We start from the raw sequence: 55,488 nt of genomic DNA on the forward strand, positions 1-55,488 counted from the left end.
TGGGCCCACATCCTGCTCACTGGCGAATACAGATGGCCCAAAAGATGATCAAACCGCCTTAGCGTACTATTCTGCCCCCTCCGGCAACAGACCCCCAATAGGCGATGAACGGGTAAAGCCCGGTAAAGACCAGCATCTGACGCGGCAGGTATTTCAGGAACAGAACCGGTGCGACGGCGATGAACAGCAAGACGAAGGCCAGCGTCGGCCGCCAGTAAAGCTCGGGCGGATATTTGAACCCGAAGAGAAGCTGGTTCCACCGTTCGGTCAGCACCGCAAAGCACGCCCCCGTTCGCCCGTCGAGCATCTCGCGGCAGGCCGAGAGGCTCGGGCTGTCCCAGATGCCGTTGACGAACCAAGGTGCCGCCGAGATCACGATCATGACCACGACATAGGCCGAAACCAGCGTCAGGACCGAGTTGCCGACCGAGGAGAACAGGTTCTCCCGCAGCCATTTTATTGCGCCCGTCTCGGCCGCCGGCGGCGGCGCTTCGGGCAGCATGTGAGAGCGCACAAAGGCGAGTTTGTCATTTGACATGGCTCAGCGCTCCTTCAGCATTATGGACTTGTTGTAGACGTTCATCACCGCCGAAATGCTGAGCGAGATCGTGAGATAGAACAGCATCAGCAGAAGAACGCATTCGATGGCGCGGCCGGTCTGGTTGAGCGTGATTCCCCCAAGCGTGCCGGTCACGTCCATGTAGCCCACGGCAATCGCCAGCGACGAGTTCTTGGTGAGGTTCAGGTATTGCGAGATGAGCGGCGGGATGATCACCCGAAGCGCCTGCGGCAGGATCACGAGGTTCATGATCCGGTTGGGCCGCATCCCGAGCGATGCCGCCGCCTCTGTCTGGCCCTTGCTGACCGCCTGAATGCCCGCGCGCACGTTCTCGGCAATGAAGGCACCCGTGTAAATCGCCAGCGCGAACCACAGCGCGATGAGCGAACCGCGGATATGCAACCCGCCGCCAAAGTTGAAGCCACTGAGCGCCGGATAATCGAGGCTGATCGGCTGTCCCATCACGAAATAAATCAGGATCGACGGCACGAAGAGGATGACCAGCGACGGCCATCCCATCGGCAGCAGCTTGCCGGTGTCGTAAAGCAGCTTGGTCGCGTAGCGGCGGTAATAGAACATGCCGAAGATCGAGGCGAGAAAGGTCAGCACAACCACCATCGACCCCGGCCCCCAGATCGGCGAGGGCACATAGACCCCGCGATTGGTAAAGGCCACGGCGTCAAACAGCATCGACGCGGTCGCATTGTCGCCCCGGAACGCGCTCGGCGCGGGCATGACCGCTGTCATCACGGTGAAGATGATCAGGATCCAGATCAGCACCGGCACGTTGCGGAATGCCTCGACATAGACCGCCATCAGCTTGCGCACGAGCCAGTTGGGCGAGAGCCGGAGCACGCCTGCGACCACGCCGAACACCGTCGCGGTCAGGCAGCCCAGAAAGGCCACGATCAATGTGTTCAAAACCCCTACGATCGCGGCCCGCATGTGGGACGACTGGCTGTCATATTCGATCGGCCGCTGATTGATGTCGTAATTCGACGGCGAGTTCAGAAAACCGAACGAGATGTTCTGCCCCTGATCCGAGAGGTTTTTCATCAGGTTCGCGCCCAGATAGCCGATGAACAGCATCAGAAGGATGAGCGCGATGAACTGGAATGTGTAGGATCGGAACCGGGTGTCGTAGATCAGCATCGAGAGCTGGAACGACGCCTTTGGCGGGTCGCTGATCGTTGTCATCTGGGAAGTTCCCTGTTTTTCGCCCCGTTGATTTTTCGTGCTTTGCTGCACGGGGGACGCTTATCGTTTGTCACAGGCGAGAAGGGCGCAGGTTTCCCCGCGCCCCCTTGTCAGTCAGTCTTACCGGAACGGCGGCGAGTAGAGCAGGCCGCCATCGGTCCACTGCGCGTTCAGACCACGCGACAGGCCGATCGGGGTTTTCTCGCCGATGTTCTTCTCGAACACCTCGCCATAGTTGCCCACGGCGGCAATCGCGCGACGGGCCCACTCGTTGTCGAGACCGATCATCGCGCCAAGGTCACCCTCGGTGCCGAGCAGACGGTTGATTTCCGGGTTGCTGCCCGGAGCCGAGGCCAGTTCGGCCACGTTCGCGCTGGTCACGCCGTATTCCTCGGCCGCGATCAGTGCGTTGAGCGTCCAGCGCACGATGTCACCCCAGTCGTTGTCGCCATGGCGCACGAGCGGGCCGAGCGGCTCTTTCGAGATGATTTCGGGAAGGATCACGTGATCGGCCGGGTTCTCGAACGCCGCCCGGGTGGATGCCAGACCCGACGCATCGGTGGTGTAGGTGTCGCACGCACCGGCCAGGTATTGCTGCTGGCCTTCTGCGTTGGTCTCGATCGGCACCGGCTCGTAGCTGATGTTGTTGGCGCGGAAGAAATCCGCAAGGTTCAGCTCGGTGGTGGTGCCGGTCTGGATGCAGACCGTCGCGCCGTCGAGTTCCTTGGCCGAGCTTACGCCCAGCGCCTTGGGAACGAGAAAGCCCTGGCCGTCGTAGTAGTTCACGCCGACGAAGTCGAACTTGAGGTCGGTGTCGCGCGAGTAGGTCCAGGTGGTGTTGCGCGCCAGCATGTCGATCTCGCCCGACGAGAGCGCGGTAAAGCGGGTCTTGCCGGTGGTCGGGATGAATTCGACAGCGTTGGCATCGCCCAGCACGCCAGCGGCAACGGCGCGGCATACGGCAACGTCAAAGCCTTCCCAGACGCCATTCGCGTCGGGCGCGGCAAAGCCGACAAGGCCGGTGGTCACGCCGCAGTTGAGCTTGCCACGGGCCTTGACATCATCCAGCGTGGCCGCCGCCGATGCGCCAGCCGCAAGGCCGGCGACAGTCAGTGCGCCCCAAAATACGGTTTTGTTCATGTTTACCTCTTCCTGATTGTCCGCCTTTCAGAAGGCGGTTTTGTTGGCCCTTGCAGGGGCCAGTATAGCACTGCAAAGGGAATTCCCCGGATCAGTGCCAACAAGTTTGTGTGGATTCAGGCTGAAACGTCAAGTCTTTGTTCAGGAAATCGCGCGGCAGTGCCGGTTTCGAAAGGCTTACGCTTCGTCACCCGGCGCGCGCGAAAGATCATGAAAGCGCATGGCGTTAAGGAAGTCACTTTGTTTCCCTTGAGCCATCTTTTGCGCCTCTTGATCGCACCCCCACAGCTCTTCTTGCCAGATTTCGTCGATACGCGAGACATGCCAGAGGGTTTCCGCCGGCGCGTAACCACGCAGCGCGGCAAGCCCGATGACAAGCGAGCCGCTCAGGCAGACCAGATCGTGAAATGCGGTTAATGCCCAATTATCAAGCAGTTTTACCTCATCATGCAGCCGATTGAGCGCCTCAGCCTCCTGTTGGACCGGCATGACCCCCCGTGTAACCCGCAAGCGGACGGAAAAGACCGATTCGGTCCATTCCAGAAGCGCGTCCCACGCTTTGGCCTGACGCTCTGCAAGCGCTTCGGGACCATCGGCGCGATAGCACAACAGATCGCTGCCGCCATACTCTGCCAGCATTGCGGCCACCGCATCGCGCTCCTGCGCTACCCGGTCGATGGTGACATTAGCCGCGCGCGTCATGGGCATGGTGGCAGGTCGGATCACGTCCTCTTGCGCCGCCCATTCGTCGGCGATGCCTTGGGCCAATGCGCGCGTCGGCACGACAAGCGCGGCCTTGGCGGGCGTGCGCACGGGTCTGCCGTCAAGTTCGACCGCATATCCCGGCGCGCCCTCGACCGCGCGCGCCTCTTTCCAGAACCGTTTCGCCGCCCATTCGCTCATCTCACGCCGCCCCAAACCTCCTCGAGCACCCCGGCCAGATCGCGGAAATCCTCCACGATCCGCGCCGCCGCGCCCAGCGCCTCGGGGCGGTGATAGCCCCAGCTTACGCCGATCCCGGTGATCCCGGCGGCCTGTGCCATCTCCATGTCGAAACTCGTATCTCCCACCATCACCGCGTTTTCCGGCGCGACCCCGGTTTCGGCAAGGGCTGCGCGGATCATCGAGGGGTGCGGCTTGGACGGGTGGTGGTCGGCCACTTGCCGGGTCACGAAATAAGGCCGCAGATCATGCCCGTCCAAAAGCTTGTCGAGGCCGCGCGCGGATTTACCTGTGGCCACGCCAAGCAGCGTCTCGGGCACAGCGTGCAGCGCCTCCAGCGTCGCGCGGGCATGGGGATAAAGCGGCGAGGATTGCGTGACCCCGGCCTCGGCGCGCAGGCCCATATAGGCAGCCTTGTAATCCGCCACGATCCGCGCCCGCGTGTCTGCGGGCAAATGCGGCGCCAGACGCGCCACCGCCACATCAAGCGACAGCCCCACAATCCCGAGAATCGCCGCCTTTGCCGGCGCGCGCTCTCCCACCCCGGCAAACCCCGCGCGCATCGCGGCCAGAATGTCGCCCTGACTGTCCACCAGCGTGCCATCCACGTCAAAGATCACAAGACGCAAGGGGCGGCTCATGCCAGATCCTCGAACGGGTCCTCGGGCGCATCCCGGTCGCGCCATTGGAACAGGTCCCAGGTCCGGCGCATGTGTTCGGGCAGGGGCGCGGTCAGGCTCAGAATGGCGCGGGTCACCGGATGCTCGATCTTCAGAGAGCGCGCGTGCAGGTGGAGCTTGCGGCTCACATCGCCGCCAAGTTGCGCGCCCCAGCCATCGCCGAGGTTTTCCTGCCCCGATCCGCCATATTTACCGTCCCCGATAACGGGATGCCCGATCTCGGCCATATGCGCGCGCAACTGATGCGTCCGCCCCGTCACCGGGACAAGCGCCATCCAGGCGGTGCGCCCGCCTGCGGCCTCGATCACCGCGTAATCGGTGGTGGCGGCCTTGGCACCGGGCGTGTCCGTGACCCTGCCGGGATGCACGCAAATCATCTTTTCACCCTCGCCCTTCGCGCCGTGGCCGGGTGCCTTGACAAGGCCATAACGCACCGTGCCCATGCGCGGGCTTGGCACACCGGCCACGGCGGCCCAGTAGATCTTGCGCGTGTTACGATGCCGGAACGCCGCCGTAAGGCCCTTGGCCGCCTCGCGAGTGCGCGCCAGAAGCAGGACGCCCGATGTGTCCTTGTCAAGGCGGTGGACAAGGCGCGGCTTCTCCTCCAGCCCGAAACGCAGCGCCTCGGCAAGGCCATCCACATGCCGCGCCTGCCCGCTGCCGCCCTGCACCGGCAGGCCCGGCGGCTTGTTGAGCGCGATCACATGATCGTCGCGCCAGATCACGCAGGACCGGATCATCGCGGTATCGGCCTCGGATATGTGGGTTTTCACCATGGTCGGGGCCGATCCCGGAACGGGCAGCGGCGGAATGCGCACCTCCTGGCCCGCCTCGACGCGCGTGCTTGCCTTGGCGCGCGCCCCATCGACGCGCAAATCGCCCTTGCGGCACATTTTCTCGATGCGCGCCTGCGCCACATGCGGAAACATCCGCCGCAGCCAGCGGTCAAGCCGCTGGTCGCCGTCGCCCTCCGCCACCCGGATAATCTGAACACCGCTCATACCAGGCCCCCCCGTGCCAGTGCCGCGCCCAGGATCAGCGCCCCGATGGACAATCCGACCGACAGCCCCACATAAATAGCCGCCTGCCCCATCGCGCCGCGCTCCCAAAGCGTGACCGCCTCGAGCGAAAACGCCGAGAATGTGGTGAATCCGCCCAGAAGCCCCGCCATGATCAGGGGGTTGAGATGCGCCAGCCCGCGCTCAAGCGAGAGAATGGCAAAGGCCCCCATCAGGAAAGAGCCAACGATATTGACCGCAAGCACGCCCATGGGAAAGCCGGGACCGGCAAGGCGCAGCGCCGCCAGCCCCACGCCATAGCGCAGACAAGACCCGATTGCGCCGCCGATGGCGACCTGAAGAAATGTGGATATCATGGCGCGGTCCATCGCTTGCGCGCGGTTGCTTGTCAAGCGGCGGGGCCTCGGTCACCATCGAGACAGGCGGCGAGCACCTGCGCCGTATGGGTATAGGTCAGCCCGTGCCCCGCCCCCGCGATGACGCTCTGACGCGCGGCGGGGTTGAGGGCGGCAAGCCTGTCCTTGCAGGCGATGGGAATGACCGTATCCGCCGCCCCCCAGATCGCATGAACGGGCGGGCCGTTCTGCGCGATGCGGGCGTGAACCGGTGAGAGGTCCGGCGCGAGAATGCCCGACAGAGAGCGCGCGACGGCAGGCACAAACCCGCGCCAGCGCAGTTGCGCCTGTTGGAGGTCCACGATCCCCGGAACCGAAGAGGGCAGCGCGCGCTCGGCCTCGCACCCTCTTTGAAAGCTGCGGGGAAAGGCGGCAAGCATGAGCCAGAGCGCAAACGGCCCCCCCCGCGCGACGATCCGCGCCACCGGCCCGAGATCGTGGCCCAGGCCGGCAGGCGCGATGAGGATGAGGGTTTGCACCCGCTCGGGATGTCTGGCGGAAAACTCCGTGGCAATCGCCCCGCCCATGGAATAGCCGATCAGCGTGACCGGCCCCGCCACCCCCTGATCGGCCAGCAACTCGCGCAATTGCGTGATGAAAAACGCGGCATCCTGCGCGCCCTCGGGCCGATCCGAAAAGCCCCGCCCGTAAAGGTCATAGACCAACACGCGCCGCCCTGCCCCGGCCAGTCCCGGTGCCAGCCCGTCCCAGACGAAAGAGGGCGTGGTCAGCCCGTGCACGCAGACCGTGACCGCGCCATGCGCCGGCCCGAACCAACGGTAATGCGTCCGCCCGCGCGAGAGCGTGGCGAAATCGCCGGGGGCCTCGGCCCGCGCCGCCGCATTCATCCGGGGCCTGAGCGCCTCGCGCAAGAGCGGCGCGCCCAGCAGCGCGACGAGGGCAACAAGCCCCCAGATCACGAGGCCGCCCGCCACGCATCGAGGATGTAGCGGCTTGTCATCAGGTCAAGATGCGCCCCGCCGCCATTCTTGAAAAGCGTGATCTCGTCGTCGCTCTGGCGGTGGAACCGCGCCTCGTCATAGTAATCCGCCACCAGATCCGTGCGCGCGATGGTGCCCGCCTCAAGCGGAATTTTCAGCTCGCCGATATGGCCCACCGTGGTGTCGAAACTGTCGACAAAGATACGTGCACGCTTGAGGGCCTCGTCATCGGCCTCGCGCATGTCGGGGCGATAGGCGCCGATCAGGTCGATATGCTGACCGGGGCGCAGCCAGTCGCCCTTGAGGATCGGCTCTGTGGTCATCGTGGCCGAGGTGACGATATCGGCTTCGCGCACCGCCATTTCCAGATCTCCGGCCACGGCCATGCCGGGACACGTGGCGGCAAGCGCCTCGGCATTGGCGCGGGTGCGGTTCCAGACAGTGAACCGCGCCTCGGGAAAGGCGGCGCGATAGGCCTGCCAGAGCGAACGCGCGACCGTGCCCGCGCCGACGATGAGGATTTCGCGGCTGTCGGCCCGCGCCAGCCGGGTCGCGGCGTAAAGACTGTCGCCCGCGGTCTTCCACTTGGTGACAAGGTGAAAATCGACAATCGCCTCGAGCCGTCCGGTGGTATCGTCATAAAGGCTCACCCCGCCGTTGATCGTGGGCAGACCCGCTCCGGCATTGCCCGGAAAGATCGTCGCCGATTTGACCGCGATGCCCAGCCCGTCGATCCAGGCGGCGCGATTGAGCAGCGTATCCTTGCCCCGATACAGGAATGTGTCGGCAATCTCGGCCTTGGGGCGCGCGTGCCCCGTCTGAAACGCGGCACAAAGGCCCAGCCAGTCGAGATGTCGCTCGCCCGCCTCAAAGGGGATGAAGGTGGGGGTCATGCAGCCTCTCCTTGTCTCAGCGGCGGTATTTGGGGGCCTTGGCGGCCAGTGGCTCTTCGCGGACCGTCTCGCGCCAGAGCAGATAGAGCCCCGATCCGATGATCAGCGCAATCCCGATCCAGGCGGTGGCATCGGGCCAGGTGCCAAAGACGGTGACGCCCCAGAGAATCGCCATGGGCATGGCGACATATTCGAACGGCGCGGCAAAGGCGGCCTCGGAGAGGCGATAGGCCTGGCTGATGAACAGCCCGCCGAACAACCCGGTGATCCCGAGCAGGATCAGGACGGGATAATCCTGCGCGGCGGGCCAGTCCCAGGCGCGAAAGAGAAATTCGAGCGAGGGATGCCCCGACCCGGCAAAGCGCCCGTCGCCCAGCCCGAGGCCAATGAGAACGCTGGCCACGAGAAAGGTGAGTTGAATGTAAAAGGCCATGGTCGGCGCGCTCTCGGTGCCGCCGATCTTGCGGGTGAGCACATGCAGCGTGGCATAGAAGAATGCCGCCGCGACCGGCAGAAGCGACGCCGCCTGAAACGCCGCCGTGCCCGGCTTGACGATCACCAGAACGCCGAAGAACCCGACGGCAATGGCCGCCCAGCGCCGCACGCCCACGGTCTCGCCCAGAAAGATCACCGAGAACACCGTGATGATGAGCGGCGAGACGAAGAAGATCGCCGTGGCATCGGCGAGCGGCAGCGCCGCCAGCCCCAGAAAGAGGCACATGTTTGCCGTGACCACGCAGAGCCCGCGCACCAGATGGATCACCGGGCGGCGTGTCCGCAGGACCGTCAGACCGCCTGCGAACGGCATCACAAACACGGTAAACACCGTCAGCGCCACCAGCGCCCGGATGAACACCACCTGATGCAGCGCATACCCGCCCGACAGGAACTTGATTCCCACATCGTTCACGGAAAAGCACGCCATCGCCGCCAGGGCATAGGCGGCGCCGGTCAGGTTCGCGCGCTGAACGGAGACGGTCATGAGCGGTAGATGACGGGAGGCGGCGGGGGATGTAAAGAGGGAGGGTCGCCCGACCTTTTGCAAGAGGCTCTCGAAGTCGGGGCACATGCACCAAAAAGCCCCGGCCACAGGGCCGGGGCAGATGGCGCGACCGGGAAGCCGCGCGCAGGGAACGTGTTCAGGCCACGTCGCGCAGCGTTACCTTGGGCGTCACGCCAAGGGCGTGACAGACATCGCGCGTGAGATCGGGGCGGTTGAGCGTGTAGAAATGCAGATCCTCCACCCCACCCTCGATCAGGTCGCTGCACAATTCGGTGCAAAGCGCGGTCGCCAGCAGGTCATGCCGATTGTCGCGCAGGGCCTTGTCAAACGCGTCATCGAGCCAGACGGGCACGGTCGTGCCGCAGGAGAGCGCGAATTTGCGCGCCCCTTCCCAGTTTTCGATCGGCAGGACACCGGGGATGATCGGGGCGTTGATCCCCGCTGCGGCACAGGCATCGCGGAAGCGGAAAAATGTTTCGGCCTCGAAAAAGAACTGCGTGATCGCCTCTGACGCACCCGCGTCGATCTTGCGCTTGAGCCAGTCGATGTCGGCCTTTTGATCCGCCGCTTCGGGATGTTTCTCGGGGTAGGCTCCGACGCGGATGGTGAATTTGCCGGTCTCCGCCAGCGCCGCGATCAACTCGCAGCTATCGGCAAAGCCTTGCGGGTGGGGGGTGAACCCGTCCGACCCCTTCGGCGCGTCGCCGCGCAGCGCCACGATCTCGCGCACGCCGGCGGCATGAAACTGCTCGGCGATTTCAAGCGTCTCGCTGCGGCTTGCGTTGACGCAGGTAAGGTGCGCCGCCACGTTGAGCCCGGTGGCATTGTGCAGCGTGCTCACCGCCTCGCGCGTCAATTCCCGCGTGGTGCCGCCTGCCCCGTAGGTGACCGAGACGAAGCGCGGGCCAAGGGGGCTGAGCGTGTGGATTGTCTCCCAAAGGCGGAACGACGCCTCGAGCGATTTGGGCGGGAAGAACTCGAAAGAGACGCGCGGCGTTTTCATGATCGGTGATCCTCTGGAACGGAGCCTGTTGAGCCTCTTGTTGCAGCCGCGCCCCTGTGAGACAACTTCATATAATTCATGGTGAGAATGAGGATCGCTAATAATGCACATCGAGTTTCGCCACCTCCGGACGATCCGCGCCATCCACCAGGCGGGCGGATTGGCGCGGGCTGCGGATATCCTGCACATCACCCAATCGGCGCTCAGCCATCAGATCAAGGGGCTTGAGGAGCAGACCGGGGTCGAGCTTTTCGTGAGGCGGTCCAAGCCCTTGCGCCTTTCGGCCGCCGGTCATCGCCTGCTGCGCCTCGCCGAGAAGATCCTGCCCGAAATCGAGGCGCTGGAGCAGGAGTTCGAAGGGTTGCGCGAGGGCAGCGTCGGCCGGCTTCATATCGCCATCGAATGTCACGCCTGTTTCGAGTGGCTCTTTCCGGTGCTGGAACGGTTCCGAAAGACCTGGGGCGATGTCGATGTCGATATCCGCCCCGGCCTTGCTTTTGACGCGCTGCCCGCCTTGCAGAAAGAGGAGGTGGATCTGGTGGTGTCCTCGGATCCCGAGGATCTTCCGGGCATAAGCTTCAGGCCGCTATTCGATTACGAGCCGGTGTTCGTGGCCTCCGCCCAGCATCCGCTGGCGGCGAAGCCTTTTGTCGAGGCAGCGGATTTCCGCGACGAGGTGCTGATCACCTACCCGGTGGACCGCTCGCGCCTTGACGTGTTCACCGAGTTGCTGACGCCTGCCAAGGTCGAGCCGCGCGGCATCCGGCAGGTGGAGTTGACGGCGGTGATCCTGCTTCTGGTGGCGTCGGGGCGCGGAGTGGCGGTCTTGCCCGACTGGGTGGTGCGGGAATTGCGCACAAGCTCGGATTACGTCACCCGCCCGCTGACGGCAGAGGGCAAGACCAAACGCCTTTATGCCGCGATCCGCGACGAGGATGCCGACAAGCCGTATATGTCACATCTCTTGCGGCTGGCGCGCGAGATCCCGGTGCGCCTTCAACGCGGTGAGGCGGTCAGCGCCGCGAGATGATCGGGCAGGGCGCGCGCGGAAATCTCCGCCTCGCGCACCAGAGTATCGAAATGAAGCGAGAGCGCCTCGACCCGCGCGCTGTCGCGGAACACCAGATAGTTGCGCCCGATATAGAGCACGGCCAGAAGCGGACCGAAGATCGTGATCGGGGCGGAATAGAGCCTGTGCGCGTCGAAAAGATAGAGCCGCAGGCGCGGATAGAACTCGCGCGCGACCGTGATCAGGTGGTCAAGCTGGTCGCGGCGGATCTCGGCGGGCAGGTCACGGTAATAGCCCTCGCCGCGCGCGAAACTCTCGATCTCGTGGAGCGGCAGGGCAATCTCGTAATCCGAGCGCGCGCCGCGCATCCAGGCCATGCGATCCTCCGACGCACCGATCGCCTGATCGGCAGAGCGCCCGAGCGAGGGCGCGTATTCCCATTGCAGCATGGCGCGGGTCTTGAGCATGTCGGGTAGCGCGGCGGGCACATGGCGGATCTTGTAGCCGGCCGCTTCCTTGTGCCATGCGAAGATCTGTTCATCCACCAGCGCGCGGGGCGCCTCGGTCAGCGAGAGCGAATTGGCCAGCAGATCGGCGGCGGTCTCGGGGCGCGCGGTCAGCCCCAGCAACCAATCCGCCGAGACCCCGAGCGCGCGGGCGCATTCCGCCACGACCTGCGCATTTGGCAGACGCGCGCCCGCCCCCGTGAGAAGTTGCGAGACGGTCGAGCGGTCCACCCCGATGGCGCGGGCAAGCGCACTCTGATTGGTCGCGCGCAGGCGCATCGCCTCGGTCAGGCGGGTGCGGAAGAGGTCCGCGCGGGCGCGTTTGTCGATATTATGGAACATGTGGTGAATTAAATCATGATTGCAGGCAAAAGTTAACCATTCCCGCAATTCCGGATCAACCGAATCTCAATCACTTTTCCTCAGGCTCATCGACATGAAGGAAAGATGGAAACGCGGATGCGGACGCACTTCCCAGACATGGCCGATACGCGGGTGGAATGGCCCACCCTTGTGCTTCTGGCACTGACCTACGCGGTCTGGGCGCTGGGCACGGTCTGGGCGGCGGCGCTCTGGCTGCCCTTGGGAATTGTCCTGACGGGGCTGGCCATCGCGCAGCATTCCTCGCTTTGCCATGAGGCGCTGCACGGCCATCCGGTCCGGTCGCGCCTCTGGAACGAGGCGCTGGTGTTCCCATCGCTCTGCCTCTTGATCCCCTACGGACGGTTCCGCGACACGCACCTCGCGCATCACCGCGAGGAGATCCTGACCGATCCCTATGACGACCCGGAATCGAACTATCTCGATCCGGCGCGCTGGGCACGATTGCCGCGCTGGGCGCGCGCCGTGCTTTGGGCGAACAATACGTTGCTGGGGCGGATGGTGCTGGGCCCGTTCGTGGCGCAGGTGGCGTTCCTGCGCGCCGATTGGCTGGCAATCCAAGCGGGCGACCGGGACGCGCTGCGCGCGTGGCTGTGGCATGTCCCGGCGGTGGCGCTGGTGCTGGGTTGGGTCGCGCTCGCGCCGATGCCACTCTGGGCCTATCTGGTCTCGGTCTGGCTGGGGCTTGGCCTGCTTAAGATCCGCACGTTCCTCGAGCATCGCGCGCATGTGCGCGCAAGCGGCCGCACCGTGATCATCGAGGATCGCGGGCCGTTGGCGCTCTTGTTTCTCAACAACAACCTGCATGTGGTCCATCACATGCACCCCGATGTGCCATGGTATCGGCTGCCCGCGCTCTACGCCGCGCGGCGCGCGCATTACCTCTCGCGCAATGGCGGCTATCGCTACCGCTCCTATGCCGAGGTGATCCGCGCCCATTTCCTGCGCGCCAAGGACCCGGTGCCGCACCCGCTCTGGAACGGCGACGGGCGATCCTGAGCGAGGCCACTGGCCAATCCCGGCCATCCGGGGCATGACGGGCCATGGAGCCATGGATTGTCCTTTCGATTGCCGCTGCGGCGTTTCAGACGCTGCGCTTCATGCTGCAAAAAAAGCTCAGCATGGGCGCACTGAGTGCGGGCGGCGCGACGCTGGCGCGGTTTTTCTATTCGGCACCTTTCGTGGTGGCGCTGGCGGTCGGATACCTCCTGGCCATGGGTGTGGAGTGGCCGGGTTATACGCCGCGCTTCTGGGCCTATGCCGTGGCGGGCGGGCTGTCGCAAATCCTGGCTACATGGGCCGTGGTCGCGCTTTTCGCCGAGCGTAATTTCGCCGTCGGCATCGCCTTCAAGAAGACCGAGGTGGTGCAGACCGCCATCGTCGGCCTGATCGTGCTGGGCGACCGGGTGAACATCGCGGCAGTGGGCGCTATCCTTCTCGGCCTCGTCGGCGTGCTGCTTCTGTCGCAGACGCCGGGCCGTGAGGGGCGGTGGTGGCGGCGCATCGGTGCGCGTGCGGCATTGCTTGGCCTTGCGTCCGGGGCGTTCTTTGCCATTTCCGCCGTCGGCTATCGCGGGGCCACGCTGGAGATCGCGAGCGCGGACCCTTTCCTGCGTGCGGCGCTCTCTCTGGCGGTCGTCACGGTGATGCAGGCGGTGGCGCTGGCGCTCTGGCTCGGCTGGCGCGAGCCGGGGCAGGTTGCGCGCGTTGTTGCGGCCTGGCGCACGGCGGTCTGGATGGGGCTCGCGGGGATGGGCGGGAGCCTGTGCTGGTTCACCGCCTTCACGCTACAAAACGCGGCTTTGGTCTTTGCCGTGGGGCAGGTCGAGGTGATCTTTTCGCTCATCGTCTCATGGCTGTTCTTCGGCGAACGGCTGAGCGCGCGCGAGGGCTGGGGCATCGCCCTTGTCACCCTTTCAGTGATGGCCGTGGTGGCACTCCGTTGAGGCGCAGGAACAGGCTTTCCTCGTCATCGTTGCGAAAGAACGGCACCGAGGCGGGCGGGGTGCGGTCATGGGCGCGCGCAGCCACCTCGGCCAGAACGACCTCGGTGATGAAGGGCAGGTCGAAATGCCGCGCCTCGGGGAGGGGAATCCATTGCAGGTGGCTCAACTCTTCGCAGGCGGCCGAGAAATCGTCGGCATCGCCCGCCAGCGCCTCGGCATGAACAAGGAAAAAGCGCGCATCGAAGCGACGCGGACGGCCCGGCGGAGTGATGGCGCGAAACACGAATTGCAGCGCATCGGCGCGCGGCACGAGGCCACGGGCGGCAAAGCCCTGCCAATCCGGCGGCACCTCGCCGGGCCAGTGTCCCGGCACCCCGAGGGCGAGGCCGGTTTCCTCCCACAACTCGCGGATCGCGGCGGCGGCAAGGGCCTGCGCAAGGTTGCCCGGTGCTGCCTCACACAGCCTGTTCGCACAAAGATCGGGCAGCGGTCGGGCAAGCGGAATGTCCGCATCGCCCGCATCGACAGCACCACCGGGAAACACGACCTTGTTGGGCATGAAGGCCGCGCCCGCGCCGCGCTGACCCATGAGCACATGCGGCACGCCCGCGCTCTCTCGGAGCACGATCACCGTGGCCGCGTCGCGCACCGGCACCTTGTCCGTTGTCTGATCCATGTTCGCCCCGCGTGTTTGGAGGGGCTAGTCGCCGGTCCCGAACCCATGCATCCGCTTGGCCCATTGCAGCCCGACAATGGCCCCCTTGAGCCGGGGCAAAAGGTAGAGCGAGAGCGCGATGGTGCCAATGGCGAAAATGGTGAAGAGCACAAGCGGTTCGGGCCGCCATGTCTCGAACACGATCATCAGGAGCGGGGCCATCAGGTGCCCGACGAAGAGAATCGTCAGATAGGCCGGGCCATCGTCGGCGCGGTGATGACTGAGATCTTCCTGGCAGACCGGGCAGTGATCGCGCACGGTCAGATAGTTGCGCAAGACCGGACCCGAGCCGCAATTGGGACACTTGCCGCGAAACCCCCGCCACATGGCGGGTTTGACCGGACGGTCGGACTCGGCGGTGAGCGTTGTGTCGCGCATGACTATCCCTTTCGATGGTGGCGGTAACATGGCGCGGGGCGGCGGGGATTTGAAGGTGACAGCCTGTCCTTGCGGCGCGATGTCGCAAATTTGCCGCTTTCAAACGGGGTGTTTTGCCCCCGCGAATTGACGGCTATAGCTGGATCATGGCACGCACGCGCAAAAAATCGGTCAAGGCAGGGAGGGTCAGGCCGCTGAAATTCCTGTGGCGATGGGTGCTGCGGGCGGTGCTGGCCGCCGTCGTTCTGCTGGCAACCCTGATCCTCGGCTATCGCTGGGTGAACCCGCCCACCACGGTCTATATCTGGCAGGAAGGGCGGCGCCTTGGCGGGGTTTCGCAGGACTGGGTTCCGATGGCGCGGATCGCGCCGGTGATGGCGCGCTCTGTCGTGGCGGCGGAGGATGCGAATTTCTGCCTGCACTGGGGCTTTGACATGGGGGCGATTCGCACGGCCATCGCCGAAGGATCGGGCCGCGGTGCCTCTACGCTCAGTCAGCAGGTGGTCAAGAACGTGTGGCTCTGGCATGGGCGCAACTGGGGCCGCAAGGCGCTGGAGGCGATGATCACCCCCGTGATGGAAACGGCCTGGCCCAAGCGGCGCGTGCTCGAGGTCTACCTCAACGTGGCAGAGTTCGACGAAGGTGTTTTCGGCGTCGAAGCGGCCGCGCGGCATTATTTCGGACTGAGCGCCGCCGACCTGAGCCCGGCGCAGGCGGCGCGCCTTGCCGCCGTGCTGCCCGATCCCAAGGGCCGCTCGGCAAGCCGCCCCACGGATGCCCTGCGCCGTCGCGCCGCGCGCATCATGGATGGGGCGGCCACCATCGCCCGCGACGGGCGCGCCGCCTGTTTCGAGGATTGAATCCCGCGCCCGAAGAAGGCATTGAGGGTCGATCCCCGTGTTACCGCAGGTTTGCCGATGGCCCGTCTCTATCACGTCCCGCTCTCGCCCTTTTGCCGCAAGGTGCGGCTGGTGCTTGCCGAGAAGCGGATCGAATGCGAACTGGTGGAAGAGCGCTATTGGGAACAGGACGCCGATTTCCTGCGCCGCAACCCGGCGGGCAAGGTTCCGGTGCTGCGCATGGACGGGCTGACCATGTCCGAAAGTGCCGCGATCTGCGAATACATCGAGGAAAAGCACCCGACCCCGCCGCTCATGCCGAAAGGCGCGGAGGCACGCTATGAGGTGCGGCGCCTGGTGGGTTGGTTCGACGACAAGTTTCATGCCGAGGTCACCTCGAAGCTGCTTTATGAGCGGGTGAACAAGAAGATGATGAAACAGGGCTTTCCCGACAGCCGCAACGTCAAGGACGGGGCGCGGGCGATCAAGTTCCACCTCGATTACCTGGCCTGGCTGCTGGATCACCGCCGCTGGCTGGCCGGCGACGTGATGACGCTGGCGGATTTCGCGGCCGCTGCGCATCTGTCGTCGCTGGATTACATCTCGGATGTGGACTGGCACCGCTCGGATGTGGTCAAGGACTGGTATGCCAAGATCAAGTCCCGCCCCGCGTTCCGGGGAATCCTTGCCGATCAGGTGCCCGGCTTTCCGCCGCCCGCGCATTATGCCGATCTGGATTTCTAGAGCGGGGGCGCTGCCCCCGTCGCCGCGAGCGGCGACTCCCCCGGAGTATTTGCCGGAACGATGAAGGATGACCTGAAAAAGAGACTGGTTGCGCAGGCGAGAGCCGAGGGATTTGATGCCTGTCGGTTGGGTCGGCCGTGGGACGTGCCCGAGGTGCCCGGACGTCTGGCGGCGTTTCTGGAGAAGGGATATCATGGACAGATGGGATGGCTTGCAGAGCGCAGCCATTGGCGCGGTGCGCCGCAGGTTCTGTGGCCCGAGGCGCGCACGGTGATCGTGCTGGGCGAGAGCTATACGCCCGAGGGCGATCCGCTGGCGGGGGTGGCGCGGCGGGACTGTGGCAACATCTCGGTCTATGCGCGGGGCCGCGACTATCACGACACGGTGAAGAAACGGTTGAAGCGGCTGGCGCGCTGGCTGATGACCGAGGCGGGCGGCGAGGTGAAGGTGTTCGTCGATACCGCGCCGGTGCCCGAAAAACCGCTGGCGCAGGCGGCGGGGCTTGGCTGGCAAGGCAAGCATACCAACCTCGTGAGCCGGGATCTCGGCAACTGGTTCTTCATCGGCTCGGTGTTCACGACGCTGGAGATAGAGACTGATCCGGCGGAAATGGACCATTGCGGCTCGTGCCGGGCCTGTCTGGATATCTGTCCGACAGAGGCCTTTCCGGCACCCTATCAACTCGATGCGCGGCGCTGCATTTCCTATCTGACGATCGAGCACAAAGGCCCCGTCGATGTCGCGTTGCGGCCCTTGCTGGGAAACCGCATCTATGGCTGCGACGATTGTCTGGCAGTGTGCCCGTGGAACAAGTTCGCGGTCGAGGCGCGCGAGGTGAAGTATCACGCGCGCGCCGATCTTGTCGCGCCGCCGCTGGCGGAGTTGGCCGGCTTGGGCGAGGCCGGGTTTCGTGCGCGGTTCTCGGGCAGCCCGATCAAGCGGATCGGCTGGCTGCGGTTTCTGCGCAATGTGCTTTATGCCATCGGCAATTCGGGCGATGCGCGGCTTTGCGCCGTGGCGCGGGCGCATCTGGGGAATGACGATGCGGCCGTCGCGGATGCGGCGCGCTGGGCATTGGAAAGGCTGGAACAGTGACGCTTTTGCTTGGGGTGGATACGGGCGGGACCTATACCGATGCGGTGCTGATCCGCAACGAATCCGAGGTGGTCGCGAGCGCCAAGGCGCTGACCACGCGGCACGATCTGGCGGTGGGCATCGGGCACGCGGTCGAGGCGGTGCTGCGTCAGAGCGGTGCGGCGGCGGGGGAGATCGGGCTTGCGTCGCTTTCCACCACCCTCGCCACCAATGCGCTGGTCGAGGGGCAGGGCGGGCGCGCGGGGCTGGTCTATATCGGGTTCCGCGAGGCGGATTTGCAGACGCACGGCCTCTCGGAGGCGCTGGCGGGCGATCCGGCGCTGGTGCTTGCGGGCGGGCACAGCCATGCGGGCAGCGAGGCGGCGGCGCTCGACGAGGCACGGTTGCGCGACTGGCTGGAGGCAGGCACGGGTGCCGAGGCCTATGCGGTGGCCGCGCTCTTTGCCACGCGCAACCCGGCCCATGAATTGCGCGCGGCGGAGGTGATCCGCGCGGTGACGGGACGGCCGGTGAGCCTGTCGCATCACCTCTCTGCGAAACTCAACGGGCCGAAACGGGCGCTGACGGCGCTTCTCAATGCACGGCTCATCGGGATGATCGCGCGGCTCATCGACCGGGCGGAGACGCGGCTGCGTGAGTTGGGGGTCCATGCACCGCTGATGGTGGTGCGCGGCGACGGGGCGCTGATTTCGGCGGATCAGGCGCGCGAGCGGCCCATCGAGACGATCCTCAGCGGACCTGCGGCAAGTCTCGTCGGCGCGCGCTGGCTGACCGGGGCGGACCGGGCGCTTGTCTCGGATATCGGCGGCACGACGACGGATGTGGCGGTGCTGCGGGACGGACGACCCGCGATCGATGCGCAAGGGGCCAAGGTCGGGCCGTGGCGCACCATGGTCGAGGCCGTGGCGATGCGCACCTTTGGTCTGGGCGGTGACAGCGAGGTACATGTGACCGAGGGGTTGGGCGGTGGCGTGAGCCTCGGGCCGCGTCGGGTGGTGCCGGTCAGCCTGATGGCCATGGAAGCGCGAGAGGCGGTGCATCGCGCGCTTGAGGAACAGGCGCGGGCACCGACGCCCGGCGAGATGGACGCGCGGTTCGTGCGGGCGGTGCCGGGGGTGGAGACCGGCGGGCTGACGGAGCGTGAGGCGGCGCTGCTGGCGCGGATCGGGGCTGAAGTGTGGCCTTTGGCCGGAGTGCTGAGGAACCGGATGGATCACGGCGCGCTGGTCCGTCTGGTGCGGCGCGGGCTGGTGCAGGTGGGTGGCGTCACGCCCTCGGATGCGGCCCATGTGCTGGGCAAGGTCGCGGTCTGGGACGCGGAGGCCGCGCGGCTGGCGCTGACGCTGGTGGCGCGCAAGCGGACCGGGGCGGGCGAGCGGCTGGCCAATGGGGCGGAGCCATTGGCGCGGATGATCGTCGAGCGGCTGACACATCAGACCAGTTTGGCCGTGTTGGAGACTGCTTTTGCCGAGGAAGAGACGGATTTCGGCCTGCCGCCCGCCGATCTGGCAACGCATGTGCTCATGCAGCGGGGCCTTGGGCGGCATCGTGGGCTGGTGCGGATCGAGAGCGGTTTGAACGTGCCGGTGATCGGGCTGGGAGCCTCGGCGGCGAGCTATTATCCGGCCGTGGGGCAGCGGCTCGGATGCGAGATGATCGTGCCGGATCATGCCGGGGTGGCCAATGCCATCGGCGCTGTGGTGGGGCGCGTGACGATCCGGCGCGCAGGCATCGTGACCTCGCCCGCCGAGGGGAAATTCCGCGTGCATCTTGAGGGCGGGCCGGAGGATTTCGCCGGGTCGGAGGCGGCCATGGCCGCACTTGAGACAGCGCTTGCCGCCGGGGCGCGCGAAGCGGCGGTTGCGGCAGGCGCAGTCGATATCCATGTGAGCGCACGGCGTGAGGTGAAGGAGGCCGTGGTCGAGGCGCGGCGGGTGTTCCTCGAGGCCGAAATCGTGGTAGAGGCAAGCGGACGCCCGCGCGTGGCGGTCTGAGAAGAGGGGGGCGCTGCCCCCGTCGCCGCGTTGCGGCGACGCCCCCGGGATATTTGGGGCAAGATGAAGGAGCGGATCATGGGTGCGGCGGATCGGTTTGACGCGGATATGGCGGGGCGGCTGGAGGGCTTGCGCGAGGATGGGCTTTACAAGGTGGAGCGGGTGATTGCCTCGATGCAGGCGGGCGAGGTGTGGCTGGCGGATGGGCGCGAGGTGGTGAACCTGTGTGCCAATAATTACCTCGGGTTGGCCGATCATCCCGAGGTTATAGCGGCGGCGCATGGGGCGCTGGATCGCTACGGGTTCGGCATGGCCTCGGTGCGGTTTATTTGCGGGACGCAGGAAGAGCATAAAGAGTTGGAGGCGCGGATCGCCGGGTTTCTGGGCAAGGAGGATGCGATCCTTTATGCGGCGGCATTCGATGCCAATACCGGTCTCTTCGAGACGCTGCTGGGGCCGGAGGATGCGATCATCTCGGATGCGCTCAACCATGCCAGCATCATCGACGGGGTGCGGCTGTGCAAGGCGCAGCGCTGGCGCTATGCCAATCGCGACATGGCCGATCTGGAGCGGTGTCTGCGCGAGGCGGCGGGCGCGAGGCATCGGTTGATTGCCACCGATGGCGTGTTTTCGATGGACGGGTTTTACGCGCCTCTCGATGAGATATGTGATCTGGCGGCGCGGTATGATGCGCTGGTGATGGTGGATGATTGCCACGCCACCGGGTTTGTCGGAGCCACGGGACGCGGCACGCCGGAGCGGTTTGGGGTGATGGAGCGGGTGGATATCCTGACCGGCACGCTGGGCAAGGCGCTGGGCGGCGCGTCGGGCGGGTATACGGCGGCGAGCGGCAAGGTTGTGGACTGGCTGCGGCAACGCTCGCGGCCTTACCTGTTTTCCAACACGCTCGCACCAGTGATTGCGGGCGCCTCGCTCAAGGTGTTCGATCTGCTGGAGGATGGCGAGGCGCGGCGGGCGCGGCTGTGGGAGAATGCGGCGTATTTCCGGGATCGCATGGGGGCGCTGGGGTTCGATTTGCTGCCGGGTGAGCACGCGATCATCCCGGTGATGCTGCGCGACCCGAAGCTGGCGCAGGAGATGGCGGCCCGGCTGGAGGAGCGGGGCGTTTACGTGACGGCGTTTTCGTTCCCGGTGGTGCCCAAGGGGCAGGACCGCATCCGCACGCAGATGAGCGCGGCGCTCAGCCGCGACATGCTGGACCGGGCGATTGGGGCGTTCGAGGCCGTGGGCCGGGAGTTGGGAGTGATCTGATGCAGAACGAGATGAAGGCGCTGGTCAAGGCGCGGCCCGAGCCGGGGCTGTGGATGGAATACGTGCCGGTGCCCGAGGTTGGCCCGTCCGATGTGCTGATCAAGGTGAAGAAATCGGCCATTTGCGGCACCGATGTGCATATCTGGAAATGGGACGAGTTCAGCGCCAAGACAGTGCCGGTGCCGATGGTGGTGGGCCATGAATTCGTGGGCGAGATCGTCGATACCGGGTCTGCGGCGGTGAAATACCGGATCGGGCAGCGCGTCAGTGGCGAGGGGCATATCGTCTGCGGCACCTGCCGGAATTGCCGCGCGGGGCGGGGGCATCTGTGCCGCAACACGCGCGGTGTTGGCGTGAACCGGCCCGGCTCTTTCGCGGAATATCTCTGCATCCCCGAGATGAACGTGGTGCCGATCCCCGAGGACATCCCCGACGAGATCGCGGCGATTTTCGATCCGTTCGGCAATGCCGTGCACACCGCGCTCAGCTTTGATCTGGTGGGCGAGGACGTGCTGGTGACGGGCGCGGGGCCCATCGGCATCATGGGCGCGCTGGTGGCGCAGAAGGTCGGCGCGCGCAAGGTAGTCATCACCGATATCAACCCTTATCGCCTTGATCTGGCGCGGCGGATGGGGGTGCAGCATGTGGTCGATGTGGCCAACGAGCAGTTGCGCGACGTGATGGACGAGATCGGCATGACCGAAGGGTTTGACGTCGGGCTGGAGATGTCGGGTGCCTCGGCGGCGATGCAGCAGATGATTGCGCGTATGAACAATGGCGGCAAGGTAGCACTTCTGGGGATCGCCCCGACCGAGTTTGCCGTGGACTGGAACGCGGTGATTTTCAAGATGCTGCACATCAAGGGCATCTATGGCCGCGAGATGTTCGAAACCTGGTACAAGATGATCGCGCTGGTGCAATCGGGGCTGGATGTGAGCGGGTTGATCACCCACCGCATCGGGATCGACGATTTCGAGGCGGGATTTGCCGCGATGATCTCGGGCCATTCCGGCAAGGTGGTGATGGACTGGTAAGGATCAGCGCAACATCGCTTCGATCTTCCCGGTGATCGCGCCGGATTGCGGCTTGATCATCGAACCCCAGGTGCCCGCGACGCTGCCGTCGGGGTCGATGAGCACCTTGTTGAAGTTCCACGCCGGCGCAAATCCCGTCTCGGCCGCAAGCGTGGCATAGAAAGGGTGCGCCTGCGGTCCCTTGACGGAGGTGATCGTGGTCATCGGGAGATCGAGGCCGAAATTCACCTCGCAGAATTCCTTGACCTCGGCCTCACTGGCCAGTTCCTGCCGGAAATCGTTCGACGGCACGGCAAGCACGATCAGCCCCGAGTCGCGATACCGGTCATAGAGCGCCTGAAGCCCGTCATATTGCGGGGTAAAACCGCAGCGCGAGGCGGTATTGACCACGAGCACGGGCCGCCCTTTCCAATCGCTCAGTCGGATCTCGCCGCCGTCGATATTGCCGAACGGCGTGGCAAGATCGAGCGCGGCGGCGGGCAGGGCGAGAAGCACGGCAAAAATGGTGGCGACAAGGCGCATTGGACCCTCCTGTTAATTGAGTGGGATACGCCGCAGCACCGCACGCGGATCACCCCTGCGACGAATGCGCCCAGTCCCAATACATATCGCGCACCCGTTCCGTGACCGGCCCCGGTTGATACTGCGTCTCTTCGAAGGCCGAGACGGGCGTGACCTTCATCAGGTTGCCCGACAGGAACACCTCGTCCGCATCCTCGAAATCGGCGAAGGTCATGACCGTTTCATGCACCGCCATGCCGTTGCTGCGCATGTTGTCGATGTGACGCGCGCGCGTGATGCCCGCAAGGAAAGTGCCGTTGGGGATGGGCGTGAACACCTCTCCATCCCTGACGGCAAAGACATTGGCGGTCGCCGTCTCGGCCACGTTGCCAAGCGCATCGGCCACCAGCGCGTTGCCGAAGCCGCGGTCTCGCGCCTCTTTCAACATCCGCGCGTTGTTGGGATAAAGACAGCCCGCCTTGGCATTGACCACCGCATCCTCGAGCACGGGGCGGCGGAACCGCGTGCGACAGAGCGTCGTGGCGGTGCCCGGCGGCGGCATCGGGATCTCTTCGAGGCTGATGGCAAAGCCAGTGGCCCCTTCCTTGGGCAAGACGCCCAGATATCCGCCGTCGAGCGCCCAATACATCGGACGGATATAGATCGCGGCCCCCTTGGGATAGGCCGAAAGCCCGTCCCAGACGATCTCCTCCATCTCGCCCGCGCTCAGCGTCGGGGTGATCATCAGCGCGCGCGCCGAGGCGTTGACGCGGGCGCAATGGCGGTCGAGGTCGGGCGCGATCCCGTCGACAAAGCGCGCCCCGTCAAAGACCGAGGTGCCAAGCCACATGGCGTGATCGGCGGCCTTCATCACCGCAAGGTCGCCATCGTGCCAGCGGCCGTCGAAATAGGTGCGGATATTGGTCCCTGTGGCCATGCGGTGCCCTCCCTTTTGCCCAGAGGTTAGGCCGCGCGCACGGCTGCGTCCAGAGGGGTCAGGCGCGCGCCGGTGCCTCGGCCAGAAGCGCGTCAAGATCAAGCCGCGCATTCACCATGGCAAGACGTCCCTCGCCGTCACGCGGCCAGTCCGCTTCGGGCTTGTCGCGGTAAAGCTCGACCCCGTTGCCATCGGGGTCGCGCAGATAGACCGCCTCGCTCACCCCGTGATCGGCGGCCCCGTCAAGCGCGATGCCCGCCTCAAGCACGCGCCGCAGCGCATCGCCAAGCGCGGCCCGGTCAGGATAAAGAAACGCCGTGTGATAGAGCCCGGTATGGCCCGGCGGCGGCGGGGTGGCGCCAAGGCTCTCCCATGTGTTGAGGCCGATATGGTGATGATAGCCGCCCGCCGACAGAAACGCGGCGCGCCCGCCGGAATAATATTGCGTGAGCTCGAAACCCAGCACACCGGAATAGAACCCGATGGCGCGCTCAAGATCGGCCACCTTGAGATGGACGTGGCCGATGCGGGTGGCGGGGTGGACGGGGACGGTCATGGGGCTTGCTCCTGTGAGGTTGTCATGCCCCCAGAATGCGCCTCGCCGCCCCGCCCGGCAATTCCGCGCCGGGGCGCAGACCCTGTGCACAAGGCCACGGCCCGCCCGCTCAATGCGCCATGAAGACCGGCACGGTGGCCCGTTCCAGCATGTAGCGTGTCGCGCCGCCAAAGATCGCCTCGCGGAAGCGCGAATGGCCATAGGCCCCCATCACCACCATATCGGCATCCATGTCGGTGACATGGCGCAAGAGCACGTCGGACACGCGCGGCAGCGTCTTGGACAGCACGTCGATTTCCACCTTGACCCCGTGCCGCGCAAGATATTGCGACAGAAGACCGCCAGGATCGGAGCGGTTCGGGCCATGGGTGGGCGGGTCGATCACCACGACATGCACGCTCTCGGCGGCGCAGAGAAGCGGCAGGGCGGCGCGGGTCGCACCAAGCGCTTCGCTGCTCTCGTTCCAGCCGAGCAGGATGCGTTTCGGATGCGGAACGGGCGCGGCCCCGGTCGGGGCAATGAGCACCGGCGTGTGACCTTCGAAGAGGGCCGATTCGGTCACCGGTTCCAGTTCGGCCCCGCGCCCGTCACCATAGGGCTGCGGCAGAATGACCAGATCCGAAAAGCGTGCCCGTGTCGAGACGTGCCGCCCGAGATCGGCCAGTTGGCTTACCCCGGCATCAAGCGACCAGCGAATCGTTGTCGCATCGAGCCGCTTGCGGGCCAGCGCCTCGACCTCCTCGGACTCTTCCTGCGCGCGGGCGATGGTTTCCTGAAGCACGATGGCGCTTGCGCCCGCGTAGTAATAGCCGGTCTGGCTGCGATCCACGCCAAGGCAGAGCACGTCAAGATGCGCGTCATGCGCCTCTGCGGCAGCGATGGCATGGGTCAGGGTTTCTTCGACAAGGGCTGCGTCAGTAAGGACCGTGAAAAGACTGTTATATGTCATGGCGGATATCCCGGTTGGTGTTACGCTGGGACCAGCATAGGAGCGGAGCCTGCGCGCCGCCTTGACCCGGATCAATCCAGACCGTGCAGGGCTTTGACACAGATCAAGGTTTGTTGACTCCGATCCTAGCATTACGGGCACTGTCAAACGCGCCTGCGCGGGTCAGGCCGACTCGGACGGGTGAAGACGAAGGGACGCAACATGACGAATTATATCAAGCTGATCGTGCTTGGGGTGATCACGCTTTTCGCGCTGGTCGCTGCCAATTACGCGCGCGATCTGGCCTATCTGGTCAATGCGCTGACAATCGCGCTGGTGGCTGGCGGGCTGTTTCTGTGGGTGCTCCGGCACACCGACGAGCCGGAGACCAAGGCGGATCTGTCTGGCGAATACATGGATGGCGTGATCCGCGCCGGGGTGGTCGCCACCGCGCTCTGGGGTGTGGTGGGCTTTCTCGCGGGCACGTTCATCGCCTTTCAGCTTGCCTTTCCGGGCCTCAATTTCGAATGGGCGCAGGGATACGCGAATTTCGGGCGGTTGCGTCCCTTGCATACCTCGGCGGTGATCTTCGCCTTTGGCGGCAACGCCCTGATCGCGACCTCGTTCTACGTGGTGCAGCGCACGAGTGCGGCGCGGCTCTGGGGCGGAAATCTGGCGTGGTTCGTGTTCTGGGGTTATCAGCTTGTGATCGTGCTGGCGGCGACGGGCTACTTGCTCGGCGCGACGCAGTCCAAGGAATATGCCGAACCGGAATGGTATGTGGATCTGTGGCTGACGGTTGTCTGGCTGGCCTATCTCGCGGTCTTCGTCGGCACGCTGGTGAAACGCCGCGAGCCGCATATCTATGTCGCCAACTGGTTTTTCCTGTCGTTCATCATCACCGTGGCGATGCTGCATGTGGTCAACAACCTCAGCATCCCGGTCAGCATCTTCGGCTCCAAATCGGTGCAGGTCTTTTCGGGCGTTCAGGACGCGATGACGCAATGGTGGTATGGCCACAACGCCGTCGGCTTCTTCCTGACCGCCGGTTTCCTTGGCATGATGTATTACTTCGTGCCGAAGCAGGCCGAACGTCCGGTTTACAGCTACAAGCTGTCGATCATCCACTTCTGGGCGCTGATCTTCATCTACATCTGGGCCGGTCCTCACCACCTGCATTATACGGCGCTGCCCGACTGGGCCTCGACCCTGGGCATGGTGTTCTCGATCATTCTCTGGATGCCGTCCTGGGGTGGGATGATCAACGGTCTGATGACGCTTTCGGGCGCTTGGGACAAGCTGCGCACCGATCCGGTGATCCGCATGATGGTAATCTCCATCGGGTTCTACGGTATGTCGACCTTCGAGGGGCCGATGATGTCCATTCGCGCGGTCAACTCGCTGTCGCATTACACCGACTGGACCATCGGGCACGTGCATTCCGGTGCGCTTGGCTGGAACGGCATGATCACCTTCGGTGCGCTCTACTTCCTTGTACCGCGCCTGTGGAACCGCGAGCGGCTCTATAGCCTGAGCCTCGTGAGCTGGCACTTCTGGCTCGCCACCATCGGGATCGTGCTCTACGCCGCGTCGATGTGGGTGACGGGGATCATGGAAGGGCTGATGTGGCGCGAGGTGGATGCAAATGGCTTCCTCGTCAACTCCTTCGCCGACACCGTTGGGGCCAAGTTCCCGATGTATGTGGTGCGCGGGCTGGGCGGGGTCATGTTCCTCACCGGGGCGTTGATCATGTGCTACAACCTCTGGATGACTGTGAAACGTTCGCCGGCTGTCGAAGCCACGAACGGCACAGTCCCGGCTGAATAAGGAGGGCCGGAGAGATGGCAATTCTGGACAAACACGCAATCCTTGAGAAGAACGTCACGCTTCTGGCGATCTTCGCCTTCCTCGTGGTCACCATCGGCGGCATCGTGCAGATCGCACCGCTGTTCTGGCTCGAAAACACCATCGAGGACGTGGAAGGGGTGCGCCCCTACGCGCCGCTCGAGCTTGCGGGGCGGGACATATATCTCCGCGAGGGCTGTTACGTCTGTCACAGCCAGATGATCCGCCCGATGCGCGACGAGGTGGAACGCTATGGCCACTACTCACTGGCGGCTGAATCGAAATACGATCACCCGTTCCAGTGGGGGTCCAAGCGGACGGGGCCCGATCTTGCCCGCGTCGGCGGCCGCTATTCGGATGACTGGCACGTCAAGCACCTGCGCGACCCGCAATCCATGGTGCCCGAATCGGTCATGCCGAAATACGGCTTTCTCGAAAACCGTCTGATCGACGGCGCACATATCGCCGACCTGATGAAGACGCATCGTCTGGTGGGCGTGCCCTATAGCGACGAGATGATCGAGAACGCGGTGGCGGATTTCCGGGCGCAATCCAACCCCGAGGCCGATACCGACGGGCTGATGGCGCGCTATCCCAAGGCGCAGGTGCGCAATTTCGACGGGCAGCCGGGCATTTCGGAGACCGATGCGCTGATTGCCTACATGCAGATGCTGGGCACGCTGGTCGATTTCTCGACCTTCACGCCAGTTGCCAGCCGCTGAGGAGGGGGTGCTATGGAAACCTATTCGCTGCTGCGCCAATTCGCCGATAGCTGGATGTTGCTGGTGCTGTTCACCTTTTTCGTCGGTGTGGTGCTCTGGGTGTTCCGCCCGGGCGCCAGCAAGACCTACGAGAACCCGGCGAACATCCCCTTCCGGCACGAAGACAAACCGGCCCCCAAGCGGGATGCCGACGCCAAGGAGGCGTAAGACATGGCCAAGAAGCCGATCGACAAACAGGAACCGGATACCACCGGCCACGAATGGGACGGTATCCAGGAATTCGACAATCCGTTGCCGCGCTGGTGGCTGTGGGTGTTCTACGCCTGCATCGTCTGGGGGATCTGGTATGTGATCGCCTATCCCGCCTGGCCGCTGGTGAACCAGGCAACGGCGGGCTACAAGGGCTGGTCCACCCGCGCCAACGTCGCCGCCGAGATCGCGGCGGCGCGTGAGGCCAATTCGGAGATCAACGCGCGTCTGATCGCGGCCGATCTCAACGATGTTCCCGGCGACCCCGACCTCAACGCCTATGCTGTCGCAGCAGGCGGCGCGGTCTTCCGCACCTATTGCGCCCAGTGCCACGGTGCCGGGGCGGCGGGCGTGCAGGCGGGAGGCTATCCCAGCCTTCTGGACAATGACTGGCTCTGGGGCGGAACGCTCGAGGATATCCACCTGACCATCGCCCACGGGATCCGCAACGAGACGGACCCGGATGCGCGCTGGTCGCAGATGCCGGCCTTTGGCGACTTGCTGGAAAGCGCCGAGATCGGCCAGGTGGTGAATTACGTCATGTCACTCTCGGGCGAGCCGCAGGATGCCCAGGCCGCCGCAGCGGGCGAGACGATCTTTCTCGACAATTGCGCCGCCTGTCACGGCGAGGCGGGTGAGGGCGACATCACCCAGGGCGCGCCCAATCTGGCCGATGCGATCTGGCTCTATGGCGGGGATTACGACACGCTCCGCGAGACGGTCACCTATTCGCGCTTCGGCATCATGCCCGCAATGGGCGGGGCCGATCTGAGCGAGGCGCAGCTGCGCGCCGTCGCGGTCTATGTCCACCAGCTTGGCGGCGGCGAGTAGCCCCGCCTCTGACCCCCCCGGCCCCGCCTTCGGGTGGGACCGGGGCAAGGCACCGGTCCTTCCGTCCTGTTCGCGCGTTTCCAGGAAGGGCCGGTGTCGTTATCCCCCGCGCGGCAACGCGCCACGCTTCCCCCGCGCAGAAATTCCCACAAGATTGACGCAGGTCAAAGCAATGGCCGAAGTCGTCTGCGAAAAGACGAACCTGAAACCGATCTTATCGGAGTGATCCAGTGTCCGAGACGCAACCCAATGCCCCGCAATCCCTTTATGCCGCGCAGGAGCCGATCTTTCCGCGCCGCGTCTCGGGGCCGTTCCGCAACCTGAAATGGGTGATCATGGCGATCACGCTGGGCATCTACTACATCACCCCCTGGATTCGCTGGGACCGGGGCGAGAGCCTGCCGGATCAGGCGGTGCTGCTTGACCTGGCAAGCCGTCGATTCTTTTTCTTCTGGATCGAGATCTGGCCGCACGAATTCTATTTCGTGGCCGGTCTGCTGGTGATGGCGGGCCTGGGGCTGTTTCTCTTCACGTCGGCACTGGGCCGGGTCTGGTGCGGCTATGCCTGCCCTCAGACCGTCTGGACGGATCTGTTCATCCTTGTCGAGCGGTGGATCGAGGGCGACCGCAACGCACGCTTGCGGCTTCATCGCCAGAAGAAATGGGATTTTCGCAAGTTTCGGCTCAGGATCACCAAGTGGATCACGTGGCTTCTGATCGCCGTGGCCACGGGCGGGGCCTGGGTGTTCTACTTTACCGATGCGCCGACGCTCATGCGCGATCTCTTCGCGCTCAACGCGCATCCTGTCGCCTATACCACCATCGCCGTTCTGACCGGCACGACCTTCTTTTTTGGCGGCTTCGCGCGCGAGCAGATCTGCATCTATGCCTGTCCCTGGCCGCGCATTCAGGCAGCGATGCTGGACGAGGACAGCCTCACCGTCGGCTACCGGAGCTGGCGGGGCGAGCCGCGCAAGAACTCCGACGAGGTGCGCGCCGGGGCAGAGATGGGCGACTGCATCGACTGCATGGCCTGCGTCAATGTCTGCCCCATGGGCATCGACATTCGGGATGGGCAGCAGATGGAGTGCATCACCTGTGCGCTGTGCATCGACGCCTGCGACGATATCATGGCAAAGATCGGCAAACCGCGCGGCCTGATCGACTACATGGCGCTGACCGACGAGCTGCGCGAACGCGAGGGCAAGGCGCCCAAACCCGTCTGGCAGCATATCCTGCGCCCGCGCACGATCCTTTATACCGTGCTCTGGTCGGCGGTCGGCATCGGCCTGATCTTTGCGCTCTTCATCCGGTCGGATATCGACCTGACGGTGGCGGCAGTGCGCAACCCGCTTTACGTGACGCTTTCGGACGGCACGATCCGCAACACCTACGAGGTGCGTATCCGCAACATGCAGCACGAGGAGCGCGAATTCGTTCTGAGCGTCAAGGGCGATCCGGCGATCACCCTGTCGCTGGAAGGGGTGGAGGGCAATGTGGTCAGCGTTCCCGCCGACGAGATGCGCCTGCAACGGCTGTATCTTGCCGCGCCGCCGGGATCGGCCCCGGCGCGCGATGCACGCAGCGAGGTGCGCATCTGGCTCGAGGATGGCGAGAGCGGCACACGCGCCTCACGCGACACGGTGTTCAACGGAAAGGGAGAGTGATGGCAGAGCGGCAATTGACCGGGCGGCATGTTTTCCTGATCTTCGCGGGCGCATTCGGGACGATCATCGCGGTGAACCTTGTTCTTGCGTATTCGGCGGTCAGCACCTTTCCGGGGCTCGAGGTGAAAAATTCCTACGTCGCCAGCCAGGAGTTCAACGAGCGCAAGGCGGCGCAGGAGGCGCTTGGCTGGGAGGTCCGCGCGACCCATGGCGGCGGCGTGCTGCGACTGACAATCACCGATGCCGAGGGGCAGCCGGTGCGCGTGGCGTCCCTTGACGCAACGGTGGGCCGTGCCACCCATGTGGCCGAGGATCAGCGGCCCGAGTTCCACTTTGACGGGCGCGGCTATGTCGCCCCGGTCACGCTTGCCCCCGGCAACTGGAATATCCGCATGGTGGCCGAGGCGCCGGACGGCACCGAGTTTCAACAGCGCGTCGTTCTGGTGACGGAATAGACCATGACAGCTACGCTGCGCCCCACCCCGTCGGCATGCCCCGCCTGCGCCGCAGCCCCCGCAGCCGAGGCGCTGGCGGCGCGCGCTCTGCCCGATGCGCGGATTGCCCTGTCGCTGCCGACGATCCATTGCGGGGCCTGCATCTCGAAGATCGAGAGCGCGCTTGATGCGCATCCGCAGGTGCGTTCGGCGCGCGTCAACCTGACGCTCAAGCGCGCCAGCATCGACGCCGCGCCCGAGGTGACCGCCGAGGAGATGCGCGCGCTGGTCGAGGGGCTGGGCTATGAGGCGCATGAGCTCGATGCGGGCACGTTGAGCGCCACGGCAACCGACCGCGCGGGCCGCGAGCTTCTGATGCGGCTGGCAGTGGCGGGGTTTGCCGCCATGAATGTCATGCTCTTGTCGGTCTCGGTCTGGTCCGGGGCCGAGGCCGCGACGCGCGACCTCTTCCACTGGATTTCCGCCGCCATCGCGCTCCCGGCGATCGCCTTTTCCGGTGTGCCGTTCTTTCGCAACGCCTGGTCCGCGCTGCGGCACGGTCGGCTCAACATGGATGTGCCGATCACGCTGGCGATCCTGCTGGCGGTGGTCACCTCGCTTTGGGAAACCTCGCTTTCCGGCGAACACGCCTATTTCGATGCGGCTATCGCGCTTACGTTTTTCCTGCTCGCGGGGCGCTATCTCGATCACCGCACCCGCGCCATTGCCCGCTCCGCCGCCGAGGAACTGACCGCGCTCGAGGTGCCGCGGGCGACACGGCTGAGGGACGGTGTGGAAGAGGTGGTGGGAATCGCGGACCTCGCCGTGGGCGATCTGATCCTCGTGCGCCCGGGCGGTCGGATGCCGGTGGACGGCGAGATCGTCAGCGGCACGTCCGAGCTTGACCGCTCTCTCCTGACCGGCGAGACGCTGCCAGTTTTTGCGGGTGAGGGACAGGCGGTGAGCGCGGGCGAGGTGAACCTCACCGGGCCGCTCACCATCCGCGCCACGGCGGTGGGGGCCGAGACCTCGCTCCATCGCATGGCCGATCTGGTGGCCATCGCGGAATCGGGGCGCTCGCGCTATACCTCGCTCGCCGACAAGGCCGCCAAGCTCTATGCGCCGGGGGTGCATATCCTCTCGGCGCTGGCCTTCGCGGGCTGGTATCTGGCGACATGGGATCTGCGCACCGCGCTCAACATCGCCGCCGCCGTGCTGATCATCACCTGCCCCTGTGCGCTTGGCCTTGCCGTGCCTGCCGTCACGACGGCGGCCTCGGGGCGGCTCTTTCGGCGCGGGATGCTGATCAAGCACGAAACCGCGCTGGAACGGCTGGCGCAGGTGGATACGGTGGTATTCGACAAGACCGGCACCCTCACCACCGGCACGCCGCGCCTGACCAATGGCGCGTCACTGCCGCGCGACGCCTTGGAACTGGCGCTTGCACTGTCGCAGGCATCGGCGCATCCGTTGGCGCAGGCGATCACCCGCGCGGCGCGCGACGCAGGGCTTGCGGCGGCGCACGTCACCGATATCACCGAGGTGCCGGGATACGGCACCAAAGGCATGATCGACGGGCAAGAGGTCCGCCTTGGCCGGGCAAGCTGGGTGGGCGCGACGCCCTGCGCCGAGACCGCGACCTATCTCAAGCTGGGCAAGGCCGCGCCGGTGGCCTTTACCTTTGCCGATGCCCTGCGCCCCGGCGCGGAGGAGGCCGTGACAACGCTGGTGAAACAGGGCAAGCGCGTCATCCTCATGTCGGGCGACACCACGCCCGCGGTCAAGGCGCTGGCCGAACGGCTGGGAATCGCCGAGTGGCTGGCCGAGGCGCTGCCCGCCGACAAGGCCGCGCGCGTGGCCACCCTGACGGACAAGGGCGCGCATGTGCTGATGGTGGGTGACGGCCTCAACGATACCGCCGCATTGGCCGCCGCCCATGTCTCGATCTCGCCAGCCTCGGCGCTCGATGCCGCGCGGGTGGCGTCGGATATCGTGCTTCTGGGAAATGATCTCACGCCCATCGGTGCGGCCTGCGAAACCGCCAAATCCGCCACCCGGCGCATCCGCGAAAATTTCCGCATCGCCACGGTCTACAACATCGTTGCCGTGCCGCTGGCGGTGGCGGGTCTCTGCTCGCCGCTGATCGCCGCCTTGGCGATGTCGCTCAGTTCGATTACGGTATCCCTCAATGCCCTGCGACTGAGGTAGCCGATGAACATTCTCGCCTATCTGATCCCGATTTCCCTGATCCTCGGGGGCGTGGGCCTTGTGGCCTTTGTCTACACGGTGCGCTCGAACCAGTATGACGATCCCGAGGGCGACGCGCGGCGCATCCTGTCGAATGACTGGGATGACCGGCCAAAGCCCTGAGCGGGTGCCTCACGCCCCGCGCGGCGGCACCACACCCTGATCCGCGAGGCGCTGAAAGAACCCGAGCACCTCGGCCTGATCGGCCCGCTCGATAGCCCCGTCATTGACCGCCTCGATGCTCCAGACCCAGCTTTGCGCCGGATCGTCGCGCATCGCCCATCCGGGAAACATGCGCGCCTCGATGGCCCGCTCCACCAACCGCGTCACCTCGACATGCCGGTCGTCGCGGCGGATCCGCTGATAGGCCGCCGCAACCTTGTCACGCGGCCCTTCCAGAAGTTGCAGGAAAAGATCATGCCGCACGATCAGCGCCCCGGTGATGTCGTCGCGCGCATTGGCGCGGCGGGCATCCATCAGGATCGCCGAGAGCGTGGCCGCATCGAACCCGAAGGGCCGCGAGGCATAGACAAGCTGGATCAACGGCATGGCATGGCTCCTTTGGCGTCACCCTAGCCGGTCCGTCGGCCCGCGTCGATGGTCCGCAGGAAGGGTAGCGCGCACCCTTCGGATGCCGGGTTTACCTGCTCAACCCACCATGCAACGTCGGAACGTCCAGCGCCGCAAAGCCGTAATGCCGCAGCCAGCGCAGGTCCGAATCGAAAAACGCCCGCAGATCGGGGATGCCGTATTTCAGCATCGCGATGCGGTCGATCCCCATGCCGAAGGCAAAGCCCTGCCACTCATTGGGATTGATATTTCCCGCTTCCAGAACCTTGGGATGCACCATGCCGCTCCCGAGAATTTCCAGCCAGTCGTCGCCCTCGCCCACCTTGAGCGTGCCGCCTTCCCAGGAACACCGGATATCCACCTCTGCCGAGGGTTCGGTGAACGGGAAATGCGAGGCGCGAAAACGCAGGTCGACGGCGTCCACCTCGAAGAACGCCTTCACGAACTCCTCCAGAACCCATTTCAGGTTGGCCATGGAAATATCGCGGTCAATCGCCAGCCCCTCGACCTGATGGAACATCGGCGTATGCGTCTGGTCGTAATCCGCGCGATAGACGCGCCCCGGCGCGATCACCCGGATCGGCGCGCCCTCGGCCTGCATGGTGCGGATCTGCACCGGGCTCGTGTGGGTGCGCAGCACATGTGGCGGGCGGTCGTCGCCGTCGGCGCGATGCGTGTAAAACGTGTCCATCTCGGCGCGCGCCGGATGGTGGCCGGGAATGTTCAGCGCGTCGAAATTATACCAGTCACTTTCGATCTGCGGGCCTTCGGCCACGGCAAAACCCATATCGGCAAAGATCGCCGTGACCTCTTCGGTCACCTGAGACACCGGATGGATCGTGCCCTGCCTGCGCGGCCGCGCGGGCAGCGTCACATCGAGCCATTCGCCCCGCAGCCGCTCATCCAGCCCCGCATCGGCCAAGGCCTGCTTTTTCGCCGCCAGCGCCGAGTTGATCTCGTCCTTGAGGGCGTTGAGGCGCGGTCCCGCCTCCTGCCGTTCCTCCGGTGTCATCCGGCCCAGTTCCCGCATGGCAAGGCTGATCTCGCCCTTCTTGCCAAGCGCCTGCACGCGCAGCGCCTCAAGCGTGGCCTCGTCACCCGCCCCGGCAATCGCTTTCAGATAGGTCTCGCGCAGATCGCTCATGTCCGTCACCCCGTTCTGTCATGGGCGAGTTACCGCGCATGGCGCGCCTGCGCAAGCGCGCGGACATGGTCTCCCCGGCAGGATGCGCGCCTGAAGGCAGGTTTTGCACGCTGAGCGCACGGCGCGGGGCCAAGGTTGAAACCGCGCTCAACAGGGCGTGAAGTCACGGATTTGTCGCTTGGGTGTGAGAGGCTCTCGCCGCATGCTGATCCTGACAAGGAGGGTTAGGCCATGGTCATCAGACTTCGGGACATAAAAGCAGCGATGCTGGCGCTTTTGATCGCGGCCGCGCTCTGCCTTCAGGGCAGAGCCGCCGAGGCGGCGGAGCGCGCGACCCTGGTGGTCGCGGGGGGGTGTTTCTGGTGCGTCGAGGCCGATTTCGAAAAGGTGCGCGGCGTCATCGAGGCCGAATCGGGGTTCACCGGTGGCACGGCAACCAATCCAACCTACAAGCAGGTGACACGCGGCGGCACCGGGCATCTCGAGGCGGTGCGGATCACCTTCGATCCGGGCACGGTCACACGCGAGGCTCTTCTGGACATGTTCCTGCGGTCGGTCGATCCGACCGACGCAGGTGGCCAATTCTGTGATCGAGGAGAGAGCTACAGAACGGCCATATTCGTCTCTGATCAACCGGAAAAGACACTCGCCGAGGCGGCCATCACGAAGGCGGCGCAGGATCTTGGCAAGGGCATCGTCACGCCGGTCCTGCCTCTCGGTGCTTTCTGGCCCGCTGACTCCTATCATCAGGATTACTACAAAAGTCGCGATATCGTGCTGACGCGCTTCGGGCCGCGCCCAAAGGCGACCGCCTACAAACTCTACCGCGAAGCGTGCGGACGCGATGCGCGAGTGAAGGCGCTTTGGGGCAAGGCTGCGCCTTTTGCCGGTCACTCTTGAGCGAGAAAGGCCAGAACCTCGGGCAAGGCCGGGATCGCCTCTGATGCGCCATCGCGCGTGACCTGAAGCGCGGCGGCGGCACTGGCGAGGCGGAGCGCGGTATCGACCGAACTGCCCGTGGCGAGCATGGCCACCACGTATCCCGAGAAACAGTCCCCGGCACCCGTTGTATCCCGAACAGGGACGGCGTGCGCCGGAACAGAGACCGTTTCGCCGCTTTTCCGGTCAGACCAGACCGCGCCTTCGGCCCCTTTTGTCACCAGAACATACGGGGCCTCCACCGGTCCGAGCGCGGCCTCCAGCTGCGCCGCCTCGACGGCATTGAGGATAAGCAACGTGACATACGGCAAAACGCCTCTCACGGCCTCGACCTCGAACGGCGCGGCAGAATAAACGACCTGCGCGCCCGCATCCCGCGCCAGGCGGGCGGCTTCTGCCGAAAGGTTGGTTTCGTTCTGCAAGAGCAGCCAATCGCCCGGCACCAGTCCCGAAAGCGCCGCCGCGACCGTTGGCAGATCCAGCGCACGATTGCTGCCGGGGTGAAGCACGATGGCATTCTCTCCCGCATCATCGACCATCACGAGCGCATGTCCCGAAGATCCGTCCATCCGGACGACATTGCTTACATCGACCCCGCAATCGGCCAGCGCCGCCAGCATCCACGCGCCGTCCCGGCCAACAGCACCCAGATGGCGCACCTCGGCCCCGGCGCGGGCGGCCGCGATGGACTGGTTCGCGCCCTTCCCGCCCAGCATCCGCCAATAGCCGGTGGCAGGCAAGGTCTCGCCCGGTGTGGGCAGCCGAGGCAGGCGATAGATATGGTCCGCGTTGATCGACCCCAGGCACCAGACGCGCCCCGGCTTCACTGTTCCGGAAATACTCATCTTCGACGCCGCCGGGGATGCATCGGTCAGCCGACCTTGCAGGCGGCGAGGATCGCCATGTTGAGGATATCGCTGGCGGTGAAGTTCGACGAACAGATCTGGATCGAGGCATCAACCCCGGTCAGGATCGGGCCTATGACGGTCGCGCCTGCCATCTCCTGCATCAGCTTGACCGAGATCGAGGCGGAATGGCGGGCGGGCACGACAAGGATATTGGCGGGACCCGAGAGGCGCTGGAACGGATAACCGGCCTGCGCAGCGGGGTTGAGGGCCACATCTACGGTCATGTCGCCCTCGAACTCGAAATCGACGCCGCGCCGTTCCAGAACCTTTGGCGCACGGTGCATTTTCTCGGCCCGCTCGGATTTGGGATAGCCGAATGTCGAGAAGCTGACAAAGGCGACACGCGGCTCCAACCCCAGATGGCGCGCCACATCCGCGCCGCGCATCGCGATGGTGGCCAGATCCTCCTCGTCGGGCCACTCATGGACCAGCGTGTCGGCGATCAACACGATCCGCCCCTTGTGCAAGACCGCCGTGACACCGGCCGCGCCATGCTCGGCATCGGCATCGAAAACGTGGTTGATGAGGTTGAGCACATGGGCGGATTTTCGGGTGGCCCCGGTCACCAGCCCGTCGCCGTGGCCGTGCGCCAGCATGAGCGCGGCAAACACATGCCGGTCACGCGCGGCGAGGCGATGGATGTCATGGCGGTCAAATCCCTTGCGTTGCAACCGGGCGTAAAGAAACGCCTTGTAGTCCTCGAGCCGGTCGGTCTTGGCGGCGTTGACCACCTCCAGCTCGCGCACGGCATCGCCCATGCCTGCGGCGTCAAGCTTCGCCTTCACATCCTCGTCGCGCCCGACGACAAGGGCCTTGCCCAGCCCGGAGCGCTGATATTGCACGGCCGCGCGCAGCACACGCACATCATCGCCCTCGGCAAAGATCATCCGCGCCTGAGCGCGTCGGGCGCGGGCATTGATGCCGCGCAGGATGCTCGCCGTCGGATCCATGCGCGACTTGAGCGACTGCTCGTAGCTCTCCATGTCGACGATGGGACGGCGGGCGGCCCCCGTCGCCATGCCCGCGCGCGCCACGGCAGGCGGAATGGTATGGATGAGGCGCGGATCAAAGGGCGTGGGGATGATGTAGTCGCGGCCAAAGCTCAGTTTGCGGCCATAGGCCATTGCCACTTCGTCAGGCACGTCCTCGCGCGCGAGCCGCGCCAGCGCCTCGGCACAGGCGATCTTCATCTCGTCGTTGATCGCGCGCGCATGCACATCGAGCGCGCCGCGAAAAAGGTAGGGAAACCCCAGCACGTTGTTGACCTGATTGGGATAATCCGAGCGCCCGGTGGCCACGATCGCATCGGGCCGCACGGCGTGGGCCTCTTCGGGGGTGATCTCGGGATCGGGGTTTGCCATGGCGAAGATGACCGGGTTATCGGCCATGGAGGCGACCATCTCGGGCGTCACAGCCCCCTTGACGGAAACGCCGAGGAACACGTCCGCCCCCTTCATCGCCTCTTCCAGCCTGCGCAGGTCTGTGGCGGCGGCATGAGCGGATTTCCACTGGTTCATGCCCTCGGTGCGGCCTTGGTAAATCACGCCCTTGGTGTCGCACATCAGGCAATTGTCATGCCGCGCGCCCATGGATTTCAGCAACTCCAGACAGGCGATCCCCGCCGCCCCCGCGCCGTTGAGCACGATGCGCACCTCCTCGATCTTCTTGCCCGAGAGGTGCAGCGCATTGATGAGGCCCGCCGCGCAGATCACCGCCGTGCCGTGCTGATCATCGTGGAACACGGGAATATCCATCACCTCCTTGAGCCGCTGCTCGATGATGAAACATTCCGGTGCCTTGATATCCTCAAGATTGATGCCGCCAAAGGTTGGCCCCATGAGGCGCACGGCGTTGATGAATTCATCCGAGTCCTCGGTATCAAGCTCGATGTCGATGGAATTCACATCCGCGAACCGCTTGAAGAGAACCGCCTTGCCCTCCATCACCGGTTTACTGCCCAGCGCACCAAGATTGCCAAGGCCAAGAACGGCGGTGCCGTTGGAGATGACCGCGACAAGATTGCCCTTGTTGGTATAGTCATAGGCCAGCTCCGGGTTGGCCGCGATCTCCTCGCAGGGGACCGCCACACCGGGGGAATAGGCAAGACTGAGGTCGCGCTGCGTGTTCATCGGAACAGTGGCCTGGATCTCGAACTTGCCGGGCATCGGCTCGAGATGAAAGGCAAGCGCCTCTTCGCGGGTGTATTTGGGGTTTGTCATGGGGCGGTCTTTCACAAACAGGGGCTGAACCTGCATAGCGACGGACGCGCCCCGCCTCAACCGAAAGGCGTGAGGGGGCTTTCGCCGGAACGGAGCGGTGCGTAAGGTCCGCGCCAGAAAAATGGGGGAGCAACATTGAGCGAGACCGGACCGACCATCACGCCGATGATGGCGCAATATCTGGAGATCAAGGCAGACTATCCCGATGCGCTCCTGTTCTACCGGATGGGCGATTTCTACGAGTTGTTCTTCGCGGACGCGGTGGCGGCGGCCGAGGCGCTCGATATCGCGCTGACAAAGCGGGGCAAGCATCTCGGCGATGATATCGCCATGTGCGGGGTGCCCGTTCATGCCGCCGAAGGCTATCTTCTGACGCTGATCCGCAAAGGGTTCCGCGTCGCCGTCTGCGAACAGATGGAAGACCCGGCAGAGGCAAAGAAGCGCGGCTCGAAATCCGTGGTGCGGCGCGAGGTTGTCCGCCTCGTGACACCGGGAACCCTGACCGAGGAAAGCCTGCTTGACGCACGGCGGCACAACTATCTGGCAGGGTTTGGGCAGGTGCGGGGCGAGGGTGCTCTGGCCTGGGTGGACATTTCCACGGGGGCCTTTCACGTCATGGCGCTTTCCCCTGCCCGGCTGGGACCGGAGCTGGCGCGCCTGATGCCACGCGAGGTGGTGGTATCCGAGGCAGATGAGGCTGGTTTGGCCGATACAGTCACTGAAATCGGGGCGTCGATCACCGCGCTTGGCGCAGCGGCCTTTGACAGCACGGGCGCCGAGCAGCGGCTTTGCGCGCTCTTCCGGGTCAGCACGCTTGAGGCCTTTGGCGCCTTCACCCGCCCCGAACTGGCCGCGATGGGAGCCATCGTTGAATGGCTCACGATCACGCAGAAGGGCAAGCTGCCGCTCTTGCAGGCACCGGTGCGCGAGCAGGCAAGTCGTGTGATGCAGATCGACGCGGCGACGCGGCGCAATCTGGAACTGACCCACGCGCTTGACGGGCGGCGCGCGGGCTCGCTTCTGGCAACCATCGACCGGACGATGACAGCGGGAGGCGGGCGCCTTCTGGAGCGACGGCTTTCGAGCCCGAGCCTTGTGCTCGAGGTGGTGCAGACGCGGCTCGCAGCCGTTGATTTTGCGGCGGAACAGTCTCGATTACGGAGCGACCTGCGCGAGCGGTTGCGGCGCGTGCCGGACCTTGATCGTGCGCTGTCGCGGCTGGCTCTGGATCGGGGCGGGCCGCGTGACCTGGCAGCGCTCCGCAGCGGGCTTCGACAGGCGTCCGAGATTGCGGCACGGATGGAGGGTCTGGACCTTCCGGACCTTTTGCGCGATGCGGCAGAGGGGTTGCGCGGGCATGACCCCCTCTGCGATCTGCTCGATCGGGCGCTGGTGGCGGAGCCGCCGCTTCTGGTGCGGGATGGCGGCTTTATCGCGCCCGGCTTTGACGCCGATCTCGACGAGGCGCGGCAATTGCGCGACGAGGGGCGCGGCGTCATCGCGGCGATGCAGGGCGAATATATCGAGGAAACCGGAATCGCCTCGCTCAAGATCAAGCACAACAACGTGCTGGGTTACTTCATCGAAGTCACCGCGACCCACGCCGAGCGGATGCTCGCGCCGCCGCTGAGCGAGAGCTTCAGGCATCGGCAGACCACGGCCAATCAGCTTCGCTTCACCACGCCGCGCCTGACCGAGATGGAAAGCCGGATCCTCAACGCAGGCGGGCGGGCGATCGAGATTGAAAAGCGGCTCTATGACGGCCTGAAAGCGGCTGTTCTGGATAAATCGGCAGAGATTTCACAGGCGGCGCGCGGGCTGGCCGAGGTCGACCTTGTAACAGCGCTTGCCGATCTGTCGGTGGCCGAAAACTGGTGCGCGCCGAAAGTGGACGAAAGCCGCGCGCTGAGGATCGAGGGCGGACGCCATCCGGTCGTGGAACGCAGCCTGCGCGCGCAAGGGGGCGCGCCTTTCATCGCCAATGACTGCGATCTTGGCAATGAGAGCGATATCTGGCTTCTGACCGGGCCGAACATGGCCGGCAAGTCCACCTTTCTGCGCCAGAACGCGCTGATTGCGCTTCTGGCCCAGATGGGAAGCCATGTGCCCGCGCTGTCAGCCCATATCGGCCTGGTCAGCCAGCTTTTCAGCCGTGTCGGGGCCTCGGACGACCTTGCGCGCGGACGCTCGACCTTCATGGTGGAAATGGTCGAGACGGCGGCGATCCTCAATCAGGCGGATGCGCGCGCGCTGGTCATCCTTGACGAAATCGGGCGCGGCACGGCGACCTATGACGGCCTTTCAATCGCGTGGGCGACACTGGAGCATCTCCATGACGTGAACGGCTGCCGCGCGCTTTTTGCCACCCATTACCACGAGCTGACAGGGCTGAGCGACCGGCTGGACCGTGTGGCCAATGCCACGGTGAGCGTCAAGGAGCATGGTGGCGAGGTGATCTTTCTGCACGAGGTCCGGCGCGGCGCGGCGGATCGCAGCTATGGCGTTCAGGTGGCGCGGCTGGCGGGGTTGCCCGAAGCGGTGGTTGCCCGCGCCCGCGTGGTGCTCGAAGCGCTCGAGAAGGGCGAACGTGAGGGGGGCGCCGCGCGCAAGGCGCTGATCGACGACCTGCCGCTCTTTACCGCGGCAGCCCCTCCGCCCGTCACGCGCCCCGAATCGGGGATTGAACAGCGGCTGGCGGAGGTGATGCCCGACACGCTCAGCCCGCGCGCGGCACTCGACCTCATCTACGAATTGAAGGCGATGCTGGACGGGGCCCGATAGCCCCGCCTGGTCGCCCTATCCACGATTGGACGACACGCCCACCTGCGCAGGCCGCAGGATTCGGTCATGCAGCATGAAGCCTTGCGCCGAAACCTGGATGATCTCACCCGCAGAGGTGCCCGGAACAGGGGCCTCGAACATCGCCTCATGATGGCGCGGATCGAAACGGTCGCCCGGCTGCGGGTCGATCACGGTGATGCCGTGCTTGGAAAAAACGTTCCCGAGCTCGCGCAGCGTCAATTCGATCCCCTCGACCAACGCGGCAGACGCCGCGCGTTGGTCGTCGGTGATGGTTTCAAGCGCGCGCTTGAGGCTGTCATGAACAGGCAGCATGTCGCGGGCAAGCCGTGACCCGCCATATTGCTCTGCCTCGCGGCGATCCTTTTCCGAACGCTTGCGCGCATTCTCCGCATCGGCAAGAGCGCGCATGAAACGATCCTGAAATGCGTCGCGCTCGGCGCGCAGCGCCTCCACCTCGGACATCCCATCGCCTGCATCGGCCTCGCCAAGCGCCTGCTCCTCGGCGGCAGCCTCCTCGATATCGTCAAGAAAGCTGTCTTCTTTCGGTTCTGCCATCTTTCACCTCTCACTCCGGTCGGAGATCAGCCTGCCCACAAGCTGCGCCGTGTAATCCACAATCGGCACGATGCGCCCATAGTTGAGGCGCGTGGGGCCGATTACGCCCACCGCGCCAATGATCTTACGGTCTGCGTTCATATATGGAGAGACCACCAAAGAGGAACCCGAAAGTGAGAAAAGTTTGTTCTCCGAGCCAATAAAAATGCGCACACCGTCACCCTCATCGGCGCGCTCGAGAAATTCGGCAATGTCGCGCTTGCGCTCAAGGTCGTCGAAGAGGATGCGTATGCGCTCAAGGTCGGCCTCGTCCACGCCACTATCGAGAAGGTTCGCGCGGCCCCGCACGATCAACCGCTCGTGCCGGTCGCCCTCGTCCTGCCAGACGGCAAGCCCGCTTTCGACAAGGGCATGGGCAAGCTGGTCGATCTCCTGACGGCGCGCGGCGATCTCCTGTGCAATACGGAGCTGCATGTCTGATAGGGTCCGCCCCTCGACCAGAGAATTCAGAAAATTCGCCGCCTCACGCATGGAACTGGGGGTCTGGCCCGGAGGCGGGGTAAAAATCCGGTTCTCGACATGGCCATCGGCGAAGACCAGAACCACAAGCGCGCGATCATGGCCCAGGCTCACGAATTCGATATGTTTGATCGGTGCCTCATGCTTGGGCGCAAGAACAAGCGAGGCGCTCTGGGTCACGCCCGACAGGGCGGACCCGATGCGATCGAGCAAGCCGGTCACATCGCTGGAATTGCTGGCAACGGTCGCATCTATAAGCGCCCGGTCGGTATCCTCGAGACCGCCCACCTCGAGCAGACCATCGACAAACATCCTGAGGCCGTTCTGCGTCGGCACCCGCCCGGCACTGACATGCGGGCTACCGAGCAGGCCGAGATATTCGAGATCCTGCATCACGTTGCGAATCGTCGCGGCACTGATGTTTTCGCTGAAGTCTCGGGTGAGCGTGCGCGACCCGACCGGTCCGCCGGTGGCGAGATATCCCTCGACCACGCGGCGAAACACCTCGCGCGAGCGGTCGTTGAGCTGATCTAGAATCGTGCTGGCGTCAGACATTCACACGGGCCTCTTGGTCAATCGAGCATTAAGGACGCCTTTGGCCAAAGGTCAATCGGGCTTGCCATCGGGGCCCGCCCCCATATATCCCCGCCCTGTCAGCACAAGGGGACAGAGATGCGGCCTTCGGGTAGAGATTTAAGCGAGATGCGGGCGGTTTCAATCGAAACCGGGGTTCTGAAACACGCCGAAGGCTCTTGCCTGATCAAGATGGGCGATACCCATGTGCTCTGCACGGCGACGATAGAAGATCGCGTGCCGCCATTCGTCAAAGGCAGCGGGCTTGGCTGGGTGACAGCCGAATACGGTATGCTGCCCCGCTCGACGAACAGCCGGATGCGGCGCGAGGCCGCTATGGGCAAGCAGGGCGGGCGCACGGTGGAGATTCAGCGCCTGATCGGCCGCGCCCTGCGCGCAGGGGTGGACCGGGTCGCGCTTGGCGAGCGGCAGATAACCGTTGATTGCGACGTGATTCAGGCCGATGGCGGCACACGCTGCGCCTCGATCACCGGAGGCTGGGTGGCGCTTCGGCTGGCCGTGGGCAAGCTCATGAAGGCGGGGGATGTTATCAGCGATCCGATGGTGGATCCGGTGGCCGCGATCTCCTGCGGGATTTACGCGGGCCAGCCGGTGCTTGATCTGGATTATCCGGAAGACAGCGCAGCAGGCGTTGACGGTAATTTCATCATGACCGGGACCGGTCGGCTTATCGAGGTGCAGATGAGCGCCGAGGGCGCGACCTATAGCCGGGATCAGATGAACGCCCTCCTGGATCTCGCCGAAAAGGGTGTGGGCGACCTTGTCACCAAACAGCGCGAGGCAGTCGGTGCGTAAATTTACGGGCGATACGCTTCTGGTGGCAACCCATAACGCCGGCAAGCTCGAAGAAATCGCGCATCTTCTTCAGCCCTACGGCGTGCGGGTGACCGGCGCGGCGGAACGAAGCCTCCCCGAGCCGCAAGAGACCGAGACGAGCTTTGTGGGAAACGCCAGGATCAAGGCCCACGCGGCGGCGCAGGCCACGGGCCTGCCTGCCCTCGCCGACGATTCCGGGATCGTGATCGACGCGCTTGATGGTGCGCCGGGCGTCTATACGGCGGATTGGGCCGAAACAGAGACTGGTCGTGACTTTGCCCTGGCGATGGCAAGGGTCCATGACATGCTTGTGGCAAGCAAGGCGCGGCAGCCCTGGACTGCGCGATTTTGCTGCACTTTGGTGCTTGCCTGGCCTGATGGACATGATGAGGTGTTCGAGGGGACCGTTGAGGGGTGGGTGGTTTGGCCCATGCGCGGCACCGAGGGTCATGGCTATGATCCGATTTTTCAGCCCGACGGCCATGATGCGACCTTTGCCGAAATGAACCGCTGGGAAAAGAACCGGATCAGCCACCGCGCCGAGGCCTTCCGCAAATTCGTTGCAGGTTGCTTTGGCTGAGGACTGGCAGGACGGCGGCTTTGGGCTTTATGTGCATTGGCCCTTCTGTCAGGCAAAGTGCCCCTATTGCGACTTCAACAGTCACGTCTCGGCCTCGGTGGATCACGGTCGCTGGCGCGCAGCCTTCCTGCGTGAAATCGCGCGTCAGGCTGAATTGGTGCCACATCGTGTGCTCAACTCGATCTTCTTCGGTGGTGGCACCCCAAGCCTCATGCCGCCCGAGACCGTCGCCGCGATCGTCGCAACGGCCCGCGCGGCGTGGCCGTCGGCAAACGATCTGGAGATCACCCTGGAGGCCAATCCGACCTCGGTCGAGGCGACGCGCTTCGCCGGATATGCCGAGGCTGGCGTGAACCGCGTCTCTCTCGGCGTTCAGGCGCTCAATGATACTGACCTGAAGCGGCTCGGACGCCTTCATTCGGCGGCAGAGGCAGTGCAAGCGTATGAGATCGCTCAGAAATACTTTCAAAGAACAAGTTTTGACCTGATTTATGCGCGACAGGATCAGACGCTCGGGGACTGGCAGGAGGAACTCAACCGCGCGCTTGATCTGGCGATTGATCACCTCTCCTTGTATCAATTGACCATAGAAGGCGGCACCGCCTTTGGTGATCGGTTTGCTGCGGGCAAGCTTCATGGATTGCCCGAAGAGGGCTTGGCCGCAGATATGTATCATGCAACGCAAGAAATCTGCGAAACGGCGGGCCTTCACGCTTATGAAGTCTCTAATCATGCAAAACCGGGCGCGGAATCGCGGCACAACCTGATTTATTGGCGCTATGGCGATTATGTGGGAATCGGCCCCGGCGCGCATGGGCGTCTGACAATTGACGGGGTGCGCCACGCGACCGAGGCGAGCCGGATGCCGGGGGAATGGCTTGCGCGCGTCGAGCGCGGATCCGGGGAGTCGCTGCGTGAGAGCCTCCCCGCACAGGAGCAGGCGACGGAGTTCCTTTTGATGGGTTTGCGCCTCTCCGAAGGGATCGACATGGCCCGATTCGAACGTCTGTCAGGCACCCCGCTTGATGCGGACGCCTTGAGGCATCTGACCGAGATCGGCATGGTCCGGGTCGAGAACGACCGGCTTTGCGCCACAGAGGCCGGGCGTGCGGTGCTGAATTCCGTTATCTTTGACCTGATGCCCTGACTCAGGCGCTGAGAAGCGCCATCAACCGGTCGAGATCGTCAAGCGATTGATAGCGGATGGTCAGCGCGCCGTGCTCGTTGCCCGGCTGATGGTCTATGCTGACGCTCATCGAGAGCGCGGCGGAAAGATCGGATTCAAGGGCCTTTGTATCGGCGTCCTTCTCCATTTTTCCCTTTGAGCCCGGTTCCCTCTTGCCTGCCTTTTCCCCCGGCACCACCTTGGCCAGCTTCTCGGTCTGACGCACCGATAGCCCTTTCTGAATAACGCCGCGTGCCAGCGCCACGGCGTCAGGTGCTGTGATAAGGGCGCGCGCGTGACCAGCAGAGAGACGGCCATCCCTGAGATAGCCCTGCACCTCGTCCGGCAGGTTCAGCAGACGCACGGCGTTGGCGATGTGGCTGCGGCTCTTGCCCAGCACTTCGGCCAGTTTTTCCTGGGTGTGACCGAATTTCGTCATCAGCTGGCTATATCCGGCGGCCTCTTCGACGGGGTTGAGATCGGCGCGCTGGATATTCTCGATTATGGCAACCTCCAGCACCTCCGTATCCGTGAAGTCGCGGACAAGCACCGGAACTTCATGCAGTTGCGCCATCTGTGCGGCCCGCCAACGGCGCTCACCGGCGACGATCTCGTAGCATCCCGCCTCGCGCGGGCTGATTCGGACTATGAGGGGCTGAATGATGCCCTTTTCGGTGATCGAACGGGCCAGATCCTCCAGCGCCCCGGCATCGAAATGGCGGCGCGGCTGGTCGGGGTTCGGATGGACCTTTTCCACCGGCACCATCATGTCGGGCGCACGGCGCTCTGCGTCGGGCGTGGGCGCACTGTCTTTCACATCAGCCATCAACGCCGACAGACCGCGCCCAAGACCTCGTCCCTGCTTGGTTTTCATTGTCATAACCCCGACTCCCTGTTCATGCGGCAACCCGCGCGTGTTTCTGCACGATTTCGCGGGCAAGCTCACGATAGGCCTGCGCCCCCTTTGACGCGGGATCGTAGTTCAGCACCGGCAAAGCATAGGATGGTGCCTCGCTTACCCGCACATTACGCGGGATTCGGGTCTGGAACACAAGATCGCCCAGGTTCTCGCGCGCGTCGTTCTCAACTTGGGCCGACAGGTTGTTGCGTGCATCCACCATGGTCAGCAACACGCCCTCGATCCGCAAATCAGGATTGGCGGACTGACGCACTTCCCGAATGGTAAGCATGAGCTGCGACAGGCCTTCGAGCGCGAAAAACTCGCTCTGGAGCGGGATCAGCACGGAATGAGACGCAACCATCGCGTTGACCGTCAGGAGGTTGAGCGACGGCGGGCAGTCGATCAGAATGTAATCGAGCAAAAGCCCGTCCATCGCGGGCTGACGCAGCGCGTCATGGAGAAGAAAGCTTCGCTTTTCGTTGGCAAGAAGCTCGATATCGGCCGAGGAGAGATCGACCGTTGCCGGAATGATCAAAAGCCCCTCATGCGCGGTCTGTTGCACGATATCGACGAACGGGGCTTCGTCGAGGAGGAAATCATAGGTGGTGTAGGTGCGGGAGTCTGCCGCGACACCGAGACCGGTCGATGCATTTCCCTGCGGATCGAGATCGACAATGAGAACGCGCGAACCACTTTCGGCGAGCGCGGCCCCCAGGTTGATCGTCGTCGTGGTCTTGCCCACGCCGCCTTTCTGATTGGCGACCGCGATGATTCGTGGACCGGTGAGACGGAGTGGATCAGACACGGGAAATACCTCTGACATGCAGGATAACAGGGCCGGTTTCAGTCTTGCTTTTAACAACCCGGTGAGAGAATTGCCACGCCGTTTGCGCCGCAGCGAGTTCTTGCTGCCAGCTCACACCCTTGGGAAAGAGCGCGGCACCATTCGCGCGCATGTGGCGAGACGCAAAACCAAGAAGTGTGCTCAGGTCTGCCAGGGCACGCGCCGAGAGGACATCGGCATCAAGTGGCGGGATCGTCTCTATCCTCCCGGTTATCACTGTCGCGTTGACGCCGGTTTCGCGTATCACGGTGTTGAGAAAGGTCGCTTTGCGGGCATCGGATTCAACAAGGGTGACGCGAGACGGCGATCCCCCTCCCTGCCCGAGAATCGCGATGATGAGACCAGGAAAGCCGCCACCGCTCCCGAGATCGGCCCAATGCCCGACGGGATGCGCCGCAAGATCATAAAGTTGTGCCGAATCGTCAAAATGGCGGGTTCGGTGCTCGGCCAGGGAGGCCCGCGAGACAAGGTTTATGCGCGGATTCCATTTTTCGAGGAGCGCGCTGTAAATGTCGAGCCGCTCCGCTGTTTCACGTGAAACATTCCCGGACATCATGCGCTGCGCGACCGCGCGGGCTGTCGCAGCTTTATAAGGACAAGCGACAAGGCGGCAGGGGTCATCCCCTCGATCCGAGACGCCTGTGCGAGGGTGTCCGGGCGGACAGCCGTAAGTTTCGCCTTCAGTTCGTTGGACAATCCGTCGATGGCATCATAATCTAAGGTCTGCGGAATCGCCACAGCTTCATCCCGGCGCAACATTTCCACGTCGCGCGCCTGACGCGCAATGTAATTGACGTAGGTCGCATCCCGTTTGAGTTGTGCCGTCGTGTCGGCGTCGATATCCGCAAAGGCCGGATTGACCCGAACAAGATCGGCAACCTCAACCATGGGAAACGAGAGCACCTCCATGCCGCTGCGCCGAGCGCCGTCCAGATTGACCTCGATACCGGCGCGCCCAAGATCGCGCGGGGTATAGGTTTCCTTTTCCAGCAGAGTGCGGCCCGCGTGGAGGCGCTCCATCTTATCCTCGAATGCGCGCTGGCGGGCCTCGCCGATGCAGCCTGCGGACAGTCCCATCGGTGTAAGCCGTTGATCGGCATTATCGGCCCGAAGCGAAAGCCGGAACTCCGCCCGCGAGGTGAACATGCGATAAGGCTCGGAGACGCCTCGGGTGGTAAGGTCGTCTATCATCACCCCGATGTAGCTCTCGGTGCGGCTGAAGTGGATAGGTGCCTTTTCCTGCGCGAAGCGCGCCGCATTGAGGCCCGCAACCAGCCCTTGGGCGGCAGCCTCTTCATATCCGGTTGTGCCATTGATCTGGCCCGCAAGAAAAAGGCCCGGAACAGACGTCACTGACAGACTGCTGTCGAGCGCGCGGGGGTCGACATAGTCATACTCGATCGCGTAACCCGGTTGAAGGATGATCGCGCTTTCCAGTCCGGAGATCGAGCGCACATAGGCCTCCTGCACGTCCAGCGGCAAGGAGGTTGAAATGCCGTTCGGATAGATGACGGAATCCGACAGACTCTCAGGCTCCAGGAAAATTTGATGGGATGTCTTTTCGGCAAATCGCACGATCTTGTCCTCTATGGACGGGCAATAACGGGGGCCGATCCCCTCCATTTTGCCGCCATACATCGCGGATCGAGAGAGGTTTTCCCGGATGATGTCATGCGTGCGTTGATTGGTGTGCGTGATCCCGCAGGAAACCTGCCGCGCAAACGGAACGCGTGACATGAACGAGAACATCACCGGATCGTCATCCGGTGGCTGACTTTCCAGCCCTTCCCAATTTATGCTCTTCCCGTCAAGGCGCGGCGGCGTCCCGGTTTTGAGGCGACCAAGCGGCAAGCCGAAGCTGTCGATCCTCTGCGCGAGGCGGATACTTGGCGGATCACCCATGCGCCCACCGGGACGGGTAACGTCCCCGATATGAATGACGCCGCGCAGGAACGTTCCGGTCGTCAGGATCACAGCGCGCGCGGAGAGCGCGGTCCCGTCCGCGAGCACGACCCCCTGAACGCTATCGCCAGCCATGATGAAATCGGCGGCCTCGCCTTCGATGATGGTCAGACTGGGCGTCGAATCGAGCACTGCCTGCATCGTTTCCCGGTATATCTTGCGATCTGCTTGCGCGCGCGGGCCTTGAACGGCCGGCCCCTTGCGGCGATTGAGAAGCCGGAACTGAATCCCGGCCCGGTCGGCAACACGCGCCATGACGCCGTCCAACGCATCGATCTCGCGCACAAGGTGACCCTTGCCAAGGCCGCCAATCGCCGGATTGCAGGACATGACACCAATGGCCCCACGGGCAAGCGTAACGAGCGCCGTCGCCGCACCCATACGCGCAGAAGCATGCGCCGCATCCGCCCCCGCATGACCACCGCCGATCACCACAACGTCGAATTGTTTCACGTGAAACATCCCTCACTTGCCAAGGCAGAAGCTGGCGAATATTTCACCCAGGACAGCCTCTACGTCGATGCGTCCTACCAGAGAATCGAGAGCGCGAATAGCGGTATGGACATCCGCAGCAGCAAGATCTGTCGACGACTCGCCAAGATCAAGGTGACCTTGCGCACGCCCGAGCGCCTCGATGGCCTGACGCATGGCGGCCCCATGACGCACGCGCGTGGCCATACCAACTGACAAGACACGGCTCTGCAAAATGTCGGTCAGCTGGGCGATGAGGGCGTCGACACCCTCCCCCGTCAGCCCGGATATACCGTTGGGACCACCGCTCCGATCCACCTTTGCGCCAAGATATATATCACCGTGCTGCGCAAGATCGTCAAAGCGTTCCATGCCCTCAACAAGGAAAACCCGCACATCAGCCGCTGTTGCCCTCTCGCGGGCACGACCGATGCCGATGGACTCGACCGCATCAGTCGTTTCTCGAAGCCCCGCCGTGTCCAGCACCGTCACCGGTAGCCCGCCCAGGTCCATCCGAACCTCGATCACATCACGCGTCGTTCCGGCGAATTCCGACGTAATTGCCGCTTCCCGGCCCGCCAACCGGTTGAGCAGCGTCGATTTTCCGACATTGGGCGCGCCTACAATAGCCACCTCAAAGCCGGAGCGGACGCGTTCCGCAACGCAAACACCCTTGATCTGATGATCAAGGCGCTGGGTCACGTCCGATAACAAGGACCTGACCTCGGGTGCGACGTCAACCGGCACCTCCTCATCAGCAAAATCTATCGTGACCTCGAGAAGTGCAGCGGCCCGCAGAAGCGATCTGCGCCAAATCTCGCACTCCCGGGCAAGCTCGCCCGTGAAACCCCGTAACGCCTGACGCCTCTGGGCCTCCGTCTCGGCCTCCAGAAGATCGGCCAGGGCCTCAACCTGCGTAAGGTCCAGGCGACCATTTTGAAGAGCACGACGCGTGAATTCACCCGGCACTGCCGGACGAAGCGCGGAAAAGCAGCTCAGCTCACGCAGGATCGCCGCAACAACGGCGGGGCTGCCATGCGTCTGGAACTCGACAACGGGCTCACCTGTAAAACTTGCCCCGTCCGGGAAGAACACCACAAGAGCGTCGTCGATCCGATCCCCCGAGCGATCCCGCAAGACCCTTAGTTCCGCGCGCCTCGCTACGGGAAGGGCCCCGCACAGTGCCTGACAGACCGTCGCAGCCTCTGGACCGGAGACACGGATAACAGCAACGCCCGCCTTGCCGGGGGCGGTCGACAACGCAAAGATCGTCTCCATCGAAACCGCCGGGATCAGGTGTTCATCGAATCGAAGAATTCGGAGTTGGACTTGGTTTGCTTGAGCTTGGACAAGAGGAACTCGACAGCGTCGGTCGTTCCCATCGGATTGAGGATACGCCGAAGCACAAAGGTCTTTTGCAGATCAAGCTTGTCGATGAGCAGGTCTTCCTTGCGCGTCCCGGATTTCAGAATGTCGATGGCAGGGAACACGCGCTTATCCGCGATCTTGCGATCAAGAACGACTTCCGAATTGCCCGTGCCCTTGAACTCTTCGAAGATGACTTCGTCCATACGGCTTCCGGTATCGATGAGCGCCGTGGCGATGATCGTGAGCGAACCGCCCTCTTCGATATTGCGCGCAGCGCCGAAAAACCGCTTGGGGCGCTGAAGCGCATTGGCATCAACGCCACCCGTGAGCACCTTGCCCGACGACGGAACAACGGTGTTGAACGCACGGCCGAGGCGGGTAATCGAATCCAGAAGAATCACCACATCACGCTTGTGCTCGACAAGGCGTTTGGCCTTCTCGATCACCATTTCGGATACGGCGACATGGCGCGTTGCAGGCTCGTCGAAGGTCGAGCTGATCACCTCGCCCTTCACCGACCGCTTCATGTCTGTGACCTCTTCCGGGCGCTCGTCGATCAGAAGAACGATAAGAAAACACTCCGGGTGGTTCACTTCGATACTATGTGCGATGTTTTGCAGAAGAACCGTTTTACCTGTGCGCGGCGGGGCCACGATCAAAGACCGCTGGCCCTTGCCGATGGGCGCAACAAGGTCGATCACCCGTGCCGAGCGGTCCTTGATGGTCGGGTCTTCGACCTCCATCTTGAGCCTCTCATCGGGATAGAGCGGCGTCAGGTTCTCGAAGGCGATCTTGTGACGAGCGCGCTCAGGCTCCTCAAAATTGATCTCCGTGACCGAGGTCAGGGCAAAATACCGCTCGGTATCGTCCGGCTGACGCATCTCGCCCTTGATCGTGTCGCCCGTCCGCAAGGAATACTGCCGGATCATCTCTGGTGAGACATAGATATCGTCCGGGCCGGGCAGGTAATTCGCCTCGATCGACCGCAGAAACCCGAACCCGTCCTGAAGGACCTCCAGAACACCGTCACCAAAGACAAGCCAGCCATCCTCGGCCCGTTCCTTGAGGATGGAAAACATCATCTCGCCCTTGCGCATGGTCGAGGCGTTTTCGATCTCAAGTTCCTCGGCGATGGACAGGAGATCCTTGGCGGTGAGCGCCTTGAGATCGGACAGGTAGACGCAGTCTTCGGACATGAGAGACCTCAAGAGGTTCAGCCCGTGCAAAGGGCTATAACGGATTGATCAAGGGGACACAGGGCACCGGACGGCACCTCACCCTCTCTTAGGCGTCTCGTTTGAACGCGTCAACCATTATGGGAGGACCCGTGTTTCCTTAAAATAATAAAGAAATATAGAAAATTTGATGATGATGTAGGGCAGGCCCGATCTGTGGATTACGCGGTTTTGCCCGATATCGTCCACATATGGATAAATCAGTGAATAATACTGCGCGATGTCGGTATAAGAGCAAGGATCGTAAAACGAGTGTTTAAAATCAGATACTTAAATATAATAATGATCCTCAGATCATCTTTTACCCTGTTGATAAATCACCATCGCCAGGTTTATGCGCAGTCAAGTTTCATCCTTGTCCACACGGGGAAAAACCAAGATGTTGGGCCGTGGACCCCGGCGAAGTCCGGGAGGGCGATGCGGCGCGGCCTTGATCTCGCCCGGTTCAAGAAACTTGTTATGGAGTTATCCACATGGCTCACCCGCTTGTTCTGGCCTCGGCATCACCCATAAGGCGGACTCTTCTGGAAAATGCGGGCCTGTCCATCACGGTGAGTCCCGCCCGGATCGACGAATCAAGTCTGCGGGATGCTTTGTTGTCCGAGAATATGTCACCGCGCGATATCGCGGATGCGCTGGCAGAAATGAAGGCGACCAAGGTCAGCCTCAAAGAGAGGACGCAGCTTGTGCTCGGCTGCGATCAGGTGCTTGATCTTGGGGGTGAAATCCTGTCAAAGCCCGCCACCATCGAGGAGGCTCGGGCACAACTCCAGAGACTCCGTGGACGAACACACGATCTCTTGTCGGCGGTCGTGATTTGCCAGGACGGTGTGCCGATCTGGCGGCATGTCGGGCGGGTGCGCCTGACGGTTCGAGCGTTCAGCGATGCGTGGCTGGACGATTATCTTGCCCGGAACTGGCCCGACATTGCCGGGTGTGTCGGCGCCTACAAACTCGAATCTGAAGGAGTGCGCTTGTTTTCCCGCATCGAAGGCGATTATTTCACGGTATTGGGCCTGCCATTGCTCGATGTGCTGGCCTTCCTGACGCTGCGAGGAGATTTGCCGCAATGAGCCATGACGCAATTCCGCTGGCCGGTGTGATCGGATCGCCGATTTCCCATTCGCGCTCTCCGCAAGTTCATGGACATTGGCTGAAGAGTCTTGGGATACGAGGTTTCTACATCCCGATGGAGGTCGCCGAGAACGATCTTGAAGAGGCGTTGCGGAGCCTTCCCAAGCTTGGATTCGTGGGTGTGAACGTCACCGTGCCCTACAAGGAGCGCGTTCTGAGGCTGGCTGATCATGTCAGTGATCGCGCGACGATCATCGGCGCTGCGAACACGCTCAGCTTTCGTGATGGGACGATCCACGCAGACAACACCGATGGTTATGGATTTATCGAAAACCTCAGGCAGGGCGCGCCCGGCTGGGATGTGACCGCAGGACCCGCCGCCGTGCTGGGGGCTGGCGGGGCCGCACGCGCGGTCGTGGTGGCGCTGCGTGACGCGGGCGCACCGGAAATCCTGATCTCCAACCGCACACGGCTCCGGGCGGAGGCATTGCAACAGGAATTCGGGCGCAAGCTGCGGGTGGTGGATTGGGTGCAGGCAGGCAATATGCTCGAACATGCCGCGACGGTGGTGAACACCACATCACTCGGCATGGTGGGCAAACCGGCGCTGCGTGTGCCGCTGGACGGGCTGCAAAAGGGTGCCCTGGTGACGGACCTCGTTTATGCCCCGCTCAAGACCCGGCTGCTGGAGGTGGCCGAAGCAATGGGGTGCGTCACGGTAGATGGTCTGGGGATGCTTCTGCATCAGGCCGTGCCGGGGTTCGAGCGCTGGTTCGGCGCGCGGCCCGAGGTTGATGCGGCGACGCGGGCAGCGGCGCTCAGATGACCTTTCGGTTGGGATTGACCGGTTCCATCGGGATGGGAAAATCGACGACGGCGCAGTTATTCGTCGAAGAAGGGTGTGCGCTCTGGGATGCGGATGCGGCGGTGCATCGTCTCTATTCCCGCGGCGGCGCGGCGGTGGCCCCCATGGCGCGCGCTTTTCCCGGTGCAGTCGAGCGCGGAGAGGTGCAGCGCGCCCGTCTCAAGGAGATCATCGCGCGCGATCCGGCGGCGCTCAGGCGGATCGAGGCCATCGTTCATCCGCTGGCGGCCGAGGACCGGGCCGCGTTCCTCGCGGCTCAAACGGCGGATGTGACCGTTCTTGATATCCCGCTGCTTTTTGAGACGGGTGCGACCGGGTTTGACGCCGTTGTGGTGGTGAGCGCCCCGCCCGAGACGCAGCGCGCCCGCGTTCTGGCGCGCGGCACGATGAGCGACGCGGAATTCGAGACCATTCTGGCCCGACAGATGCCCGATAGCGAAAAACGCGCCCGTGCGGATTACGTGATCGAAACCGACACGCCGGACCATGCGCGCGCTCAGGTGCGGACGGTGATGGCGGATATCAGGAGGCGGATCGCCCATGCGTGAAATCGTTCTGGATACGGAAACCACCGGGTTCGAGCCGTCCGAAGGTCATCGGATCGTCGAGATCGGCGCGCTTGAGCTTTACAACCACATGCCGACCGGGCGCACCTTTCACCAATATGTCAATCCGGCGCGCGACATGCCCGAGGATGCCTTTGGCGTGCACGGAATCGGGCCCGATTTGCTGACGGTGTCGCGCGCTCCGCGCGAGGGCGAGGTGACGCTGCGGGACAAGCCGCTGTTTGCATCGGTGGGACAGGCGTTTCTGGATTTCGTCGGCGATGCCAGGCTGGTGATCCACAATGCCGCCTTCGACATGAAATTTCTCAATGCAGAACTTGGATGGGCGGGCCTGTCCGGTCTGCCACTCGAGCGGGCTATCGACACGTTGAGCATGGCGCGGCAAAAGTTTCCCGGCGCGCCTGCCTCGCTCGATGCCCTGTGCCGCCGCTTTGCCATCGACAATTCCGGGCGCACGCTGCACGGGGCGCTGCTCGATTCACAGATCCTGGCCGAGGTCTATCTTGAACTGATTGGCGGGCGGCAGCCGGATTTCGCGCTGGCGGCACGGCCTATGGCCGCCACCTCATCGGGCGGCAAGCCCCACACGGACTGGCGCCCCGGTCCAAGACCGCGCCCGCTCGCGCCGCGCCTCACCGCCGAGGAACGCGCCGCCCATGACGCCTTTGTGGCGCGGATGGGCGACGCGGCGCTCTGGTCGCGGTGATCAGGCCTGGGCCGCGGGGGCCGCGGCCTGACGGCGCGCGATCTCATGGCGGTAAAGCTGCACGAAATCGATATTGTCGAGGT

General features: G+C 64.1%; 57 protein-coding genes (1 of these 57 only partly in view). 26 read left to right on the forward strand and 31 right to left on the reverse strand.

Going from position 1 to position 55,488, the window contains the following annotated elements; translation table 11 throughout:
* Positions 1 to 58: 58 nt before the first annotated feature.
* From ACSSV8_RS11490 to metF, 11 genes are all read right to left on the reverse strand, one after another.
* Positions 59 to 538 (reverse strand): hypothetical protein, encoded by a 480-nt coding sequence (locus tag ACSSV8_RS11490; RefSeq protein ID WP_454282529.1) that lies wholly within the window; start codon positions 536 to 538, stop codon positions 59 to 61.
* A 3-nt stretch (positions 539 to 541) separates the two neighbouring features.
* Positions 542 to 1,756 carry an amino acid ABC transporter permease gene (locus tag ACSSV8_RS11495; RefSeq protein ID WP_454282530.1) on the reverse strand — a complete coding sequence of 405 codons (1,215 nt, stop codon included), beginning with the start codon at positions 1,754 to 1,756 and terminating at the stop codon, positions 542 to 544.
* A 120-nt stretch (positions 1,757 to 1,876) separates the two neighbouring features.
* Entirely contained in the window at positions 1,877 to 2,896 is a 1,020-nt protein-coding gene (locus ACSSV8_RS11500; RefSeq protein ID WP_454282531.1) for an amino acid ABC transporter substrate-binding protein, read from the reverse strand.
* A gap of 177 nt (positions 2,897 to 3,073) precedes the next feature.
* Positions 3,074 to 3,799 carry an ATP12 family chaperone protein gene (locus ACSSV8_RS11505; protein WP_454282532.1) on the reverse strand — a complete coding sequence of 242 codons (726 nt, stop codon included), beginning with the start codon at positions 3,797 to 3,799 and terminating at the stop codon, positions 3,074 to 3,076.
* A complete protein-coding gene (locus ACSSV8_RS11510; RefSeq protein ID WP_454282533.1) occupies positions 3,796 to 4,479 on the reverse strand; it encodes an HAD-IA family hydrolase in 684 nt (227 codons plus the stop codon). Before ACSSV8_RS11510 ends, ACSSV8_RS11505 begins: the two co-directional genes overlap by 4 nt.
* Positions 4,476 to 5,519, reverse strand: a complete 1,044-nt coding sequence (locus ACSSV8_RS11515) for an RluA family pseudouridine synthase (RefSeq protein WP_354537720.1) — start codon at positions 5,517 to 5,519, stop codon at positions 4,476 to 4,478. Before ACSSV8_RS11515 ends, ACSSV8_RS11510 begins: the two co-directional genes overlap by 4 nt.
* Positions 5,516 to 5,893 carry a fluoride efflux transporter CrcB gene (gene crcB, locus ACSSV8_RS11520; RefSeq protein ID WP_354537721.1) on the reverse strand — a complete coding sequence of 126 codons (378 nt, stop codon included), beginning with the start codon at positions 5,891 to 5,893 and terminating at the stop codon, positions 5,516 to 5,518. The genes ACSSV8_RS11515 and crcB overlap by 4 nt, the downstream gene beginning before the upstream one ends.
* Positions 5,894 to 5,925: 32 nt before the next feature.
* The gene (locus ACSSV8_RS11525; RefSeq protein WP_454282534.1) at positions 5,926 to 6,852 is read right to left on the reverse strand and encodes an alpha/beta fold hydrolase; all 927 of its coding nucleotides are present in this window, start codon (positions 6,850 to 6,852) and stop codon (positions 5,926 to 5,928) included.
* On the reverse strand, positions 6,849 to 7,766 hold the full coding sequence (locus ACSSV8_RS11530; protein ID WP_454282535.1) for an ornithine cyclodeaminase family protein: 918 nt from the start codon (positions 7,764 to 7,766) through the stop codon (positions 6,849 to 6,851). The genes ACSSV8_RS11525 and ACSSV8_RS11530 overlap by 4 nt, the downstream gene beginning before the upstream one ends.
* A 16-nt stretch (positions 7,767 to 7,782) precedes the next feature.
* Entirely contained in the window at positions 7,783 to 8,748 is a 966-nt protein-coding gene (locus ACSSV8_RS11535; RefSeq protein ID WP_454282536.1) for a DMT family transporter, read from the reverse strand.
* Between the two features lie 157 nt (positions 8,749 to 8,905).
* A complete protein-coding gene (metF, locus tag ACSSV8_RS11540; RefSeq protein WP_354537725.1) occupies positions 8,906 to 9,772 on the reverse strand; it encodes a methylenetetrahydrofolate reductase [NAD(P)H] in 867 nt (288 codons plus the stop codon).
* A gap of 103 nt (positions 9,773 to 9,875) precedes the next feature.
* Between metF and ACSSV8_RS11545 the strand changes: the two genes are divergently transcribed.
* Entirely contained in the window at positions 9,876 to 10,802 is a 927-nt protein-coding gene (locus ACSSV8_RS11545) for a LysR family transcriptional regulator (RefSeq protein WP_354537726.1), read from the forward strand.
* Here ACSSV8_RS11545 and ACSSV8_RS11550 read toward each other — a convergent pair.
* Positions 10,769 to 11,629, reverse strand: a complete 861-nt coding sequence (locus tag ACSSV8_RS11550; RefSeq protein ID WP_354537727.1) for a helix-turn-helix domain-containing protein — start codon at positions 11,627 to 11,629, stop codon at positions 10,769 to 10,771. The genes ACSSV8_RS11545 and ACSSV8_RS11550 overlap by 34 nt on opposite strands.
* A 117-nt stretch (positions 11,630 to 11,746) precedes the next feature.
* Here ACSSV8_RS11550 and ACSSV8_RS11555 point away from each other — a divergent pair, with 117 nt between their 5' ends.
* Positions 11,747 to 12,667 (forward strand): fatty acid desaturase, encoded by a 921-nt coding sequence (locus ACSSV8_RS11555; protein ID WP_354537728.1) that lies wholly within the window; start codon positions 11,747 to 11,749, stop codon positions 12,665 to 12,667.
* 44 nt (positions 12,668 to 12,711) lie between these two features.
* On the forward strand, positions 12,712 to 13,614 hold the full coding sequence (locus tag ACSSV8_RS11560; protein WP_354537729.1) for an EamA family transporter: 903 nt from the start codon (positions 12,712 to 12,714) through the stop codon (positions 13,612 to 13,614).
* Here the strand turns inward: ACSSV8_RS11560 and ACSSV8_RS11565 are convergent.
* Together ACSSV8_RS11565 and ACSSV8_RS11570 are read right to left on the reverse strand one after the other, a co-directional pair.
* Positions 13,577 to 14,290, reverse strand: a complete 714-nt coding sequence (locus tag ACSSV8_RS11565) for an NUDIX hydrolase (protein WP_454282537.1) — start codon at positions 14,288 to 14,290, stop codon at positions 13,577 to 13,579. The genes ACSSV8_RS11560 and ACSSV8_RS11565 overlap by 38 nt on opposite strands.
* 24 nt (positions 14,291 to 14,314) lie before the next feature.
* Complete coding sequence (locus ACSSV8_RS11570) at positions 14,315 to 14,707, reverse strand: DUF983 domain-containing protein (RefSeq protein WP_454282538.1); 393 nt, start codon at positions 14,705 to 14,707, stop codon at positions 14,315 to 14,317.
* Positions 14,708 to 14,853: 146 nt separating this feature from the next.
* Here ACSSV8_RS11570 and mtgA point away from each other — a divergent pair, with 146 nt between their 5' ends.
* The 6 genes from mtgA (at position 14,854) to tdh (ending at position 21,685) form a co-directional block, all read left to right on the forward strand.
* On the forward strand, positions 14,854 to 15,567 hold the full coding sequence (gene mtgA / locus ACSSV8_RS11575; RefSeq protein WP_454282539.1) for a monofunctional biosynthetic peptidoglycan transglycosylase: 714 nt from the start codon (positions 14,854 to 14,856) through the stop codon (positions 15,565 to 15,567).
* A 57-nt stretch (positions 15,568 to 15,624) separates the two neighbouring features.
* Positions 15,625 to 16,290, forward strand: a complete 666-nt coding sequence (fzlA, locus tag ACSSV8_RS11580) for an FtsZ-binding protein FzlA (RefSeq protein WP_454282540.1) — start codon at positions 15,625 to 15,627, stop codon at positions 16,288 to 16,290.
* Between the two features lie 60 nt (positions 16,291 to 16,350).
* A complete protein-coding gene (gene queG / locus ACSSV8_RS11585; protein WP_454282541.1) occupies positions 16,351 to 17,385 on the forward strand; it encodes a tRNA epoxyqueuosine(34) reductase QueG in 1,035 nt (344 codons plus the stop codon).
* Entirely contained in the window at positions 17,382 to 19,379 is a 1,998-nt protein-coding gene (locus ACSSV8_RS11590; protein WP_454282542.1) for a hydantoinase/oxoprolinase N-terminal domain-containing protein, read from the forward strand. Before queG ends, ACSSV8_RS11590 begins: the two co-directional genes overlap by 4 nt.
* 78 nt (positions 19,380 to 19,457) lie before the next feature.
* Entirely contained in the window at positions 19,458 to 20,651 is a 1,194-nt protein-coding gene (gene kbl, locus ACSSV8_RS11595; protein WP_354537736.1) for a glycine C-acetyltransferase, read from the forward strand.
* Between the two features lie 11 nt (positions 20,652 to 20,662).
* The gene (tdh, locus tag ACSSV8_RS11600) at positions 20,663 to 21,685 is read left to right on the forward strand and encodes an L-threonine 3-dehydrogenase (RefSeq protein ID WP_354537826.1); all 1,023 of its coding nucleotides are present in this window, start codon (positions 20,663 to 20,665) and stop codon (positions 21,683 to 21,685) included.
* Positions 21,686 to 21,688: 3 nt separating this feature from the next.
* Here the strand turns inward: tdh and ACSSV8_RS11605 are convergent, their stop codons facing one another.
* From ACSSV8_RS11605 to ACSSV8_RS11620, 4 genes are all read right to left on the reverse strand, one after another.
* Positions 21,689 to 22,207 carry a glutathione peroxidase gene (locus ACSSV8_RS11605; protein ID WP_354537737.1) on the reverse strand — a complete coding sequence of 173 codons (519 nt, stop codon included), beginning with the start codon at positions 22,205 to 22,207 and terminating at the stop codon, positions 21,689 to 21,691.
* 49 nt (positions 22,208 to 22,256) lie between these two features.
* Positions 22,257 to 23,123: a branched-chain amino acid aminotransferase gene (locus ACSSV8_RS11610; protein WP_354537738.1), complete on the reverse strand. Its 867-nt coding sequence runs from the start codon at positions 23,121 to 23,123 to the stop codon at positions 22,257 to 22,259.
* 58 nt (positions 23,124 to 23,181) lie between these two features.
* Positions 23,182 to 23,679 (reverse strand): VOC family protein, encoded by a 498-nt coding sequence (locus ACSSV8_RS11615; protein WP_354537739.1) that lies wholly within the window; start codon positions 23,677 to 23,679, stop codon positions 23,182 to 23,184.
* A 109-nt stretch (positions 23,680 to 23,788) separates the two neighbouring features.
* Positions 23,789 to 24,628 (reverse strand): universal stress protein, encoded by an 840-nt coding sequence (locus ACSSV8_RS11620; protein ID WP_354537740.1) that lies wholly within the window; start codon positions 24,626 to 24,628, stop codon positions 23,789 to 23,791.
* A 201-nt stretch (positions 24,629 to 24,829) separates the two neighbouring features.
* Here ACSSV8_RS11620 and ccoN point away from each other — a divergent pair, with 201 nt between their 5' ends.
* The 8 genes from ccoN (at position 24,830) to ccoS (ending at position 32,725) form a co-directional block, all read left to right on the forward strand.
* Positions 24,830 to 26,434: a cytochrome-c oxidase, cbb3-type subunit I gene (gene ccoN / locus ACSSV8_RS11625; RefSeq protein WP_354537741.1), complete on the forward strand. Its 1,605-nt coding sequence runs from the start codon at positions 24,830 to 24,832 to the stop codon at positions 26,432 to 26,434.
* 14 nt (positions 26,435 to 26,448) lie between these two features.
* Positions 26,449 to 27,174: a cytochrome-c oxidase, cbb3-type subunit II gene (gene ccoO / locus ACSSV8_RS11630; protein ID WP_454282543.1), complete on the forward strand. Its 726-nt coding sequence runs from the start codon at positions 26,449 to 26,451 to the stop codon at positions 27,172 to 27,174.
* Positions 27,175 to 27,186: 12 nt separating this feature from the next.
* Positions 27,187 to 27,381 (forward strand): cbb3-type cytochrome c oxidase subunit 3, encoded by a 195-nt coding sequence (locus ACSSV8_RS11635; RefSeq protein WP_454282544.1) that lies wholly within the window; start codon positions 27,187 to 27,189, stop codon positions 27,379 to 27,381.
* Between the two features lie 3 nt (positions 27,382 to 27,384).
* Positions 27,385 to 28,254, forward strand: coding sequence for a cytochrome-c oxidase, cbb3-type subunit III (ccoP, locus tag ACSSV8_RS11640; RefSeq protein ID WP_354537744.1), 870 nt, complete (start codon positions 27,385 to 27,387; stop codon positions 28,252 to 28,254).
* A gap of 230 nt (positions 28,255 to 28,484) precedes the next feature.
* A complete protein-coding gene (gene ccoG / locus ACSSV8_RS11645; protein ID WP_354537745.1) occupies positions 28,485 to 29,921 on the forward strand; it encodes a cytochrome c oxidase accessory protein CcoG in 1,437 nt (478 codons plus the stop codon).
* Positions 29,921 to 30,376, forward strand: a complete 456-nt coding sequence (locus ACSSV8_RS11650) for a FixH family protein (protein WP_454282545.1) — start codon at positions 29,921 to 29,923, stop codon at positions 30,374 to 30,376. Before ccoG ends, ACSSV8_RS11650 begins: the two co-directional genes overlap by 1 nt.
* A gap of 3 nt (positions 30,377 to 30,379) precedes the next feature.
* Positions 30,380 to 32,563, forward strand: coding sequence for a heavy metal translocating P-type ATPase (locus ACSSV8_RS11655; RefSeq protein ID WP_454282546.1), 2,184 nt, complete (start codon positions 30,380 to 30,382; stop codon positions 32,561 to 32,563).
* Positions 32,564 to 32,566: 3 nt separating this feature from the next.
* Positions 32,567 to 32,725: a cbb3-type cytochrome oxidase assembly protein CcoS gene (ccoS, locus tag ACSSV8_RS11660; protein ID WP_354537748.1), complete on the forward strand. Its 159-nt coding sequence runs from the start codon at positions 32,567 to 32,569 to the stop codon at positions 32,723 to 32,725.
* A 9-nt stretch (positions 32,726 to 32,734) separates the two neighbouring features.
* On the opposite strand, the gene ACSSV8_RS11665 is transcribed toward ccoS, so the two are convergent.
* Both ACSSV8_RS11665 and pheS read right to left on the reverse strand, forming a co-directional pair.
* A complete protein-coding gene (locus ACSSV8_RS11665) occupies positions 32,735 to 33,151 on the reverse strand; it encodes a BLUF domain-containing protein (RefSeq protein WP_454282547.1) in 417 nt (138 codons plus the stop codon).
* Positions 33,152 to 33,242: 91 nt separating this feature from the next.
* Complete coding sequence (gene pheS, locus ACSSV8_RS11670) at positions 33,243 to 34,316, reverse strand: phenylalanine--tRNA ligase subunit alpha (RefSeq protein WP_354537750.1); 1,074 nt, start codon at positions 34,314 to 34,316, stop codon at positions 33,243 to 33,245.
* A 231-nt stretch (positions 34,317 to 34,547) separates the two neighbouring features.
* Here pheS and msrA point away from each other — a divergent pair, with 231 nt between their 5' ends.
* Entirely contained in the window at positions 34,548 to 35,216 is a 669-nt protein-coding gene (gene msrA, locus ACSSV8_RS11675) for a peptide-methionine (S)-S-oxide reductase MsrA (protein WP_454282548.1), read from the forward strand.
* Here the strand turns inward: msrA and ACSSV8_RS11680 are convergent.
* Both ACSSV8_RS11680 and ACSSV8_RS11685 read right to left on the reverse strand, forming a co-directional pair.
* Positions 35,207 to 36,100 (reverse strand): ribokinase, encoded by an 894-nt coding sequence (locus ACSSV8_RS11680; RefSeq protein ID WP_454282549.1) that lies wholly within the window; start codon positions 36,098 to 36,100, stop codon positions 35,207 to 35,209. The two genes, msrA and ACSSV8_RS11680, sit on opposite strands and share 10 nt — an antisense overlap.
* Positions 36,101 to 36,126: 26 nt before the next feature.
* Positions 36,127 to 38,382, reverse strand: a complete 2,256-nt coding sequence (locus ACSSV8_RS11685) for an NADP-dependent malic enzyme (protein ID WP_354537753.1) — start codon at positions 38,380 to 38,382, stop codon at positions 36,127 to 36,129.
* Positions 38,383 to 38,547: 165 nt separating this feature from the next.
* Between ACSSV8_RS11685 and mutS the strand changes: the two genes are divergently transcribed.
* Positions 38,548 to 41,163 (forward strand): DNA mismatch repair protein MutS, encoded by a 2,616-nt coding sequence (mutS, locus tag ACSSV8_RS11690; protein WP_454282632.1) that lies wholly within the window; start codon positions 38,548 to 38,550, stop codon positions 41,161 to 41,163.
* A 15-nt stretch (positions 41,164 to 41,178) separates the two neighbouring features.
* Here the strand turns inward: mutS and ACSSV8_RS11695 are convergent, their stop codons facing one another.
* A complete protein-coding gene (locus ACSSV8_RS11695) occupies positions 41,179 to 41,739 on the reverse strand; it encodes a nucleotide exchange factor GrpE (protein WP_354537754.1) in 561 nt (186 codons plus the stop codon).
* A 3-nt stretch (positions 41,740 to 41,742) separates the two neighbouring features.
* The gene (hrcA, locus tag ACSSV8_RS11700; protein ID WP_454282550.1) at positions 41,743 to 42,813 is read right to left on the reverse strand and encodes a heat-inducible transcriptional repressor HrcA; all 1,071 of its coding nucleotides are present in this window, start codon (positions 42,811 to 42,813) and stop codon (positions 41,743 to 41,745) included.
* Positions 42,814 to 42,930: 117 nt separating this feature from the next.
* Between hrcA and rph the strand changes: the two genes are divergently transcribed.
* Genes rph through hemW form a run of 3 tightly spaced genes read left to right on the forward strand, consistent with a single transcriptional unit; the run spans position 42,931 to position 45,395 of the window.
* Positions 42,931 to 43,647: a ribonuclease PH gene (gene rph, locus ACSSV8_RS11705; protein ID WP_354537756.1), complete on the forward strand. Its 717-nt coding sequence runs from the start codon at positions 42,931 to 42,933 to the stop codon at positions 43,645 to 43,647.
* Entirely contained in the window at positions 43,640 to 44,248 is a 609-nt protein-coding gene (gene rdgB, locus ACSSV8_RS11710; protein WP_454282551.1) for an RdgB/HAM1 family non-canonical purine NTP pyrophosphatase, read from the forward strand. The genes rph and rdgB overlap by 8 nt, the downstream gene beginning before the upstream one ends.
* A complete protein-coding gene (gene hemW, locus ACSSV8_RS11715; RefSeq protein WP_454282552.1) occupies positions 44,241 to 45,395 on the forward strand; it encodes a radical SAM family heme chaperone HemW in 1,155 nt (384 codons plus the stop codon). Before rdgB ends, hemW begins: the two co-directional genes overlap by 8 nt.
* A 1-nt stretch (position 45,396) precedes the next feature.
* Here the strand turns inward: hemW and ACSSV8_RS11720 are convergent, their stop codons facing one another.
* The 6 genes from ACSSV8_RS11720 to rho are packed head-to-tail and all read right to left on the reverse strand — an operon-like array spanning position 45,397 to position 52,155.
* Entirely contained in the window at positions 45,397 to 46,293 is an 897-nt protein-coding gene (locus tag ACSSV8_RS11720; RefSeq protein WP_354537759.1) for a ParB/RepB/Spo0J family partition protein, read from the reverse strand.
* A gap of 16 nt (positions 46,294 to 46,309) precedes the next feature.
* A complete protein-coding gene (locus ACSSV8_RS11725) occupies positions 46,310 to 47,119 on the reverse strand; it encodes a ParA family protein (RefSeq protein ID WP_354537760.1) in 810 nt (269 codons plus the stop codon).
* Positions 47,112 to 47,711 carry a 16S rRNA (guanine(527)-N(7))-methyltransferase RsmG gene (gene rsmG, locus ACSSV8_RS11730; protein WP_454282553.1) on the reverse strand — a complete coding sequence of 200 codons (600 nt, stop codon included), beginning with the start codon at positions 47,709 to 47,711 and terminating at the stop codon, positions 47,112 to 47,114. The genes ACSSV8_RS11725 and rsmG overlap by 8 nt, the downstream gene beginning before the upstream one ends.
* Positions 47,711 to 49,582 (reverse strand): tRNA uridine-5-carboxymethylaminomethyl(34) synthesis enzyme MnmG, encoded by a 1,872-nt coding sequence (gene mnmG, locus ACSSV8_RS11735; protein WP_454282554.1) that lies wholly within the window; start codon positions 49,580 to 49,582, stop codon positions 47,711 to 47,713. The genes rsmG and mnmG overlap by 1 nt, the downstream gene beginning before the upstream one ends.
* Positions 49,583 to 49,585: 3 nt before the next feature.
* Complete coding sequence (mnmE, locus tag ACSSV8_RS11740) at positions 49,586 to 50,869, reverse strand: tRNA uridine-5-carboxymethylaminomethyl(34) synthesis GTPase MnmE (protein ID WP_354537763.1); 1,284 nt, start codon at positions 50,867 to 50,869, stop codon at positions 49,586 to 49,588.
* A gap of 14 nt (positions 50,870 to 50,883) precedes the next feature.
* Positions 50,884 to 52,155: a transcription termination factor Rho gene (rho, locus tag ACSSV8_RS11745; protein ID WP_354537764.1), complete on the reverse strand. Its 1,272-nt coding sequence runs from the start codon at positions 52,153 to 52,155 to the stop codon at positions 50,884 to 50,886.
* A 512-nt stretch (positions 52,156 to 52,667) separates the two neighbouring features.
* On the opposite strand from rho, the gene ACSSV8_RS11750 reads away from it, so the two are divergent.
* From ACSSV8_RS11750 to dnaQ, 4 genes are read left to right on the forward strand one after another with little or no spacing between them, the layout of a single operon-like run.
* The gene (locus ACSSV8_RS11750; RefSeq protein ID WP_354537765.1) at positions 52,668 to 53,267 is read left to right on the forward strand and encodes a Maf family protein; all 600 of its coding nucleotides are present in this window, start codon (positions 52,668 to 52,670) and stop codon (positions 53,265 to 53,267) included.
* A complete protein-coding gene (locus ACSSV8_RS11755) occupies positions 53,264 to 54,094 on the forward strand; it encodes a shikimate dehydrogenase (protein WP_454282555.1) in 831 nt (276 codons plus the stop codon). The genes ACSSV8_RS11750 and ACSSV8_RS11755 overlap by 4 nt, the downstream gene beginning before the upstream one ends.
* On the forward strand, positions 54,091 to 54,681 hold the full coding sequence (gene coaE, locus ACSSV8_RS11760) for a dephospho-CoA kinase (RefSeq protein WP_454282556.1): 591 nt from the start codon (positions 54,091 to 54,093) through the stop codon (positions 54,679 to 54,681). The genes ACSSV8_RS11755 and coaE overlap by 4 nt, the downstream gene beginning before the upstream one ends.
* Complete coding sequence (gene dnaQ, locus ACSSV8_RS11765) at positions 54,674 to 55,405, forward strand: DNA polymerase III subunit epsilon (protein WP_354537768.1); 732 nt, start codon at positions 54,674 to 54,676, stop codon at positions 55,403 to 55,405. Before coaE ends, dnaQ begins: the two co-directional genes overlap by 8 nt.
* Here dnaQ and secB read toward each other — a convergent pair whose 3' ends face one another.
* Positions 55,406 to 55,488, reverse strand: partial view of a protein-export chaperone SecB gene (gene secB, locus ACSSV8_RS11770; protein ID WP_354537769.1) — the 3' portion only. 433 nt of this gene lie beyond the right edge of the window; the window shows 83 of its 516 coding nt (coding positions 434-516); its start codon lies off the right edge, out of view; it ends in the stop codon at positions 55,406 to 55,408.

It is taken from the genome of Roseovarius sp. MBR-79 (assembly GCF_053628555.1).

Bases quoted from the DNA above. Each gene is read 5' to 3' on its own strand.
- ccoP (WP_354537744.1), top strand. From the start codon at position 27,385: ATGGCCAAGAAGCCGATCGACAAACAGGAACCGGATACCACCGGCCAC.
- rph (WP_354537756.1), top strand. From the start codon at position 42,931: ATGCGGCCTTCGGGTAGAGATTTAAGCGAGATGCGGGCGGTTTCAATC.
- ACSSV8_RS11530 (WP_454282535.1), bottom strand. From the start codon at position 7,766: ATGACCCCCACCTTCATCCCCTTTGAGGCGGGCGAGCGACATCTCGAC.
- mnmE (WP_354537763.1), bottom strand. From the start codon at position 50,869: ATGGAGACGATCTTTGCGTTGTCGACCGCCCCCGGCAAGGCGGGCGTT.
- ACSSV8_RS11620 (WP_354537740.1), bottom strand. From the start codon at position 24,628: ATGACATATAACAGTCTTTTCACGGTCCTTACTGACGCAGCCCTTGTC.
- ACSSV8_RS11665 (WP_454282547.1), bottom strand. From the start codon at position 33,151: ATGCCGTTGATCCAGCTTGTCTATGCCTCGCGGCCCTTCGGGTTCGAT.
- ccoO (WP_454282543.1), top strand. From the start codon at position 26,449: ATGGCAATTCTGGACAAACACGCAATCCTTGAGAAGAACGTCACGCTT.
- mutS (WP_454282632.1), top strand. From the start codon at position 38,548: ATGATGGCGCAATATCTGGAGATCAAGGCAGACTATCCCGATGCGCTC.
- hrcA (WP_454282550.1), bottom strand. From the start codon at position 42,813: ATGTCTGACGCCAGCACGATTCTAGATCAGCTCAACGACCGCTCGCGC.
- ACSSV8_RS11555 (WP_354537728.1), top strand. From the start codon at position 11,747: ATGCGGACGCACTTCCCAGACATGGCCGATACGCGGGTGGAATGGCCC.
- ACSSV8_RS11565 (WP_454282537.1), bottom strand. From the start codon at position 14,290: ATGGATCAGACAACGGACAAGGTGCCGGTGCGCGACGCGGCCACGGTG.
- ACSSV8_RS11655 (WP_454282546.1), top strand. From the start codon at position 30,380: ATGACAGCTACGCTGCGCCCCACCCCGTCGGCATGCCCCGCCTGCGCC.
- queG (WP_454282541.1), top strand. From the start codon at position 16,351: ATGAAGGATGACCTGAAAAAGAGACTGGTTGCGCAGGCGAGAGCCGAG.
- tdh (WP_354537826.1), top strand. From the start codon at position 20,663: ATGAAGGCGCTGGTCAAGGCGCGGCCCGAGCCGGGGCTGTGGATGGAA.
- ACSSV8_RS11545 (WP_354537726.1), top strand. From the start codon at position 9,876: ATGCACATCGAGTTTCGCCACCTCCGGACGATCCGCGCCATCCACCAG.
- ACSSV8_RS11535 (WP_454282536.1), bottom strand. From the start codon at position 8,748: ATGACCGTCTCCGTTCAGCGCGCGAACCTGACCGGCGCCGCCTATGCC.
- ACSSV8_RS11560 (WP_354537729.1), top strand. From the start codon at position 12,712: ATGGAGCCATGGATTGTCCTTTCGATTGCCGCTGCGGCGTTTCAGACG.
- ACSSV8_RS11695 (WP_354537754.1), bottom strand. From the start codon at position 41,739: ATGGCAGAACCGAAAGAAGACAGCTTTCTTGACGATATCGAGGAGGCT.
- mtgA (WP_454282539.1), top strand. From the start codon at position 14,854: ATGGCACGCACGCGCAAAAAATCGGTCAAGGCAGGGAGGGTCAGGCCG.
- ACSSV8_RS11515 (WP_354537720.1), bottom strand. From the start codon at position 5,519: ATGAGCGGTGTTCAGATTATCCGGGTGGCGGAGGGCGACGGCGACCAG.
- ACSSV8_RS11505 (WP_454282532.1), bottom strand. From the start codon at position 3,799: ATGAGCGAATGGGCGGCGAAACGGTTCTGGAAAGAGGCGCGCGCGGTC.
- ACSSV8_RS11650 (WP_454282545.1), top strand. From the start codon at position 29,921: ATGGCAGAGCGGCAATTGACCGGGCGGCATGTTTTCCTGATCTTCGCG.
- metF (WP_354537725.1), bottom strand. From the start codon at position 9,772: ATGAAAACGCCGCGCGTCTCTTTCGAGTTCTTCCCGCCCAAATCGCTC.
- ccoS (WP_354537748.1), top strand. From the start codon at position 32,567: ATGAACATTCTCGCCTATCTGATCCCGATTTCCCTGATCCTCGGGGGC.
- ACSSV8_RS11750 (WP_354537765.1), top strand. From the start codon at position 52,668: ATGGCTCACCCGCTTGTTCTGGCCTCGGCATCACCCATAAGGCGGACT.
- rho (WP_354537764.1), bottom strand. From the start codon at position 52,155: ATGTCCGAAGACTGCGTCTACCTGTCCGATCTCAAGGCGCTCACCGCC.
- ACSSV8_RS11610 (WP_354537738.1), bottom strand. From the start codon at position 23,123: ATGGCCACAGGGACCAATATCCGCACCTATTTCGACGGCCGCTGGCAC.
- pheS (WP_354537750.1), bottom strand. From the start codon at position 34,316: ATGAGCGATCTGCGCGAGACCTATCTGAAAGCGATTGCCGGGGCGGGT.
- ACSSV8_RS11605 (WP_354537737.1), bottom strand. From the start codon at position 22,207: ATGCGCCTTGTCGCCACCATTTTTGCCGTGCTTCTCGCCCTGCCCGCC.
- kbl (WP_354537736.1), top strand. From the start codon at position 19,458: ATGGGTGCGGCGGATCGGTTTGACGCGGATATGGCGGGGCGGCTGGAG.
- ACSSV8_RS11495 (WP_454282530.1), bottom strand. From the start codon at position 1,756: ATGACAACGATCAGCGACCCGCCAAAGGCGTCGTTCCAGCTCTCGATG.
- fzlA (WP_454282540.1), top strand. From the start codon at position 15,625: ATGGCCCGTCTCTATCACGTCCCGCTCTCGCCCTTTTGCCGCAAGGTG.
- ACSSV8_RS11550 (WP_354537727.1), bottom strand. From the start codon at position 11,629: ATGTTCCATAATATCGACAAACGCGCCCGCGCGGACCTCTTCCGCACC.
- ACSSV8_RS11510 (WP_454282533.1), bottom strand. From the start codon at position 4,479: ATGAGCCGCCCCTTGCGTCTTGTGATCTTTGACGTGGATGGCACGCTG.
- ACSSV8_RS11635 (WP_454282544.1), top strand. From the start codon at position 27,187: ATGGAAACCTATTCGCTGCTGCGCCAATTCGCCGATAGCTGGATGTTG.
- ACSSV8_RS11500 (WP_454282531.1), bottom strand. From the start codon at position 2,896: ATGAACAAAACCGTATTTTGGGGCGCACTGACTGTCGCCGGCCTTGCG.
- coaE (WP_454282556.1), top strand. From the start codon at position 54,091: ATGACCTTTCGGTTGGGATTGACCGGTTCCATCGGGATGGGAAAATCG.
- rsmG (WP_454282553.1), bottom strand. From the start codon at position 47,711: ATGTCCGGGAATGTTTCACGTGAAACAGCGGAGCGGCTCGACATTTAC.
- dnaQ (WP_354537768.1), top strand. From the start codon at position 54,674: ATGCGTGAAATCGTTCTGGATACGGAAACCACCGGGTTCGAGCCGTCC.
- ACSSV8_RS11685 (WP_354537753.1), bottom strand. From the start codon at position 38,382: ATGACAAACCCCAAATACACCCGCGAAGAGGCGCTTGCCTTTCATCTC.
- ACSSV8_RS11615 (WP_354537739.1), bottom strand. From the start codon at position 23,679: ATGACCGTCCCCGTCCACCCCGCCACCCGCATCGGCCACGTCCATCTC.
- ACSSV8_RS11490 (WP_454282529.1), bottom strand. From the start codon at position 538: ATGTCAAATGACAAACTCGCCTTTGTGCGCTCTCACATGCTGCCCGAA.
- ACSSV8_RS11680 (WP_454282549.1), bottom strand. From the start codon at position 36,100: ATGAGTATTTCCGGAACAGTGAAGCCGGGGCGCGTCTGGTGCCTGGGG.
- mnmG (WP_454282554.1), bottom strand. From the start codon at position 49,582: ATGTTTCACGTGAAACAATTCGACGTTGTGGTGATCGGCGGTGGTCAT.
- crcB (WP_354537721.1), bottom strand. From the start codon at position 5,893: ATGATATCCACATTTCTTCAGGTCGCCATCGGCGGCGCAATCGGGTCT.
- ACSSV8_RS11755 (WP_454282555.1), top strand. From the start codon at position 53,264: ATGAGCCATGACGCAATTCCGCTGGCCGGTGTGATCGGATCGCCGATT.
- ACSSV8_RS11720 (WP_354537759.1), bottom strand. From the start codon at position 46,293: ATGACAATGAAAACCAAGCAGGGACGAGGTCTTGGGCGCGGTCTGTCG.
- ccoN (WP_354537741.1), top strand. From the start codon at position 24,830: ATGACGAATTATATCAAGCTGATCGTGCTTGGGGTGATCACGCTTTTC.
- msrA (WP_454282548.1), top strand. From the start codon at position 34,548: ATGGTCATCAGACTTCGGGACATAAAAGCAGCGATGCTGGCGCTTTTG.
- ACSSV8_RS11570 (WP_454282538.1), bottom strand. From the start codon at position 14,707: ATGCGCGACACAACGCTCACCGCCGAGTCCGACCGTCCGGTCAAACCC.